Source organism: Gluconacetobacter tumulicola, assembly GCF_014174215.1.
GTDB lineage: Bacteria > Pseudomonadota > Alphaproteobacteria > Acetobacterales > Acetobacteraceae > Gluconacetobacter > Gluconacetobacter tumulicola.
Map to the genome: position 1 here is coordinate 1 of NZ_JABEQL010000004.1, position 55627 is coordinate 55627.

Sequence of the window (55627 nt, forward strand, 5' to 3'; positions counted from 1 at the left end):
CCGGATTATGGGACGTCATCGGTCTCATCTCACAAAACTTCATGCCCGCCGAATGCGCAAACTACTTCAGGGCCGCAGGATATGATCCAAACAGATCGGATTAGACTCTAAAATGGCATTCCTAAATGTCACATATCTTGTGAAACCTGCATCCGCTTGCATATTTCCTGCGCAAGGGGGGTCATCCTGTCGCAGGCGTTTGTCGTGGATGTAATGAAGTGATGTTGTGGACGGCTCCCGCACGGGATGTGCGAGGATGAAATCGTCGCCGTCTACAACGCCGTCAGGCCCCACACCAGCCTCAATGGCATGACGCCAGAGGCTTTCGCCCAACACGCCGGCAAGGCATACAACAACCCACAGACCCTCACTCAGAACTGAGGGCACGTTCGGGGCAGGGTCACCCACGCCCTACTGGCGGCGCTGCATATCGATCTTATCGAGGAAATGCTCGCTGGCGGACTTTCGCTAACGGCGATCCGGCAAGCACAGGCCTTACACGCAAGAGCCGTCGTTGACCGCATTCGGCCGTGAGCAGACGGTGAGGCGAGGCGATTTCCAAATGGCGTTCTGGCGGACCAGCGTGGGGGCCGTCCACCATCACCTGCGCCGCGGCAGCCTCGTTGAACGAGCCCAGGCGCGGACACCGACCCTTACGTGAGCAGCGACTTTATCCGGTCGGCGCCGTCCGGCGTTGCCGGATTGTAGACCACCATGCTGAGATCGGTCCGACCATCGACAGAAAAAGCCGAGTATTCGAAGGCAAGCGGGCCGATTACCGGGTGATGTATATATTTTACGGCGTCGCTGTGCGCGCCGCGAATCTCATTGTCACGCCACATCCTCCTGAACTCGGGGCTTAGCCGGCAGAGCTCGTCGACAAGAGGCTCCACATCCGCGGCGGCTCCCGCTCGCGCGGCATCCAACTTGAACGCCCCTACTACGAAGCGTGCCACTGTTTCCCAATCATTCTGTATCGTGCGGGCGTGGGGATTGAGGAACATCATGCGCAACAGATTCCGCTGGTCCGGCGGCAATGCGCCGTAGTCAACCAGCATCACGGTTGCTGCCCGATTCCAGGCGAGGACATCCCACGTCGCGGTTCTTATAAGGGCCGGGGTCGGGTTCAGCGCGTCGAGCACACGTTGCAGCCGCGGCGTGACGCCGGTACTCTTTTGATAGCGCGCCTCGGGCGGTCGGCCGAGGCCGAGCAGGAAGAGGTGTTCACGCTCGGCATCTGTGAGCATGAAGGCCCGCGAGAGGCGGTCGAGAACATCAGCGGACGGGGCGCCGCCGCGCCCCTGCTCGAGGCACGTATACCAGGTTGGGCTGATGTTGGCGCGTTGCGCGACTTCCTCGCGGCGAAGGCCCCGGGTGCGCCGCCGTTCCGAAGAGAATCCCAGGGCGACGGGGTCAAGTTTGGCGCGGCGGTCTCGGAGATAGGTGCCGAGTACGTTCTCATCCGGGAGGTGTTCGCTCATCCTGTCAGTCTTTATACTACCATAAAGTCCATACTTTACCACCATACAACGTGAGTTAGGATTTGTCCCTAATCGAAATCGGGGACTTGTTCATGCCTTCACTTTCGCCCTCGCCCTCGCCCTCGTCCATCTCTCTCCGCATTGCCGTCCTTGGTTGCGGCAAAATCGGCAGCACATTCGCTTTCCAGCTGGCGCGCGCCGGCAACGACGTCACCGTTATCGCCCGGCCGATGTCGGCCCGGCTCCAGCAGTTGCGACGTGACAATGGGATCGTTACCATCAAGGGGGAGCGCGCCGATGTGCAGATTGCCGACACGTTGGACGAGCAGATACCCTATGATCTGATCATCGTGACGGTTGTCGACTATCAGGTTGACGCGCTGCTCCCGGCATTGCAGCGCAGTGCCGCCAAGAGCATCCAGTTCATGTTCGTCAGTTTCGACCCGGAGCGGCTGCGCGATGCGGTCGGTGCAGACCGATGCTCATTCGGCATGCCTTTCGTGCAGGCGGTGCTGGACAAGGACGGCAGGCTCAAGCCTACCATTTCGAAATCTCAAAAGACCATCATGAGCCAGCAGCGCTGGGTTGACGTGTTCAACACCGCCGGACTGCCTGCTGCGTATGAACCCAACATGCCGCTATGGCTGCGCTGCCACGTCCCGCTCTGTATCGGATTTGAGAGCGTCTCTGTCGCTGGCGAACTGCGGGGCGGTGGTGCCTCCTGGGGCGAGGCGTTTCGCGTCGCGCGCGGCGTAAAGGAAAGCTTCGGGCTGATCAGGGGGCTGGGATACGAGATCTATCCCCAGTCGAAGGCGCGAATCAGCAATCTTCCGACTTTTGCCGTCGCTTTCCTGTTGTGGATGTTCTCGCGTGTCAAATCGATGCGTGAGTTGCTGGCCTCCGGCAAGAACGAATGCCGGGCGCTGATCGACGAGATGCTGGCGGCAGCGCCTCGCGCAAAGCCGACGGTCAATGTGTCCAGGATCCAGGCCATCAAACCGGCTTGATCGCCCCTTCCAACCCGGAGATTTTATCGTGCGTATATTTGTGACTGGTGCAACGGGCTGGGTCGGCTCTGCTGTTGTGAATGAACTGCTTGGTGCCGGCCATCAGGTGGTCGGCCTTGTCCGTTCTCGGGAAAAGGCCACAACACTGACGGCATCAGGCGCCGAGGTGCTTATCGGAACGCTCGACGATCTGGACCTTCTCAAAAGAGGTGCGGCTGAATCGGACGGCGTCATCCACACCGCGTTCAACCACGACTTCTTGAAATTCGCGGAGAACTGCGCACAGGATCAGCGCGCCATCGAAACACTCGGTGGTGTGCTTGAAGGTTCGAGCCGCCCCCTGCTGGTCACCTCGGGGCTTGGCTTTGCGCCAGGGCGGCTCGGGACGGAGATCGACCCGCCGATGCCCACGAACGATACCTATCCACGTGCCTCGGAAGCGACGGCGATTGCATTGGCGGCGCGTGGCGTGCTGGCCTCAACCGTCCGGCTACCGCCGTCTGTGCATGGGCATGGGGATCACGGCTTCGTGCCGATCCTTATCGGTATGGCGCGGGAAAAGGGAGTCTCCGCTTATATCGGCGAAGGTACCAATCGCTGGCCTGCTGTACATCGCCTCGACGCGGCACGCGTCTTCCGGCTTGCGATCGAGCGCGGCGTCAAGGGTGGCCCCTTCAATGCCGTTGCCGAGGAGGGTGTTCCGTTCAAGGAGATCGCAGAGGTAATCGGGCGGCGGCTGAATGTGCCGGTCGTCAGCAAGGCTCCCGAAGAAGCGGCGGAGCATTTCGGCTGGCTCAACGCCTTCGCAAGCTTCGACGTTCCGACCTCGAGCGAGCGAACCCGATCCCTGCTCGGCTGGGAACCCGGACAGCCGGGCCTGATCGCCGATGTTGACGATCCGGCCTATTTCGCCTGAGAGCCTGAATCAGAAAGCGGTTTGATGGATTTTCGGCAGAACTCTGCGGATATGGGCGATCATCAACCACGCGCAGGATGACGAGATTGTTGCCTCGACATCCTTCGTGAGGCGGCGCAATCAGCGCCCACTCCGCATCGCGCAGGTCGCTTGCATACTCCAGCTCGTCCCGGCGATACTGCGCTCGGGTGATTTCAGTCCAGGCCATCTTGATCTCATCAGGTTCTCGCAAAACCATGAATCATAACCTGCTGAAATCACTCAACGCATTTCCGGTCAGACACTAAGCACGACGCTGCCTATGGGCCGTGAGCACCGACGCGCAGGAAACGCGCGTCGGATCGCCGGCAGCGGTGCTTTTCAGGCAGCGTCGCCGGCGGCGAGGGTTTGCAGGCGTTCCATGGCGATGATGCGTACAGTGTGGCCCTTGCCGATCGCGACCAGCCGTTCGGTGCGCATCCAGCTCAGCGTCCGGCTTACGGTCTCGATCGTCAGGCCCAGATAATCGGCCATGTCCGACCGGGTCATCGGCAGCGGCACGTCCTCGGCCGGGTCCTGGGCCTCGCGCATGCGTTCCAGCAGGAAGCTGGCCACCCGCTCGCGCGCCGTCTTGCGGCCCAGCAGCAGCATCTGGTTCTGCGCCGCCACCAGTTCGTTCGACGCTTCCGCCAGCAACCGGCGTTCCAGCCGGGGGAAATCGTCCATCAGCTGCCGCATGCGCGGCCGCGAAAACCGGCACAGCCGCACCGTGTCGATCGCTTCGGCGCCGAAGGCATACTGGTCCGACACCGCAAGGCCCAGGAAATGCCCGGTGGTGGCGAAGCCCGTGATCTGCCGCCGCCCGTCGGGCAGCGCCTTGAACAGTTTTACGCTGCCCGAGGTGATATTGTAGAAATCGGTGGCCGCGGCGCCTTCCTCGATGAAGGAGCGGCCGGGCAGCACCAGCGTCTCGACCGCCGTTTCGGCCAGCCGGGCGATGTCGTCATCGTCGATGACGCTGCATACGCTCTGGGCCCGGATGCCGCAGGTCAGGCAATAGCCGGGCTGCCGGTGGGCTCCGGCCAGGATCAGGCGGCGCGGGCGGGCATCGCGCCGGCAGGTGGTCTGGTCAGACATATCGTCCGGGTTCCTCCCGGTTCAGGCCCGCCGGAGAGCGGGCCGGTCGTTTCGGCGCAGGCGGCCATCCGTCCGCTTGGGCCGAACATAGGACAGAATGCGGGCTGATTTGATCTGAATCAATGCCTTTTACTGCATCGGACCCAAGCGTGCAGGCATGGATGGCCCCTGCCGCTCCCGATCATGAACCCTGACACCGGCTTTGTCGTCGGTCTTCTGCGGCCCGAGGACGTCGCGCTGGCCTATCCGCTGGTGCGCACGGCCTATCCCGCGATGGCGCGCGGAACGTGGATGCGCCTGGCGCGGCGCGCCATGCGCACGGGCCCGCACGGCCGGCAGGGCATCCTTGTGGCGCGCCACGGCCCCGCCTGCCGGCCGTGCGGACTGATATCCTTTCGCTGCGATCCTGATATGCGCCACGGGCGGGTCCTGACGGCGGAACATTTCGTCGCACTGACCTTCGGCGAGGTCGGGTCGGTGCTGGATGCCTTTCTGCCCGCGTTGGAAAATATGGCGTGCAAGGCCGGGTGCGGCAGCGCGCGCGTCATTCTGCCCGGGGACCAGCCTGCGCTGCTGGCACGCCTGGCGACGCGGGGGCGGGATATGACCCACCCGATGTCGTTTCGGACGCTGATCGAGATATCGCAGAATATGGCTTGATTTATGTCAAGGCGATGACAGGCGGTGCGTGATCAATGCACTCCACACGATGTGATTCATCGCTGAAAGTTGAAAGGCGTACACGATGAAATTGACCCGTAGCCTCGTCGTCCCGGCCCTGGCCGGCCTGTTGGCGCTGGTGCCGGGCGCGGGACGTGCCCAGACGGCGACGCCGTCGGCCTATGTCAATGCGCCTGTCACCTCCGATGCCGTTCCGCCGCCGCCCTCCCGCGGCAGCCATTGCGGCCTGTTCGAGACCTGCGCCAGCACGAAGATCGGCCTGGGCAAAGGCGATTTCCTGATCCGCCTGTCCGCGCTGGGCGTGCTGCCCGAAGACCGCGACAGCAAGCTGTGGATCAACAACGCGGCGGTGCCGGGCCGGATCAAGACCACGCGCCAGGTCACGCCGGAACTGACGTTCGAATATTTCTTCACCGACAATCTGTCGGTGGACCTGATCGCCGCCAGCTCGCGGCATGAGGTTGCGGCCGAGGGCGTCGGCGGGGCGGCCCATGTCGATGTCGGCAGCGCTTGGGTGCTGCCGCCCACCGTGACCTTCGCGTGGCATTTCCGGCCGCACAAGCGCTTCAACCCCTATGTGGGTGTCGGCGGTACGATGGCCTGGTTCCACAATGTCTCGCCGGCCGGTGGCCTGGTGCAGAAGCTGAATGTCGGCTTTACCGGTGGCCCGTCGGTCAATGCGGGCTTCGATTATCAGCTGGTGGGCAACTGGTTCTTCAATTTCGACGTCAAGCAGATGTTCATGCGGATGCATGCCTGGGCCAACGATCGCGGCACCAGCAGCCCCTTCATCAAGGCGCATGATTCGCTCGACCCGACCGTGGTCGGCGCCGGTATCGAATACCGGTTCTGACCCTGATGGACGGATTGCCTCCTCCCGACGTTCTGGTTCGGTATGGGGGCAATCTGCCGCGCTATACCAGCTACCCGACCGCCGCGCAGTTTGACGCCACGGTCGGCGCCGCCGAAGCCGATGCATGGCTTCGCGCGGTTCCGGCGGGCACGCCGGTCTCGCTTTACCTGCATGTCCCGTTCTGCGACGTGCTGTGCCTGTTCTGCGGGTGCAACACCTCGGTGGTGCGCGATGCCGGCCTTCGGGCCGGCTATGCCGAACTGCTGATCGACGAATTGCAACGGGTGGCGGCGCGGCTCGGCCCCGGTCGTCCGGTCCGGCATATACAGTGGGGCGGCGGTACGCCGACGACCCTGCCGCCCGAGAGCATGTGCGCGGTGATGGAAACGATCCGTCGCCTGTTCGCCGTGGAGGCGGACGCCGAAATCGCGATCGAACTCGATCCCCGTTTCCTGCCGGCCGACTATCCGCCGCTGCTGGGGGCGCTGGGATTCAACCGGGCCAGCCTCGGGGTCCAGGATCTCGATCCGGCCGTGCAGGCGGCCAGCGGCCGGATACAGAGCCTGGAACAGACCGAGGATTGCGTGCGCCGGATGCGCGCGGCGGGAATCGGCTCGATCAATGTCGACCTGATCTATGGCCTGCCCTACCAGACGGTCGAAGGGGCGGGCGACACCGCGCTGACGGTCGCGGACATGTTGCGGCCGGACCGGCTGGCGGTATTCGGCTATGCCCATGTGCCGTGGAAGCAGAAGCGCCAGGCCCTGCTGCCCGAAGGCGCGCTGCCGCCGCCGGCCGAGCGGCTGGCCCAGCGGGCGCGCATCGATGCGGCCCTGCGGAGTGCCGGTTATCGCGCCATCGGGCTGGACCATTACGCCTTGCCGGGTGATGCGCTGTGCCATGCCGCCGAAACAGGGACGCTGCGCCGCAATTTCCAGGGCTATACGGTCGATCCCGCGCCGGTGCTGGTCGGTATCGGCGCCTCGGCGATCTCCAGCTTTCCCCAGGGCATGACGCAGAACGTGCCGGCGCAGGCATTTTACGCGCGGGCGATGGAAGCTTCGCCCGACAGCCTGCCGGCGGTGCGCGGCGTATGCCGGAGCGATGACGACCGGCTGCGGGGCGCGGTGATCGAACGGCTGATGTGCGACCTGCGGGTGGACCCGGTGGCCATGGGCCTGAGCCATGGCGCCCCGGCCTCCTGGTATGACAGCGCACGGCCGGCACTGCGCCAGGCCGAGGCGGACGGGCTGGTGGTGCTGGACGGTTCCCTGATCCGCGTGACCGAGGAGGGGCGCCCCTTCCTGCGCAATATCGCGGCGATGTTCGATGGGCATCATGCGCCCGCCGGCGTCAGGCGCCATGCCGGCGCGCTGTAGGCCTGCCGGGGCGGGCATGAGCGGTGCCGTGCCCAATCAGGCGTCCGTGTCGGTACGGGGGGCGCAGGCCCGGGCGTGGCCGTTTGCGCACTGGCTGCTGGACGACGTCCTGCCGCCATCGGCCCGTGCCGCGCTGCTGGCCTGGGACCCGGGGGCGGACGCCCATGGCGGCGATACCGGCGGCCGGCGCGATGCCCGCAATGGCCGGCGCGTCTTCGTCACGCCCCGGGCGCGCCGCGATCCGGGCCTGGACCTGCTGGCCCGCATGTTCGACGCGGCGGAGGCCCGGGACGCCATTGCCGCGTGCTGCGGTGCCCGGCTGGCCGGTACCGCGCTGCGGCTGGAACTGTGCCTGGACACGGACGGATTCTGGCTGGAGCCGCACACCGATATCGGGGCCAAGAAGCTGACCCTGCTGGTCTCGCTCTCCACCGGCCCGGGGGCGGCGGACTGGGGGACGGACCTGATGACGGCGGATGGCAGGCCGGTCGCGCGGGCCAGCGGCGCGTTCAATTCCGGCCTGATGTTCGTGCCCGGCGAGGAGAGCTGGCACGGGTTCGTGCGCCGGCCGATCCTGGGCCTGCGCCGGTCGCTGATCGTCAATTTCGTCTCGTCCGAATGGCGCGCGACCGGGGAACTGGCGTTCGGCCCCGGGGGCTGACCGCTCCGCCGGTTTTGCGTTCCGGCCCCGTTCGGTTCTAGGAAGGCATGAATCTTCCACCCAGGCCGTGGCGTTCATGGCGCAGCAACTGCAGGACGAGGCGAGAAAGGTAATGACCGAACACGCGCGCGAGACGATGGAATTCGATATTGTCATTGTCGGTGGCGGCCCGTCCGGTCTGGCGGCGGCGATCCGCCTGCGGCAGATCCTGCCGCAGGCCACGGTGTGCCTGATCGAGAAGGGCAGCGAGATCGGGGCCCATATCCTCTCCGGCGCGGTGATCGAACCGCGCGCGCTGGACGAATTGCTGCCCGACTGGCGCGAAACCGGCGCCCCGCTGAATACGCCGGTGACGGAAGAGGCGATGCTCTTCCTGACCGAAAGCCGGGGTTATGCCGTGCCGATGCTGGACCGGGTGATGCCGCACATGCGCAACCACGGCAATTACATCGTCAGCCTGGGCGATGTCTGCCGCTGGCTGGCCGCGCGGGCCGAGGAGATGGGGGTGGAGATCTACCCCGGCTTCGCCGGCGCCGATGTGCTGGTCGAGGACGGGCGTGTCGTGGGGGTGGTGACGGGTGACATGGGTATCGGCCGCGATGGCGAGCCCGGCCCGAACTACGCGCCGGGCATGGAGCTGCGCGCGAAATATACCCTGTTCGCCGAAGGGTGCCGGGGCTCGCTGACCAAGCGGCTGATGGCGATGTACAATCTGCGCAAGGGCGTGGACCCGCAGACCTACGGGCTGGGCATCAAGGAATTGTGGGAGGTCCCGGCCGAACAGCACCGCCCCGGCCTGGTGCAGCACAGTTTCGGCTGGCCGTTGGACAACCGGACCTATGGCGGCGCCTGGATGTATCATTTCGGCGAGAACCTGGTCTCGTACGGCTTCGTGGTCGGGTTGGACTATCCCAACACCTGGCTGTCGCCGTTCGACGAGATGCAGCGCCTGAAGCTGCACCCGTCCTTCCGCAGCACGTTCGAGGGGGGGCGCCGCATCGCCTATGGCGCGCGGGCGCTGTCGGAAGGCGGCATCCAGTCGATCCCGCGCCTGACCTTCCCCGGCGGTGCGCTGATCGGCGATACGGCCGGCTTCCTCAACGTGCCCAAGATCAAGGGCACCCATACCGCGATGAAGTCCGGCATGCTGGCGGCCGAGGCGGTGGCCGAGGCGATGGAAGGCGGCCGGGTCGAGCCGGCATCCTACACCGCGCGGGTGCGCAAATCCTGGCTGTGGGAGGAACTGCGCGCCGTCCGCAACGTCCGCCCCGCCTTCTCGCGCTTCGGCATGAAGGGTGGCGCCCTCTATTCGGGCATCGACGCCATGCTGCTGCGGGGCCGGGCACCGTGGACCCTGCATCACCGCCATGCGGATAACGAGGTCCTGGAATCGGCCAGCATGTCGCTGCCGATCGCCTATCCCAAGCCGGACGGCAAGATCACGTTCGACAAGCTGTCCTCGGTCTTCCTGTCCGCGACCAATCACGAGGAAGACCAGCCCGTTCATCTGAAGCTGCGCAGTGACGCGCTGTGGAAGACGGTGAACTGGGATGTGTTCCGCGCCCCCGAGAGCCGCTACTGCCCGGCCGGGGTCTATGAAGTGGCGGATGCCGAGACCGCGCCGCGCCTGCAGATCAACGCCCAGAACTGCGTGCATTGCAAGACGTGCGACATCAAGGACCCGGCGCAGAACATCGACTGGGCGACGCCCGAGGGCGCCGGCGGCCCCAACTATCCCGGCGGGATGTGATTTTCCGGCGAAATGGGCTATTGGGGGCGCCCTCCCTGGGGTGAGTGCTCCACATTCCCGCTGACAGACAGGCGAAGAGGTCCATGAAGGTTCTTGTTCCCGTAAAGCGCGTGATCGATTTCAACATCAAGCCGCGCGTGAAGGCGGACGGCACGGGTGTCGAGACCGCCGGTGTGAAGATGTCGATGAATCCGTTCGACGAAATCGCGGTCGAGGAAGCCGTGCGTCTGAAGGAAAAGGGCATCGCGACCGAAGTGGTGGCGGTGTCGGTCGGTGTGCAGCAGGCGCAGGACACGCTGCGCACCGCGATGGCGATGGGGGCGGATCGCGCGATCCTGGTCCTGACCGATGTGGCGGTGGAACCGCTGGGCGTCGCCAAGATCCTCAAGGCGCTGGTGGCCAAGGAAAGCCCGGACCTGGTGCTGCTGGGCAAGCAGGCGATCGACGACGACATGAACGCCACCGGCCAGATGCTGGCCGGTCTGCTGGGCTGGGCCCAGGGCACGTTCGCCAGCAGGATCGAGATCGCGGATGGCCGTGCCACCGTGACGCGCGAGATCGATGGCGGGCTGGAGACGCTGACGCTGACGCTGCCGGCGATCGTGACGGCCGACCTGCGCCTGAACGAGCCGCGCTATGCCTCGCTGCCCAACATCATGAAGGCGCGCAAGAAGCCGCTGGAGACGATCGCACCCGCCGATCTGGGCGTGGATGTGACGCCGCGCCTGACCATCGTCTCGGTCGCCGAGCCGCCGGCGCGCCAGCAGGGCATCAAGGTCGAATCCGCCGCCGATCTGGTGGCGCGTCTGCGCAACGAAGCGAAGGTGATCTGATCATGGCCGTACTCGTTTTCCTGGATCATGAGTCCGGAATCATCCGCCAGGCGTCGCGTTCGGCCGTGACCGCCGCCCGCGCGCTGGGCGAAGTGCATGCGCTGGTGACGGGCGACGCTTCGGTGGCCGAGGCGGCGGCGCGGATCGACGGCGTGGCCAAGGTGCTGCGCGCGGCCGGTGCGGCGGCCGCCCATGAACTGGCCGAGCCGCTGGCTGCGGTGATCGCCGATCTTGCCCCCGCCTACAGCCACATCGTCGCGGCTTCCGGCGCCAGCGGGAAGAACGTGCTGCCGCGTGCCGCCGCCCTGCTGGATGTGCAGCCGATCCCCGACGTGGTGTCGATCGTCGATGCCGATACGTTCGTGCGCCCGATCTATGCCGGCAGCGCGCTGGCGACGGTGAGATCGTCGGATGCGAAGAAGGTGCTGACGGTGCGTGCCTCGTCCTTCGATCCGGCCCCGGCCGAGGGTGGGGCGGCCCCGATCGAGCAGGTGACGGTGCCGGACGGGCCGGCGCTGTCGGAATTCGTCTCGATCGCGCTGTCGCAGTCCGAACGCCCCGAGCTGGAATCGGCGCGGGTCATCGTCTCGGGCGGTCGCGGCATGCAGAACGAGGAAAACTTCAAGCTGCTGAACCCGCTGGCCGACCGGCTGGGGGCGGCCATCGGTGCTTCGCGCGCCGCTGTCGATGCCGGCTTCGTGCCCAACGATTACCAGGTCGGGCAGACCGGCAAGATCGTGGCGCCGGAACTGTATATCGCCGTCGGCATTTCCGGCGCGATCCAGCATCTGGCCGGCATGAAGGACAGCAAAATCATCGTCGCGATCAACAAGGACCCCGAGGCCCCGATCTTCCAGGTGGCCGATTACGGATTGGTCGGCGACCTGTTCGACATCCTGCCGCAGGTCGAAGCCGCGCTGGACAAGGCGGGCTGATTGCCTCCGGGTCTCGCCCGGCGCCTTCGAGTCTGATTTTTTTTCCAGCGGCCTGTTTGTCCCTGCAATCCATCCTGTGGATTGCGGAGGCGAACGGGCCGCTCATTTATCGCGGCCTGTCGGGTCGACGCCTTCAGTCTTCGCCCAATACCGCGCGCGCCCGGCGCACGACCGTCTCGTACTCGGTCGGGCTCAGATAGCCTTCGTGGAGCATGGCGCTTGCCCTGGTCAGCGCGTCGCGCGCATGGGCCGCGTCATGGATCGGGTAGCGCCGTCCGGGCAGGGCGAAGGCCTCGTCCGGCAGGGCGTTCCGTTCTTCCTCGGTCAGTCTGGACATCGCTTCGGTCCTTTCCCTCTGTCCCTTCGCCGGTGCGAAGGGTCATGCCCGTGTCGACTGATCGGCCATGTCGTCGGCGATCTGTTCTTCCTCGTCCAGTTCGTTCAGCTCGGCCATCGCGCTCTTGGCGGTCCGTCCCGGCAGTTCGGCGGCCAGGCCGAGCGCCACCCGTCCGGGCTTGAGGTTGCGTACGACCGAGAAGGCCGTGAGTACGGCCCAGGCGCCGAAGACGACGCTGCCCAGCACCTGCCCCACCTGCACCCCGCAGGGGCCGAAGCGCATGCCGATCCAGACGAACGGAATGGTGCCCAGTGTCGCCCGCCCCCAGTTGAACAGGGTCGAATAGAGCGGGAAGCCCAGATTGTTGAACGCCGTGTTGGCGACGAACAGCATGCCGATGAACAGATAGCCGCCGACGGTCCAGGTGCAGAACAGGCGGATCAGGTCCGCGGTCGCGCCCTGGGCGGCGAAGGCGCGCACCACCAGATCCTGCGCCGGCAGCAGGATCGCCCATGTCAGGGCGACACAGATCGCCACCAGCTTGAGCGATGCGACCAGCGTCTGGCGTACGCGGTCCAGATGGCCCGCGCCCTGGTTCTGCGACATGATCGGCCCCACCGATCCGGTCAGCGCGAAGACGAAGGCGAAGGCGACGGGCACGATCCGGTCGATCGTCGCCTGCCCGGCCACCGCCGCCAGGCCGAAACTGGCCATTGCGTGGGTGACGAACAGGCCGCCGATCGGGGTGGCCAGGTTGGTCAGGATCGCCGGCATTGCCACGCCACCGACCAGTTTGGCGTCGTGCAGGACATAGCGCGTGGAGGGCATGGTCAGCAGGTCGTGCTGCCGCACTGCCAGATAGCCCAGAACGGCGACCAGCCCCCGGGACAGGATGGTGCTGATGGCGGCCCCTTCCAGCCCCAGATGCAGCCAGAAGATCAGCAGCGGGTCGAGCATGGCCGAGGCCAGCGCGCCGATCAGGGTGACGTTCATCGATTGTTTGGCGTCACCCACCGCGCGCAGCAGGCTGGAGCAGCCCATACCTGCTGCGACAAGCCACAAGGCGGGTGAGACAATGCGGATATACTGGCCGGCCTGTTCCGCCACCCGCCCCGTCGCACCGAACAGATGCAGGATCGGCGTTGAGAAGAAGGCCGTTGCCAGCCCCAGGGCGACCATGACGAGCGTCATGACCAGCAGGAAGGACGAGGCGATGCGCCGCGCCCGGTTGTGCCGACCGGCGCCGATCTGGCGGGCCGTGACCGCGCCCAGTCCGATCGACATGCCGATCGAGACCGCGATCTGGACATAGCCGACCGCGCCGGTAAAGCCGATCGCCGCCGTGAGTGCCGGATCGTTCAGCCGCGAAATATAGAACAGGTTCAGCAGGTCGACGGCGAACACGGCCATCAGCCCGATTGCCCCGGTACCGGCCATGACCACCACATGGCGCATGATGTCGCCAGAGCAGAAACGGGCGGGACGGCAGGGCCTCACGGGGGCCGCGTCCTTGCCCGGCCCGGCTGCGCGTCCGGCCGCGCCGCCGGTGCCGCGCGCTGCCCTGCCTGAGGGTCCTGGAATCATTGTCCGGATGATAGCCTCTTTCCTGCCGCGCGAAAGCCCGATCGTGCATGTGCCGCGCGGACGGTGGCCCGTTGCAGGCACATGACTATGGCACATGACTATGGCCGAAGAACGATGGCCGACGATGGTGGCGGAAAGGCGGCGGTCAGGGATGGGCCGGTTCGATGGCCTTCAGGCCGGTCAGGAAGATGCGGACCCAGCGGCGGATATTGGCCTCGATCTCGTCCGGGGTCACCAGGTCGCGGGAATGGAACAGTTCCCCGAGGATCAGCTTGCCCACCGTCATGTTGAACAGGCCGATTCCCAGATCCTCGACATCGTCGATGGGCCAGGTTCCGGCCTGCTGCTGCCGCTCCAGCCACTCCTCGATCTGGTTGCAGTTTCCGCACAGCTCGATGCTCTGCATGATGCGGCGGATCTCGGCGGAATCCCGGATCTCGCCGACGATGGCGCGGACCAGGCACATCCGCTCGGGCGCCAGCACCCGCATCGCGATCGCCATCAGGATATGGATCAGCTCGGCCTCGGGCGTGATGCCGGCCGGGCAATGGACCGCCAGATGCTTGATGTCGAACAGCCGCTCGCTGATCAGGGTGCGGAACAGGTCCTCCTTGGACGCAAACATCTGGTAGATCGTCTTCTTGGACATGCCCGACAGCTGGGCCAGCTTGTCCATCGACGCGTTATGATAGCCGTGATTGTCCAGAACCTGGCAGGCCGCGTTCAGGATCAGTTCCCGCCGTTCGCCACCTTCCAGCACGGGGGGGCGGCCGGCGCATCGCTTCTCCGGGCACAATTCTTCGGGCTCGCGGAGACGGGGAAGCACAAGATCCGACATCGTCGCCCCGGTAGCGGGCATTCCGGCAATTCCTTCCTGTCTTGAAGGCCTGACTTGAGGGGCTCGGTGTAAGGCCCGGCATGGGCGGCCATTGACCAGAGTTTAGAAACGAAATAGTTTCCGATCAAGAAAACCACTCGGTTTCCATATGCCGGCACTGCATGGGACGGTTTCGCGAGGCCGCAGGCGTTGCGTTGCCGTTTTTCGGCCAGGTCCGGCGACCTATGTTTCCGCAGGGCTCAATCACGCAATGACGTACCCCCGTCCCCATCGCGCCGTCCTTCTTGCCGCCTGCGCGTCTCTGGCGCTGGCCGGATGCAAGCGCCAGGCAGCGCCTCCCGCCCCCCCTCCGCAACAGGTCGGTGTCCTGACCCTGCGCGCGGCGCCGTTCAGCGTCACCACCGACCTGCCGGGCCGGACCGAGGCGATCGAGATCGCCCAGGTCCGTCCGCAGGTGAACGGGGTGATCCAGAAGCGCCTGTTCGTCGAAGGCACCGACGTCACGGCGGGCCAGCAGCTCTACCAGATCGACCCGTCGGCCTATCAGGCGACCTATGACGCGGCCAAGGCGCAGCTTCTGCACGCGCAGGCCGCAAAGGTGACCGCCCAGGCGAAGCTGGACCGGTACGGCCCGCTGGTGCGTGCCCATGCCGTCAGCCGGCAGGATTATGACGATGCCCTGGCGGCGGCGCGCGAGGCCGATGCCGACATCGCGCAGGCCCGTGCGAATGTGGAAAGTGCGACGGTCAACCTGAACTATACCCGCGTGCTGGCGCCGATTTCCGGCCGGATCGGCCGGTCGCTGATGACGGTCGGCGCGCTGGCCACGGTCGGGCAGAGCAGCAACCTGTCGATCGTCACCCGGCTCGACCCGATCTATGTGGATGTGAATTTGCCGGCGACAAGGCTGCTGGAACTGCGGCGTGAGCTGGAGCAGGGGCGGTTGCAGCGCGCGGGGCAGGACGCCGCCACCGTTACCCTGACGCTGGAGGATGGCAGCACCTACGAGCAGCCGGGCCGGCTGGAATTCTCGGAAGTGAATGTGGACGAGACGACGGCGACCGTGGTGGTCCGTGCGGTGATGCCGAATGCGGCGCATATGCTGCTGCCCGGCATGTATGTGCATGCAAGGCTGGAAGAAGGTGTCGACCCCGCGGCGCTGCGCGTGCCGCAGGATGCGGTGACGCGCAATTCGCACGGCGATCCGACGGTCATGGTCGTGAGCGCGGACAACAAGGTCGCCATTCGCGGCATCACGACCGGGCCGGCGGCAGGAAGCGACTGGATCGTCACCGCCGGGCTGAAGCCGGGCGAGCGGGTCGTGGTCAGCGGCCTGCAGAAGATCCATCCCGGAGACACCGTCTCCCCCACCGAGGCGGCCCAGCCCGCCCCGCAGGGCAAGGCGGGATAAGAACTCATGTCGCGCTTTTTCATTGACCGGCCCGTCTTCGCATGGGTCATCGGGCTGGTGATCATGCTGGTGGGGGCGGTCTCGATCTTCCGCCTGCCGATCGCCCAATATCCCTCCATCGCGCCGCCGCAGATCGCGATCAGCGTGACCTATCCGGGTGCCTCGGCCGAGACGGTGAACAACACCGTGGTGCGGCCGATCCTGCAGCAGATGTACGGACTGGACCATCTGGAATATGTCTCGGCGCAGTCCTACGCCAGCGGACAGATGGAAATCGACCTGACGTTCGAGCAGGGGACCAATCCCGACATCGCGCAGGTCCAGGTGCAGAACAAGCTGCAGCTGGCCCAGCCGCGCCTGCCCACCGAAGTCACGGCCCAGGGCCTGACCGTGACCAAGGCGGTCAGGAACTTCATGCTGGTGCTGGCCTTCATTTCCACCGACGGCAGCATGTCGGGCTTCGATATCGCCGATTATGTGGCGTCGAACGTGTCCGATCCGATCAGCCGCGTTTCGGGCGTGGGCGACCACACGCTGTTCGGCTCCGAATATGCCATGCGCATCTGGATGGACCCGGGCAAGCTGTTCAAATACGGGATGACGATCAGCGACGTGCAGACGGCGCTGCAGGAGCAGAACATCCAGATCTCCTCGGGTGAAATCGGCGGCCTGCCGGCCAGCCCGGGTGCGCGGATGGATGCCACCATCATCGGCCCGACCCGCCTGACCTCGCCCGAGGAATTCGGCAACATCCTGCTGCGTGTGGCCCAGGGCGGCTCGCAGGTGCGTATCCGCGATGTCGCACGGGTCGAGCTGGGGCCGCAAACCTACAACATCAGCTCGTTCTACAACAACAAGCCGACCGTCGGCATGGCGCTGAAGCTGGCCCCGGGCGCGAACCAGCTGACGACCGAAGCCGCCGTCCGCACCGAAATGGCGCAGCTCGAGAAATTCTTTCCGCCGGGACTGAAGATCGTCTATCCGCTGGATACCGAGCCCTTCATCGTCCTGTCGATCAAGGAAGTCGTCATCACCCTGGCGGAAGCGATCGCTCTCGTCTTCGTGGTGATGCTGATCTTCCTGCAGAATTTCCGCGCGACCCTGATCCCGACGATTGCCGTGCCGGTCGTGCTGCTCGGCACGTTCGGTATTCTCGCGGCGCTCGGGTTCTCGATCAACACGCTGACCATGCTGGCCATGGTGCTGGCGGTGGGCCTGCTGGTCGATGACGCCATCGTGGTGGTCGAGAATGTCGAGCGCGTGATGTCGGAAAAGAAGCTCTCGCCGAAGGAAGCCGCGCGCGTCTCGATGGACGAGATCTCCGGCGCGCTGGTCGGCATCGTGCTGGTGCTGACGGCGGTGTTCCTGCCGATGGCGGCCTTCGGCGGCTCGACCGGCGTGATCTATCGCCAGTTCTCCATCACCATCGTCGCGGCGATGTGGCTGTCGGTGCTGGTGGCGATGATCATGACGCCCGCCCTGTGCGCCACGATGCTCAAGCCCGGCACGCATGAGAAGACGCGCGGCCCGGCGGGCTGGTTCAATCGCACCTTCGCCCGCATCAACACGGGCTATCAGTCCGGCGTGCGCTGGATGCTGGGGCGCAGCGCGGTGTCGCTGGTGCTGTATGTGCTGCTGACCGGCCTGGTGGTCTTCCTGTTCGCCCGCCTGCCCCAGGGCTTCCTGCCGGACGAGGACCAGGGCCTGATCTTCGGCCAGGTGACGATGCCGCCCGGTGCGACCAAGGAGCAGACGGCGGCCGTCAACCACAAGATCACGGACTACATCCTGAAAAGCGAAAGCGACAATGTGGTGTCGGTCTTCGCGATGAACGGGTTCAACTTTGCCGGGCAGGGCCAGAATGCCGGTGCCTTCTTCATCCGGCTGAAGGATTGGGATCTGCGCCCCGGCGCCGCGCGCTCGTCTTCGGCCATCGCGATGCGGGTGATGATGCATTTCTGGGGCGATCCCGAGGCCCAGATCTTCGCCATCAATCCGCCCGCGGTGCTGGAACTGGGCAATGCGACCGGTTTCGACCTGGAACTGGAGGATCGCGGCCATGTGGGGCATGAGAAGCTGCTGGCCGCGCGCAACCAGATCCTGATGGCGGCGGCGAAGGACCCGCGCCTGATGGCGGTGCGCCCCAACGGGCTGGAGGATGCCCCGCAATACAAGCTCGACATCGATCGCGAGAAGGCGAATGCGCTGGGCGTGACGAATGCCGAGATCAACACGATGGTCGAGGGGGCGCTGGGCTCGATCTACGTCAACCAGTTCATGCGCGATGACCGTGTGAAGCAGGTCTATATCCAGGGCGAGCCCGATGCGCGCATGCTGCCGCAGGACCTGGACAAATGGTATCTGCGCAACGCGGCCAACGGGCTGGTGCCGTTCAATGCCATTGCCTCGGGCCACTGGGTCGTGGGGCCGCAGAAGGTCGAGGATTATAACGGGCTGAACGCCTATGAAATCCTGGGCCAGCCCTCGGCGGGCTACAGCACCGGCACCGCGATGGTGGCGATCCAGGAGGCGCTGGCCAAGCTGCCGCCCGGAATCGGCTATGAATGGACCGGCCTGTCGTTCGAACAGATGGCGTCGGGCGGTTCGACCGGTCCACTCTACGCGCTGGCCGGGACGGTGATCCTGCTCTGCCTGGCCGCTCTGTATGAAAGCTGGGCGGTGCCCTTCGCGGTGATGCTGGTCATTCCGCTGGGTGTGCTGGGGGCGCTGACGGCCACGCTGTGGCGGGGCCTGGCCAATGACGTCTATTTCCAGGTGGGTCTGCTGACCACGGTGGGGCTGGCGGTGAAGAACGCGATCCTGATCGTGGAATTCGCCAAGGCCTTCTTCGAATCCGGCGACAGCCTGCTGGACTCGGTGGTCAAGGCGGGGCGCGAGCGCCTGCGGCCGATCCTGATGACCTCGATCGCCTTCGTCTGCGGCGTGTTTCCGCTGGCGATGGCGACCGGGGCCGGTTCGGGCGCGCGGGTCGCGATCGGCACGGCCGTGGTGGGCGGCATGCTGTCGGCCACCCTGCTGGCCATCTATTTCGTGCCGCTGTTCTTCGTGCTGGTGCTGCGGCTGTTCCGGGTCCGCCGGGTGAAGGACCGCGTGGACCCGCATGCCGATCTATCCCGTCCCGCCGGGCCGTCCGGTCAGGAGAGCTGAGTTCATGAACGGGTTTCTTTCTCCGCGCCGCGCCGGGCTGATGGTCCTGGCGGCGCTGTCGGGATGCACGATGATCCCCGACTACAAGCGGCCGGCACTGCCGGTCGCATCGACCTGGCCGCAGGGGCCGGCCTATCACGCCGGCGCCCCTGGGCAGATCGGCACGGCGGCTTCGGACCTGGGCTGGCGCGAATTCTTCGTCGACAAGCGGTTGCAGGCGCTGATCGCGCTGGCGGTGCGGGACAATCGCGACCTGCGTTCGGCGGCCTATGCCGTGGTGCAGGCTCAGGGCCAGTACCAGGTGCAGCATGCCTCGCTGTTTCCGCAGATCGGATCGACCGGGCAGGCGGTCTATCAGGCGCCGTCGAGTCATGCGGGCTTCAGCTTCGCGCCGGGCCTCGGTGCCGGCAGGAGCGGCGCGGCCTATGGCGATGGCCGCGTCTTCAAATTCTACCAGGCGGGCATCGGCTTCTCGTCATACGAGATCGACCTGTTCGGCCGCATTCGCAGCCTGTCGCGCGAGGCGGCGGACCAGGTTCTCAGCCAGGCCGCCAGCGAGCGCAGCCTGCTGATCAGCGTCATCTCGCAGGTGGCGACCACCTATGTGGCGTGGCTGGCCGATACCGAGCAGCTGAAGGTGACCGACCAGACGCTGGCGTCGCAGAAGGAGACGCTGCGCCTGACCCAGGCCGGCCTCGATCACGGTGAGGCCAACCAGCTCACCCTGCGTCAGGTCGAGACCCAGGTGGAGCAGGCGGCGGCCAACCACGCCCAGTACCAGCGCCAGGTGGCGCAGGACGAGAACCAGCTGGCGCTGCTGGTGGGGGCGCCGCTGCCTGCCAACCTGCCGGCCCCCGCGCCGTTCGGGAAGCAGACGGTCCTGGCCGACCTGCCGGCCGGACTGCCCTCCGACCTGCTGGACCGGCGGCCGGACATCCAGTCTGCCGAATTCACGTTGCTGTCGGCCAATGACGATATCGGCGCGGCGCGGGCCGCCTTCTTCCCACGCCTGACCCTGACGGCGTCGGACGGCGTGTCCAGCCTGCAGTTCCGCAACCTGTTCACCCAGGGCGCCACCACGTTCGGGGTCAATCCCCAGATCCAGATCCCGTTGCTGACCTGGGGCCAGAACGAGGGCACGCTCCAGGCTTCCAAGGCCCTGCGCAACCAGCGCATGGCGGCGTATGAAAAGGCGATCCAGACGGCTTTCCACGAGGTTTCGGATGCGCTGGCCGCGCGGGCGACCTATCTGGACCAGGCGCGCCAGCTCGATGCGCTGGTGGACTCCTCGACCGATGCCTACCGGCTGGCGCGGATGCGCTTCGATGCTGGCGTGGATTCGTACCTGAATACGCTGGACGCGCAGCGTACGCTCTATGGCGCGCAGCAGAGCCGGATTTCGGTGCATGAGGCGCGCTACCAGAATCTGATCACCGTCTATCGCGCCTTGGGGGGCGGATGGACGGAACGGAGCGTGCCGCCGGGGCAGGCCGCCGCGGCGGCGACGCAGAAAGGCTGAAGGGCCCGGTATGGGTCAGTCTGCAGGGCGGGTCCTTCGGGGCCCGCCTTTTTTGTTCTGCACGCAAATTCAGCACTGTCATGAAATAACAGTGAATGGAACGCGATCGTTTATTGTGCGTTGCAATGTATTGTGCGCTGCAACAAAATCATCAAACGGCGTTTATTTGCATATTTCGTTTGACCGATAGAAAAAAACGCGTCATTAAAGCTTCATCAGAGTGAGAAGACCGGAACGGCCCACTCTTGAGAACAAGAAACCCGCGGCGATACGATCGCGGGACTTAAAAATGAGGGATCGAACCCTCGGACTGACCTTAAAAAAGGTGCATCTTTCACGATGCACCTTTTTTTATTGGCCTGCCTGCGATATGCGCGGTGCCTCGTTTCTGAGGACAGGCCCGGATTGAAACCGATTTCCCCCGACCCACGGCTGGTTATTGTCGTCATCATGGTCACCGTCGCCATGGGGGCGCTGGATGCCATTTCGTTGACCCATCTGAAGGTCTTCACCGGCTACATGACCGCGACCGTCATCCTGATCGCGGTGCATCTGACCTCGGGGGAATCGATCGCCGGGCCGGGCGTGGTGGCGATTACCGCCTATCTGGCCGGGGCGGCGATGGGCGGCCGCCTGGTCCGGCGCTCTCATTCGCGCCGGCGCACGGTGGCGGACCTGCTGATGGCGGTGGGCGCGCTGGTGCTGGTGGCGGCCCTGGTCTGGTGGCAGGACGCGGCCTGGCGGTACTATGCCACGCTGGTCGTGCTTGCCGTTGCCATGGGGTTGCAGACCTCGGCCACCCGTCACGCCCAGGTCACGGACCTGACATTGCCGGCCGCCACCATGCTGCTGCATGGGCTGATGCATGACAGCCGGCTGGCCGGCGGCCCGGCGAAAGGGGCCTGGCGGCGGGTGGTGGCGATTTTCGCCCTGTTCGGCGGTGCGGTGCTGGGCGCGCTGATGTCCAGCGTGTCGGTGCCGGTCTCGATCGGTCTGGTGGGGCTGCTGATCGGCAGCGCCGGGTGCCTGCTGTATGTGGGCGACCATCCGCTGCTGGAACGGCTGGAAACACTCGGCCCGTCCTGAGCCTCAGGGCGCTGCCCTGAAACCCGGCAAGGGCCGGCGGCCCCTGCCCCCCGATTCGTTAATGGAATGGTTTGCAAAGGCCGTCGGCCTTTGCCTGGGTCAAGGGGCAGAGCCCCTTGGACGCTTACGGCACCTTGGCAACGCGCAGCGTATTGGTGCTGCCCGCCACGCCGAAGGGCAGGCCCGCCGCGATCACGATCCGGTCGCCCGACCGGGTCAGGCCGCTGGCGACGGCGGCCTCGATCGCCTGGTCCACCACGTTTTCCACCGTGCGTACCGGCGTTTCCTGCCCGACCGACTGGGCGGTGACGCCCCACACGACACACAGGCGGCGGGCGATCTCGTCGTTCGGTGTCAGGCCGATGATCGGGCAGGAGGGCCGCTCGCGCGAGATGCGCAGGGCGGTCGCCCCCGCCAGGGTAAAGGCGACGATCGCGCGCGCATCCACCGTGGTGGCGATCTGGCCCGATGCGGCGGCGATGGCGTCGGCGACGAAGCCTTCCGGCGCCGGGCAGCTGGCCTGCATCAGCGACTGCCAGACCGCGTCTTCCTCCACCCGGCTGACGATGCGGCTCATGATACCGACCGCTTCCAGCGGAAACTGTCCGGCTGCCGTTTCGGCCGACAGCATCACGGCATCGGCGCCGTCGAACACGGCGGTCGCCACGTCCGACGCTTCGGCGCGGGTCGGGGTGGGGGCGCTGATCATGCTTTCCAGCATCTGGGTCGCGACCACCACCGGTTTGCCCAGCTGGCGGCACAGGCGGATGATGTGCTTCTGCGCCAGCGGCACCGCCTCGGGCGGCAGTTCGACACCCAGGTCGCCGCGTGCGACCATCACCGCGTCGGACAGGCGGACGATCTGGTCCAGATTGTCCATCGCCTGCGGCTTTTCGATCTTGGTCATGATCCAGGCGCGGCCCCCGGCGATGGCGCGGGCCTCCTGCACATCCTCGGGGCGCTGGACGAAGGACAGGCCGATATAATCGACGCCGAGATCCAGGGCGAAATCCAGGTCGCTGCGGTCCTTCTCGGTCAGGGCCGGGATCGGCAGCACGATGTCGGGCACGTTCACGCCCTTGCGGTCGGACAGCACGCCGCCGACGGCGACGATGGTGTCCAGATGGTCCACGCCCACTTCGCGCACCACCAGGCGCAGCTTGCCGTCATCCAGCAGCAGGTTGCTGCCCACGGTCGCGGCGTGGATGATCTCGGGGTGCGGCAGGCGGACCCGCTGTTCGGTGCCCGGCGCATCGTCCAGGTCCAGGCGGAAGAACGCCCCCGTCCGCAAGGTGACCTTGCCCTGCTCGAACGTGCCCACGCGCAGCTTGGGGCCCTGGACATCGGCCAGGACGCCGATCGGCCGGCCCAGCTCGGCCTCGACCGCGCGAATGATCTCGTAGCGGGCGGCATGGTCGGCATGCGTGCCGTGCGAGAAATTCAGGCGGAACACGTCGGCCCCGGCCTCGGCCAGCGCGCGGATGATGTCGCGGGTGGACGAGGCCGGCCCCAGCGTCGATACGATCTTGGTGCGGCGGGGATGTAAGGCGGTGGCGGAGGACATGGGCGTTTTCTCCTTCTGGATTCTGTCCGCGACCAGTTTGCTCCGTTCTGCCCCGGCGGGTACGGTCGTCTTCGGCCCGCGCGGTTTTCAGGACGGTTGAATGGTCTCCTGCGGCAGCAGGCCCCAGACCGCATTGCGGTCCAGCCAGCCCGAATAATGTTGCACGCTGACGCGGCACCAGCTGGTGCCGGCCGCGCAGGTACGAAGGATGCCGACCGTGCCGGGCTTCAGTACCGCGACAAGGGCCGAACCGGCATCCGGGGCCGAGCGCAGCATGACCGCTCCGGGGATGGACGCAGCCGCGCCTGGGTCCGCCAGGCGTCCGACCTCCCGGCTATCGAAATGGCCGGACGGCGGATTGGTTGCCTGCCGGGCGGCGGGCGGCGTGGCGGGCGCGCCGGCGGATGGAGCCGGAGGCGTCGCCTGGGCCGGATCGACCGGCGGCAGGCCGGTGATGACGAAGCTGCGCGTGCCCACCAGCGTCGCCTGGTGCACCCAGCCCTTCTGGCCGTCGGAATCCTCGACCAGGCGCCAGACGTCGAACTCACGCTCGATTTTCACCGGCAGGTCCCGGCGGTGATAGACCCATTCGATCGGGTAACGCTGCCCGGGGCCGGAGCGCATGTTCACCTCGTCCGCGCGCAGCGCCGCGAAGCGGGGCAGCGGCAGGCCGGTGATCGCGCCCTTGTCGGCCGGGGCCGGTGGTTCGGCGGGCGTCGCGGGCGGGGGAATGGCGACAGCCGCCCCGCCGGTGGAGGCTGCCGCTGCCCCCGCTGCTGCCACCCCTGCGGCGGCCGCGACGGGTGCCGCCATGGCCGCCGCGTGGCGGGCATGTGCCGCATGGGGTGCGATCGCCGCGTGGTGATGAGAAGCAGGGCCGGCATGGGCGGGCGCGTGCGCGGCGGCCGCATGGCCATGATGGTGCGCCGTGGCCACGCCGGAGGCTGCCGCCGGATGATGCCGCTTATGGTGCGCGGTGCCGGCGGCCGTGGCCTTGGCGGCGGCATGGCGATGATGATGGTGCGCCGTCTTGGACGGTTCCGGCGTGGCTGCCGCCGCGGCATGGGGCGCAAGCGGAACCAGCAGCGTCGCGCAGAGCATCCAGCCGGAGCATCCGCGCGTGTTGGCGCGGCGCGGCGCGGGGGAGAGGGCAAGGAAGGAAGAGGGCGTCATGGCTGCATCCCTGCCAAGGCGCGCGCCGCACGGCAAGGGGATTTGCGGCCCCTTGGGCATGGCGGGATCGGCCGCCCCGTCACAGGCTGATGACCTGCCGCCCGCGCGCGGCATCGAGAAAGGCGGGAACGCCGGCCACAACCGCCTGCGGCAGCAGGGCATCGGCTGGCAGACCGGTCAGGCGCAGGCCGGATTCGCAGGCCATCAGCGTGCCGTCCAGGGCCAGCACGGCGTCGCGCAGCACGTCGAATCCCGCCACGCCGCTGGCCTGGACCGTGTCGTCGGTGCCGGCATCGCGCAGCCCATGCCAGTCCCGCGCCAGGGCATGGACCCCATGGCCGGCGGCGAACAGCAGCACCGGCCTGTCCACGGCCAGCGCGCCGGCGGCCAGGACCAGGGCATAATGCGCCCGTTCATAGCTGCCTTCGAGCAGCAGGATCGCCAGTCCCTGGCGCGGATCGTCAGCCGGCATGGATCGCACAGGCTCCGCTCGGTGCGTGACTTGCCGCATGGGCCGACAGGTCGTGGATGGTGGGATGCGTGCCGCACAGGGGACAGTCCGGGTCGGGGGACAGGCGGATGGTATGAAAGCGCGCCGCCAGCGCGTCCCAGACCATCAGCCGGCCGGCCAGGCTGTCGCCGATATCCAGGATCTCTTTCAGGGCCTCGGTGGCCTGCAGGGTGCCCATGACACCGGTGACCGCGCCGAAGACCCCGGCCTCGGCGCAGGACGGCACCGCGCCGTCGCGCGGCGGCGCGGGATAAAGGCAGCGATAGCACGGGCCGCCACGATGCGGGCGGAAGGTCGAAAGCTGCCCCTCGAAGCGCAGGACGGCGGCCGAGACCAGGGTTCGCCGTTCCAGCGCGCAGGCATCGGCGAGCAGGTAGCGGGTGCGGAAATTGTCGCTGCCGTCGCAGACCAGGTCGTAGCTGCCGACCAGTGCCCGGGCATTGCCGGCATCCAGCCGCGTCGCATGCGCGTCGACGCGGACCAGCGGATTGACCGCCCGCATCGCCTCGGCCGCCGACTCGACCTTGGGCTGGCCGATCCGGTCGGTGGCATGGGCGATCTGGCGCTGCAGGTTGGACAGATCCACCACATCGTCATCGACCAGGCCGATCCGGCCGACCCCCGCCGCCGCCAGATAGAGGCCCAGCGGCGAGCCCAGGCCCCCCGCGCCGATGATCAGCACGCTGGCGGCGCGCAGCGCGGCCTGCCCCGTGCCGCCGATTTCGGGCAGCAGGATATGGCGCGCATAGCGCTGGATTTCGGTCTCGGAAAACTCAGGAATCATGCATCCTGCCCTGTCTCGGCGTTCTTGATGCGCCCTGCACGCGGCTGTGGAAATGGGCTGTGGAAATGGGGCGCGTGGCCTGACTTTTTATAACAATTTATTTCATACGGCATGAAATGCATGCATGGCCGATATGTTTATCCTATGATGCGGGAGCAAGACAGGGGCGATTTTTTGATGAACCGTTTCATGCGTCTGATGCCAGCCGGTCACATGGTCGCCGTTCGGCGGCAGCAGGCGCGCCGTATCTGCGCGGTGACTCTGGTCATGTCCCTCTCGCTGTTCGTGGCCTCGCCCTTCGTGACGCTCTGGTCCGTTTCGGCGGCCATTCAGGGTCATGATATGCGTACGCTCGGCACGTTCCTGAACTGGCGTGCCGTCCAGGCCAGCCTGAAATCGCAGATCATCGGCGGGATCGTCGGCAATCAGCAGGCCAGTGACGACGACCTGCCGGAATTCGGTTCGTCCTTTGCCGCGACGGCGGTGTCCCGGGCGGTTGACGTGCATGTGAATGCCGCCAACCTCGATACGCTGATGGGGCAGGTCATGCCGGCGGCGCAGCCGGTGTCCGCCATGTCCCCCGTCGCGATGCTGCATCATGTGCGCATCCGCTTCCTGCGCCCCGACATGTTCGAGGCCCGCGCCGTGTTGCCGGGCCACGAGCGGGACACGCCGCTGCGCCTGCAGATGCGGATCCAGGGCTGGCGGTGGAAGATCACCGAGGTCGAGCTGCCGGCCAGCCGGTCCGATCGCCCGGTGATCGAGGCTTCGGCCACGCCGGCTCAGGTTGCCCTGCTGTCGCGCTGACAGCGTGCCTGTAGCCATGGGCTCCATGGGCGCGTTTTTGGCGGGCGGATTTTCGCCCATCATGCCCTGCCGCTCCACCCGGGTCATGCAGACCGGGGCAGGAGGGGCGTGCGGTTCAGCGGCCCGCGCGGGTGGCCGTCTCGGCCGGCAGGTCTTCTTCCAGGATCGTGATGTGCAGGGCGTAGGAAATCTCGCCCTCATCTTCGTCCCGGTGAACGGTGCCGATGATCTCGCCCTTCACGGCGACCTCGACCGAAAGACCAGCGCGCGGCGGCGGATTGACCGTCAGCTCGGGCGAACCCAGCAGGCGGCGCAGGCATACCTGTAGGCGGGCGATTTCGGAGGCGGACATGCTGCTCATGGAATGCTCTCTGTCGGAAAGGGTGGGCCGATGGCGGCCCCCGGTGACGGGGCGGACGCCGTCCGTGCCCGATCTGATGCTGCTCGCTATAGGCATTCGACGCCCTGCCCGCAACAGCGTCGCGTCGCGGAAAAGCCCCCTTCCCGCCTCAATCGTCTGATTTTCGTGTTCCGCCAGCATCCTATTCCGGAGGCCCTTTTGTTGATCCGCCGTCCCCTGCTCGCCCGCCTGTTCACGCCGCTGCGCCTTGCCCTGCTGCCGACGAGCATGGTGCTGACCTTCCCCGCCGTCGGCGCGGAGGCTGTCACCACGGCCTTCGGCCCGCTGGAAGCAGCGCAGCCGCTGACGGCGCGTGGGCTGGCCGAACGGATCAGGCAGGACGGCGCGCCTGAAGTGGCGCGGAGACTGACCCGCGATCGCGAATGGGCGCGCGTGCGCCGGGCCGTGGCGGCTGGGTGGGAGAACTGGATCGCGCTGCTGCCCGACCTGATGCCGGCCGCCGATCCGGCGATGGGCCGTTCGCTTCAGGTTGCATTGCGTCGGGCATTGCCCCGCAATCCGCGCGCGGTCCTGTCGATCCTGGACCCTAAGAACAGTAATCAGCTCGGTGGCCGGACGATCTGCGCGCCGGCGGCCGAACCCGCGTCCTGGCGCCCCCGGGCGCTCACGGCAATCCGGGCGGTGCATGACATCCATCTGGTCGATCAGGGTGCCGACTGCATGCGCGCGCTGGAAGAGCAATCCTGATCCTGCCAGCCCTGGCGCGCCAGGATGGCGCGGATATGGTCGGGAGGGGGCGCGACGGCGGAGACCGGCGGCTCCAGCGGCAGCGAGAGGGCGCGGCTCATCAGGTGCAGCCTGTGCGCCTCCGGGCCCGTCGCGTCGCCATAGACCGCGTCGCCCAGCACCGGGCAGCCCAGACTGGCGCAATGGAGCCGGGCCTGGTGGGTGCGCCCGGTCAGCAGGCGGAGTTCCAGCCAGCTGACATGTCCGTCGCTGGCCAGTAGCCGCCATTCGGTCCGCGAATCCTGTCCCGTCGCGGCCTGGACCATGCGCCAGCCCCGCGTGTCCGACTGTTTGGCCATCGTCATCGCCACCGTGCCGCCGTCGGCGGCGGGGCGGCCGCGCACCATGGCCCAGTAGGTCTTGCGCGCCAGCCCGTTGGCGAAGGCCGCCTGCGCGGCCAGCAGCGGCTGCTTGCGCAGCGCGATCAGCAGGCAGCCCGACGTGTCGCGATCCAGCCGGTGGGCCAGCCATGGTCCGTCCGCCCGCCGTGACAGGAGCGGGAACGCATCCTCGACCGACGGGCCGCCGGCGGGACCGGCATGCACCGGCAGGCCGGGCGGCTTGTCGATGACCAGGAAGCGGGCATCACGAAACAGGACCGGAAACGGATCGGCCCCGCTGCCCGGGGCAGGCAGGGCCGGGCGGGCAGCCGGCGGGGGCGGAGGACGGCGCGTTCGCCGGGTCATTCGTCGTCGTCGGTGCGGCGCAGCAGGACCTCGCGCCGGCCGACATGGTTGGCCGGGCTGACGATGCCCTCCTTTTCCATCTGCTCGATGATCTTGGCCGCCCGGTTGTAGCCGATCGACAGGTGACGCTGGATGAACGAGGTGGAGGCCTTGCCCTCGCGCGCCACGACGGCGACCGCCTGGTCGAACAGGCTGGTTTCATCGTCATAGCTGCCGCTCAGCCCGTTGCCGGACGATTTGCCGCCGCCAGCGCTGCCCGCGCCGTCCTCGTCCTGGGACGAGATCACGTCGTCATCATAGATCGGCTCGCCCTGGCTGCGGAGGAAGCGCACGACTTCCTCGACCTCGCCGTCGGCGACGAAGGGGCCATGGACGCGGGTGATCCGCCCGCCGCCCTGCATGTAGAGCATGTCGCCCTGGCCCAGAAGCTGCTCGGCCCCCTGCTCGCCCAGGATGGTACGGCTGTCGAACTTGCTGATGACCTGGAACGAGATGCGGGTCGGGAAATTGGCCTTGATGGTGCCGGTGATCACGTCCACCGACGGGCGCTGCGTCGCCATGATGACATGGATGCCCGCCGCGCGGGCCTTCTGTGCCAGGCGCTGCACCGCCATTTCGATCTCCTTGCCCGCGACCATCATCAGGTCCGCCATCTCGTCGATCACCACGACGATATAGGGAAGGGATTCCAGGGCGAGCTGCTGTTCCTCGAAGGTCGGGCGCCCGGTCTCGGGGTCGTAGCCGGTCTGCACGCGGCGCGAGACGACTTCGCCGCGCCGCCTTGCGTCGGCCACCCGGTCGTTGTAGCCGCCGATATTGCGTACCTGCAGGTGGGACATGGCGCGATAGCGGCGATCCATTTCCCGCACCGTCCATTTCAGGGCGGCGACCGCCTTGGCCGGTTCGGTCACCACCGGCGTCATCAGATGCGGGATGCCCTCGTAGATCGACAGCTCCAGGATCTTGGGGTCGATCATGATCAGGCGGCATTCCTCGGGCGACATGCGGAACAGCAGCGAGAGGATCATGGCGTTGACGCCGACCGATTTGCCCGATCCGGTGGTGCCGGCGATCAGCAGATGCGGCATGCGCGCCAGGTCGCCATAGATCGGCATGCCCGAAATATCCTTGCCCAGCGCCAGGCAGAGCTTCGACGACGCATGGTGCCAGGCATCGTCGGTGAACAGTTCGGACAGGTACACCGTCTCGCGCCTTGCATTGGGCACTTCGATGCCGATCACGTTGCGGCCCGGCACGGTGGCGATGCGCACGCTCAGCACCGACAGCGACCGCGCCACGTCGTCCGCCAGGCCGATCACGCGGGCCGAGCGGATGCCCGGCGCGGGCTCCAGCTCGTACAGGGTGACCACCGGCCCGGCATGGATCTGCCCGATCTGCCCCTGCACGCCGTAATCCGACAGCACGGTTTCCAGCAGTCGCGCATTGGCCTGCAACGCGTCCTGCGACGGCCCGGTCTCGGCATGCGAGGGGGCGGGTTTCAGCAGGTCCAGCGGCGGCAGGCGCCACGGGTCGCGGCCGTCGGAGCGGGGCGGCGCGGCATAGGCCTGGCTGTTGGGGGTTGCGCGGGGGGCGGCGGATGGCGGATCGACCGGGTCGGGGCGGCTGCCGAACAGCCGGCCCATCAGCGACGGGCGCGTGGCCTCGGCCGTCGGCGCGGGCGGCGGGGTGGGGGAATGGGCGGGTTCCGGCACATGCCGGGGGGCCAATTCCTGCGTCGCGGGCCCCCCCAGCAGCAGGGGCGGGGCGTCGTCGTCGGTGTCGCTCTCCATGCCGGGGGGCTGGACCCAGCCCGTGCCCAGCGACGGCCGGGCGGGTGGCCGGGCCGCCGGGCGGGTGGACGCCGGCTGGATGGCGGAACGCGCTTCCGGCGCCGGGCGCTCGGCGCGGGGCGTGCGCGGCGGCTCGGGGGCGCGGGCCTGGGCGGAGAGGTCCGGGCGGGGCGGCGGCACTATGCCGTCCAGCGAGCCGTTCCAGCGGCCCGTCATGTCGGCGGCGGGGTGGTCATTGGGGGCGGGACGCGCCGGCATGCGGCGGGCCAGCCGCATCGGCTGCCGGGCAACGGTGCGCAGGCCCCGGCCGATGGCCGCCCATTCGGTGAAGGACAGGCCGATCCCCAGCGGCACCAGCAGGACGGTCAGCAGCAGCCCCAGCACCCACACGGCCAGCCGCCCGGCCGGGCCCAGCAGCGACGCGCCCGCCTGGATGGCGGTGTGGGCGATCGACAGGCCGAACGCCCCGCCGAGACCGGATTCGGTGGGCCAATGCGGCGTCGGCAGGATCGGGAGCAGCATCGGCAGGGCCGCCAGCAGCGCGCCCATGACGGGCATGGCGCACAGCACGGCCACCGCCCGCAGCAGGATCGACCCCATGGCCGTATGGCGGATGACCCGCCAGCCCCATGCCATCATCGCCAGGATCGGCAGGGCGCAGGTAATGCCGACATTCTGCAACAGCACGTCCGCCAGATAGGAACCGGCCATGCCCAGCAGGTTGGTGGGCGGCTGGGTGCTGGCCGTGTTCATCGACGGGTCGAGCGGATTGTAGCTCCACAGCGACGCGGCCAGCGCCAGGGCCAGAAGCCACAGCACCATGCCTCCCATCTCGGCCAGCCTCTGCCTTGCGGCGGACCGGATGCGCGGCGCGTTCAGGGAGGCAGGAATGTAGCGGCCAAAGCTCGGCAAATGTTCGGGTCCTGTACGCTGGGCCCTCATCGCGCGGAACGGGTGGTTCCGCCACGATGGCAGGCACGATGAAGCGGACGGCCCCGCCGGGAGGCGGCCGGGCCTGGGTCCGGAGGCGGCAGGAAGTATAGCCCGGCCTTTTGGGAATAAAGAAGGCGGTTCAGCCGTTATTCCGGCCTGTCGTCGGCCGCCCGCCAGATCGAAAGCCGGGCCGCGCCGTGCCGCCGCTCGGCCAGCGGCGCGTCGGGCAGGATCGGGGCGGTCGGCAGGGCCTCGTCGGCGCCGGTTTCGATCACGATCAGGGCGCCGGGGGCGATCCAGCCTGTCCGGGCCAGCGCCGCCAGGGCCCGTTCCGGCAGTCCCTGCCCATAGGGCGGGTCCAGCAGCAGCAGGTCGCAGGCATGGGCGGCGGCGGGCGGCCGGGTTACGTCGCCGGCGCGCACCGTCGCGCGGTCATGCGTCCCGCAGGCCGCGATATTGGCGCGCAGGACGGCCAGGGCGGTGCGGTCGGTCTCGAAGAACGTGCAGTGGGCCGCGCCGCGCGACAGGGCCTCCAGCCCCAGGGCGCCCGTCCCGGCGAACCCGTCCAGCACCCGTGCCTCTTCCATCAGGTCGTAGCCGCCCCAGGGCGCATGCAGCAGCATGTCGAACAGGGCCTGGCGCACCCGGTCGGCGGTGGGGCGGGTGGTGCGCCCCGGCGGTGCCGCCAGCGTGCGGCCGCGCCATTGGCCGGCGACGATCCGCATCGGCCGGTCAGGACCGGCGCGACGGACGCGGGGCCGGCCCCAGCCCCGGAATCTGCTCGCGCAGGACCTTCCCCGGCACTTCCTCCAGTTCCGACCGTTGCAGGGTGCCCAACTGGAACGGACCGTAGGCGGTGCGGATCAGCCGGCTGACATGCAGGTTCAGGCCACGCATGACCTTGCGCACTTCGCGGTTCTTGCCCTCGCGCAGCGCCACGGTCAGCCAGGCATTGTCGCCCTTGCGCGAATCCAGCCCGGCTTCGATCGGCCCATAGCGCACGCCTTCGAAGACGCTGCCCTCGGCCAGCCCTTTCAGTTGGGCCTCGTCCACCACGCCGAAGACGCGCACGCGATAGCGGCGCAGCCAGCCATTGGACGGCAGTTCCAGCCGCCGGGCCAGCTCGCCATCGTTGGTCAGCAGCAGCAGGCCCTCGCTGTTCAGGTCCAGCCGGCCGATGCTGATGACGCGCGGCATGCCCTCGGGCAGCGAGGCGAAGACGGTCGGCCGCCCCTCGGGATCGCGGTGGGTGGTCACCAGCCCGTCGGGCTTGTGATAGCGCCACAGCCGGGTGCGTTCGGGGCTTTCGACCACCGCGCCGTCCACCTGCACGACGTCGCCGGCCACGACGAAGGTGGCCGGATGGGCCACGACCTCGCCGTTCAGGCGTACGCGCCCTTCCTCGACCATGCGTTCGGCGTCGCGGCGGCTGGCGATGCCGGAGCGTGCCAGCCATTTGGCGATCCGTTCGCCGCGCTCGGGCCGGCTGGTGTCGTCGCGCTTTGTCATCTCGATCCCGAAGCCTCTATCAGGGCAGAAAAAATATGTCTGTCGGCCATGGATATGGCGAATTCCGGGTGCCATTGCACGCCCAGGCAGAAGGGATGGTCCGGATATTCGATGGCCTCGGCCACGCCGTCGGGTGCCACGGCGCTGATGACGGCCCGACCCGGGTCGCACACGGCCTGATGGTGGGCGGAATTGACGGCGATCCGTGTGGCGCCGGTCACGCGCGCCAGCAGCGTGCCGGGCAGGATGTCCACATCATGGCCGGCCTCGTTGCGCGGATTGGGTTGCTCGTGCGCCAGCGCGCCGGCCACGGCGTCGGGAATATGCTGGATCAGCGTGCCGCCCAGGGCGACGGCCAGCAATTGCTGCCCGCCGCAGATGCCCAGCACCGGCAGCCCCGATGTGATGGCGCCCCGTGCCAGCGCGAGCTCGGCCCCGGTGCGATCGGTCTTGAGGGTGACGCTGTCATGGCGCTGGTCCGCGCCGTAAAGGGCCGGGTCGACATCGAAGGCGCCGCCGGTGATGACCAGCCCGTCCAGCCGCGCCAGCAGGGCGGGGGCCAGATCGGCCCCATGAGGCAGCGCGACCGGCAGTCCGCCCGCGTCGGCGATGGCATCCATGTAGTTGCAGCGCAGCGCGTACCACGGAAAGCGCGAATAGCCGCGCCCGTCTTGGCTGCCGGCTTCGCTGTCCAGGGTCACGCCGATCAGGGGGCGGGAGCGGGTCATTCCGCCTGACCTAGAGGAATATTGCCTCCAGGGAAATCCGCTATGCGCGGAAGGGCCTGCCGTCGGCGACAGGCTCCGTTCAGGCCCGGACCGTCAGCCCGGGACCCGGGAAAGGCAATGCCGGCCAGCCGGTCTGTGCCGTCAGCCGTCGGAGACCATCGAATGCAGGCTCGCGGTCATGGTATGGCGGCCCATCAGTTCGGGTTCGCAGGCGGAAAAACCGATGACGATTGCAGCGGCGGCCAGGATCAACGTGAGCGTATTCATCGTCCGCCTCCTGTTTCATATCGGTCCCGATTGTTTCAGGAACCGTTACCGGCGATTTCGTTACACTGTCACCCACAACCCAGGCTGTCCATTAAAATCAACATTTTTTCCCGGATCGCGCGGTTGGGCTCGCCCCGGGCATGGCGTAATCCTGTAATATCTTGTGAACACCGTGTCCTCCCCAGTCGCCGGCATATGGGTCGCGTCGACGGGGTGTGACGCGAACGCGGCCGACGCGGCCGACGAGGACGGAGTTTCATGACCGGGCGAAGACAGGACCTGAGTTTCTGCGGTTTTTCCGCATATTCCGGCTGGGTGCCGTGCCATGCCGGCTGACGCCCGCCCCGCCGACCCGATGGGGATGGCGCTGGACGAGGCGCGTGCCGCCGCCGCGCGGGGCGAGGTGCCGGTGGGCGCGGTGCTGCTGGGGCCCGATGGCAGCGTGCTGGCCCGCGACGGCAACCGGGTCGAGGCCGGGCATGATGCGGGTGCCCATGCCGAAATGCTGGTCATGCGGGCTGCCGCCCGGCGGCTGGGCAGTCCGCGCCTGACCGGCTGCACGCTGGTCGTGACGCTGGAGCCCTGCCCGATGTGCGCGGCGGCTGCGGTGCATTTCCGGGTCGGGCGTATCCTGTTCGGCGCCTATGACCCCAAGGGGGGAGGAGTTGAGCACGGGCCGCGCCTGCTGGCCCGCCCGGACTGCCTGCACCGGCCCGAATGGGTGGGCGGCGTGCGCGAGCGCGAGGCGGCGGATCTGCTGCGCGGGTTCTTCCAGGCATTGCGGGGGTGAGAATTTGCGGGAAACGCTTAGATAACGCATCCTTCATCGACAGGTACGGGACAGGTTCGGTCGGTCCCCGTACTCTGCCGGACGATACCTCAGGAAGGGGCGGCGTCTTGCCCGGTCGCCCCAGCAACAATCAGGAATGCTATGACTGACGAGTTTCAGCCGATGATGTCTTTCCGCCCTCGCCGGACGCGGGGCAGGGTTTTGGCCGCGCTGGTCGCCACGACCATGCTGGGCGGCGCGGCGCAGGCCGTGATGGTGGACACGGCACGGGCTGACGAGACGGGGGTCATCCGGCCGGAAGCGCAGACCCAGACGCTGCCCAATTTCGTCAACCTGGTGAAGCAGGTCCGGCCTGCCGTGGTCTCGATCACGTCCAACATCCGCGCGGACGAGCTGGATGAAGAGGGCGGGATGCAGGGCCAGCAGCAGATGCCCTTTCCCTTCCCGTTCCCGTTCCAGATGATGCCGCAGCAGCAGCAGCGCCGCACGGTCGAGGCACGGGGCTCGGGCTTCATCATCTCGGCGGACGGCTTTGTCGTCACCAACAACCATGTGGTCAAGGGCGCGACCAAGGTGACGGTGACGCTCGATGACGGCACCACCCTGCCCGCCAAGATCATCGGGCGCGACCCCAAGACCGATCTGGCGCTGCTGAAGGTCTCTACCCAGAGCAAGCTGCGCTTCATCGAGCTGGGCGATTCCGACAAGGTGGAGCCCGGTGAATGGGTGGTCGCGGTCGGCAATCCCTTCGGGCTGGGCGGCACGGTGACGGCGGGCATCGTTTCGGCGCGGGGCCGCGATATCGGCGACGGGCCCTATGATTCGTTCATCCAGGTCGATGCCCCGATCAATCGCGGCAATTCGGGCGGCCCGCTCTTTACCCAGGACGGCAAGGTCGTGGGCGTGAACACCGCCATCCTGTCGCCTTCGGGCGGTTCGATCGGCATCGGGTTCGCCATTCCGTCCGACGTGGTCAAGAACGTCGTCTCCCAACTGCAGAAGACCGGCCACGTGACGCGCGGCTATCTGGGTGTGGTCGCGCAGGTGATCACGCCGGCCATGGCCAAGGCGCTGGGCCTGAAGCCCGCCACCGATGGCGCCCCGCCCACGGGTGCGCTGATCGCCAGCGTCAGCAACAGCAGCCCGGCCGAAAAGGCGGGCCTGAAGGCCGGCGATGTGATCACGACGCTGAACGGGCAGAAGATCGACAGCCCGCATGACCTGGCGGTCAAGGTCGCATCGCTGCCGCCGGGCACCTCGGCGACGGTGGCCTACTTGCGCAACAATGCGGCGCAGAGCGCCACGGTGAAGATCGCCAACCTGTCCGGCGCGCCGTCGCCCGACGGCGCGGTCGGTGACAGGAACACGGTCGGCGGCCCGCGCCTGGGTGTCTCGCTGTCGCCCCTCACCAGCGAGCTGCGCCAGCAGCTTGGGCTGGATGCATCGGTGCGCGGTGTCGTGGTCAGCGATGTTCAGGCGGGTTCGGTGGCCGAGCAGGCGGGTATCCATGCCGGCGACGTGATCCAGGCCGTCGGCAACAGCCCGGTCGACAATCCCGGCGCCACGGTCACCGCCGTTCGCGCGGCCCTGAAAGCCAATCAGTCGGTGCTGCTGCGTGTCCTGCGCAACGGGCAGAGCATCTTTATCGCCGTGACGCCGGGTTCGTCCGACAATGGCGAGAATGCGGGCAGCAACGAAGACGATAACGACTGATTGCCGTTTGCCGACCGCCGCCACTCTTTCCATGAAAGAATGGCGGCGGTCGGCGTTGGGCCTTGCCCATGCGGCCGGACACGTTGCGACGATGCACCATCGCTTTGCGATCCGGCCGCGCGGTTCAGATACCTTGTATCAATATCCAGTGCCTGCCGACGATGCCGGCAATGCCGATACTCTCGGCGCAGGCGCAATCCGCATGATCGTCGGGCCGATCGCGGTCACGACCTCGCGTGCGTCATAGGCGTAGGGATCATTGGCCGGCTTGGTGCCCCGATACAGCACGATATCGGCGATCGCGTCATAGCTGTTGACCGGTTCCGTGTAATTCATGCCGGTGCCTCCCCACGGGCCAAAACCGGCCCCGCCGTGGCGCCATCCCCAGCCGCCGCCCCAGCCCCATGCGAGATTGTCGCCGTAGCCCTCATAGGCCGTGTTCTTGTCGACGGCCCTGTTCACGATCACGAAGTAATTATAGCCGTTCTCCAAGGTGACCTCGGCACAGCGATAGAGCATGTAGGTGTCCACGGTCTGTCGTGACGTGACCGAGTTGCCCTGGAAGGATACGCGGAACCGGTTGGTTTCGATCTGCTGCGTCGTATATCCTTCGCCCTCCTCCGTCGCGGGTTGATATGGTGTTGGGTTCGTGCAGGCCGCGACCAGCCCCAACAAGGCGATCGCGGCGATCTGGCGGACCTGCATACGGGTCCTGGACATATCCTGTCTCCCCGGTTTCGGGCTCCTAACCCGACAAGCGCGACACAGGTCTTGAAGCGGCTCAGGCTGAGCCGTTCCTGCTTCATCTTGTTATTTTGGAGCCTGATGGTCTCAGGTTGTTTTTTCCTGGGACCGTCAGGCTTCAATCACGTCTGTCCGTCCGTGCAGACGCCCCGATCGGCCGACCTCCATGCGCCTTCGTCCTTTTCGGACGTGAATGGCGCCATGGGGGCCGCAGCCAGCGGTCCATCGTAAATGTGTGCCACCATGCCGGGTTCAACGCATGATCGGGGAATTTTTTGAGCCTCCCGGGCATGGCGGCCCATGCCGGCGACCCTGGCGAAGGGGATTTTCGGCGTGTCGTCCCAAACCCGCGTCCCGGGTCGTGCTTCAGCGGAGGATGGAGGATGAAGCGGGTATCAGACTGCCGCCAGCGTCTCCAAAAGCGCATCGACGTCCGCGATGCGCGTGTAATAGCTGGTGACCAGCCGGATGACGGTGCCGTCCACGCCCGGCGGGGTGTGCCAGTCATGGAAGGTGAAGCCCGCCGCGCGCAGATGGGTAATGGCCCGGTGGGGCAATGCGACGAAGATTTCGTTGGCCTCGGTGGCGTAAAGCAGCCGTGCGCCGGGGTGGCGGAACAGCCCGCTGGCCAGCCGCTGTGCCATCGCATTGGCCTGTCGGGCGTTGTTCAGCCACAGATCGTCTTCCAGGCAGGCCAGGATCTGCGCGCTGAGGAACCGCTGCTTGGACCAGACATGGCCCGCGCGCTTGCGGCGCCGGGCGAATTGCTCGGCCAGGGCGGGGTTGAAGAAGATCACCGCCTCGGCCGCCATGGCCCCGGTCTTGGTCATGCCCAGCGACAGTACGTCGATGCCGGCCTTCCAGGTCGCCTCGGCCGGGCTGCATCCGAGATGGGCGATGGCATTGGCCAGCCGCGCGCCGTCCATATGTACCGCCATGCCGCGTGCGTGGGCCAACTGCGCCAGTTCGGCGATCCGCGCCGGGGGGTAGACGGTGCCCCATTCCGTCGCCTGAGTCAGGCTCAGTGCCGTCGGGAGGGGGTTCTGCACGTTGTCGGCGGGCAGGCGGTCCAGCATGTAGGACAGGGCGTCCGGTGCCATGCGCCCGTCCTCGGACGGGATGGAGACCAGCCGGGCGCCGCCGGTGAAGAAGTCCGGTGCCCCACATTCGGACTGCACGATATGTGCGCTGTCGTCGCAGAGGATCGCGCCATAGGGTGGCGCGATGGCGGCCAATGCCAGCGCGTTCGCCGCGGTGCCGGTGGCGACGGGAAAGACCTTGACGGGGCGTTCGAAAATGTCCGCCACCACGGTATCCAGGCGTGCCGTCCAGGCATCGCCGCCATAGGCGGGGGCTGCGTCCGCATTGGCGGCGACCAGGGCGGACATCACGGCGGGACAGGCCGGAACGACATTGTCGCTGCTGAAGTTCTTGCGTATCTGCTCTACCACGCTATCCCCCTGCTCTTTTCCGTTCCCGTTGTCCGGAGTGCCGCATGACCGAACCAGCTTCCGCCGAAACCGCGTCCGTTCGCAACCCGTCCGCGCGCCTGATCGACGGCAAGGCGTTCGCGGCGAACCTGACGCAGACGATCGCACAGGAGGTTCGCGCGTTCCATGACCGCCATCAGGTCACGCCCGGCCTGGCGGTGGTACTGGTGGGCAACGATCCGGCCAGCGAGGTCTATGTGCGCAACAAGGCGCTGCAGACCCATCGCGCGGGCATGCGCTCGTTCATGCACATGCTGCCCGAAACCACGTCGCAGGCCGAGCTTCTGGCGCTGATCGGGCGACTGAATCACGATCCGGAAATTCACGGCATCCTGGTGCAGCTACCGCTGCCCGCCGGGCTGGACCCGGTGGCGATCACCAATGCCATCCATCCCGACAAGGATGTGGACGGGCTGGGCGAGGTCAATGCCGGGCGGCTGGCGCTGGGCCAGCCGGGCATCGTGCCCTGTACGCCGCTGGGCTGCCTGATGCTGCTGAAGTCGGAACTGGGCGACCTGCGCGGCCTGCATGCCGTGATCATCGGCGCGTCCAATCTGGTCGGCCGGCCGATGGCGCGCCTGCTGCTGGCCGAGGGCTGCACCGTGACGGTGGCGCATATCGACACGCGCGATACCGCCGCCCTGGCCCGGCAGGGCGATATCCTGGTGGTGGCGACCGGCTGCCACGGATTGGTGCGCGGCGACTGGATCAAGCCCGGCGCGGCCGTGATCGACGTGGGCATTACCCGGATCTCGCTGCCCAACGGCAAGACGCGCCTGGTCGGCGACGTGGCGTTCGACGAGGCGGTGACCCGCGCGGGGCGGATCACCCCGGTGCCCGGCGGTGTCGGGCCGATGACCATTGCCTGCCTGCTGAACAATACCCTGGCGGCCGCCCGGCGCATTGTCGGCGGCGCGGCCTGAGGGCGGCGGGGCGATGACGGCGCGCCTGTCGGTCGAGCTGATCCCGCGCGACGCCGAGGCGTTGCTGCGCGATGCGGGGCAGGTCCGCGCGCATTTCCCGCTGGCCGATACGCTGAACGTGCCCAGCCTGATGCGCTTTCCCATGCAGGGTTGGGACGCGGTGCCGCTGCTGCAGCCGATCGTGCCGCGTGTCGTGCCGCATATCCGGGCCATCGATATCGACCCCGATGGCCCGCTGCCGGGCGCGGATGCGCCGGGGCTGACGGAAATCCTGGTGGTGCGGGGCGATCCGCCGGCGGATCTCAGCCGCCGGACCTTTCCCAATTCGTCGGAAAGCGTGATCCGCCGCTATCGGCGCGAGGCCCCGCATCTGACGGTCTATGCGGCCTTCGATCCCTGGCGCCATGCCCCCTGGCGCGAGATGGAGGCGGTGGCACGCAAGAAGGAGGCCGGGGCCGCCGGCTTCTTCACCCAGCCGGTGTTCGACATGCGGATGCTCGACCTCTGCATGGGCTGGCTGGCGGGCGAAACCGTGTTCTGGGGGATTTCGCCGGTCATCGGCCCGAAATCCCGCTCATACTGGGAGACGACGAATCACGTCGTCTTCCCCCATGGGTTCGACCTGACGCTGGAGGCCAATATCGCCTTCGCGGTTCGGGCGATCCGTGCCGTCCGGGCGGCCGGCGGGTATGTCTATCTGATGCCGCTGCGGGTGAATCTGGCCGCCTATCTGGGGCCGATCCAGCAGGCGCTCGGCTGATACGGAGCGGAGGTGGGACGGCTTACCTCCGCCCCGCAATTCCGTTAGCCTCGGGGAAAGAGTCCGTTTCCCCGAGAGGTTATGATCGTGCCGTACCATCGTCCATGTCCACGCCTGTCCACCGGGCCAGGGTTTCAGCCGGGCATTGCCGGCTCCATGACCGCGATCGGGCTGGTTCTGGGCGCTGCCCTGCTGATCGTGGGCGGAACGGCGCCCGCGCGCGCCGCCGAAGAGGGTACGGCCGCCCCGGCGCCCGTCGCCGCGTCCGCCATGCCGTCGCCCGATCCGGCCCGCATCTTCGCCCCCCTTGCCTATCCGATGCCGGCGGGCAGTACCCGTTCGGCCGGTGGCGTGCCCGGCGGCGCGTACTGGCAGAACGGCGCCGATTACGAGATCAAGGCGGCGATCGACCCCACCAACCGCCTGCTTTCGGGCAGCGAGATCATCACCTACGCCAATAACAGCCCCGACGCGCTGGACGTGCTGTGGGTGCAGCTCGACCAGAACATCTATCGTGACGGTTCGCGCGGCAATTTCGTCAATCCGCAGCGCCATGCCGAGCACACGGATGGCGACGTGATCGAAAGCGTGTCGATCGAGCAGGACGGCAAGAGCATCCCGGTCACGCCCGTCATTTCCGACGCGCGGATGCAGGTGCCCCTGCCCACGGCGCTGGAGGGCAAGGGCGGCAAGATCCGGCTGAAGATCGTCTGGCATTACACGATCCCGGGCACGTGGGGCGGGCGCACTGCCGTCAGTACCACCCGCAACGGCGATGTCTACGAAGTCGCGCAATGGTACCCCCGCATGGCCGTCTATGACGATGTCCGCGGCTGGGATACCGCGCCCTATCTGGGGCAGGAATTCTTCCTGGACTATGGCGACATTGATTACAGCATCACGGTGCCGTGGAACTTCACCGTCGTCGGGTCGGGCGCGCTGCTCAACCAGGCCGAGGTCCTGACCCAGACCGAGCGCGATCGGCTGGCCCAGGCGGCCAAGAGCGACGAACGGGTGATGATCCGGACCGAGGCCGACATCCGCGATCCCAAGAGCCATCCAGCCCAGAGCGGCACCAAGACCTGGCACTTCCGCATGAACGATACGCGCGACGTGGCGTTCGCGGCCTCGCCGGCCTTCCTGTGGGATGCGGCGCGGCTGGACCTGCCGCCGGTGGTGGTCGAGCCGGGCCGTGCGCCGGTGCCGCGCCTGGCGATGTCGGCCTATCCGGCCGAGGCGGCCGGGCCGCATCAGTGGGACCGGTCCACCGCCTATGTGAAATACGCGATCGAGTATTTCTCGCGTCGCTGGTACCCCTACCCGTGGCCGAACGCGATCAATCTGGGCGGGTATGGCGCGGCGATGGAATATCCCGGCATCGTCTTCGACGGCATGCACGACAAGGACCCGGAACTGTTCTGGGTCACGGCGCATGAGCTGGGCCATGGCTGGTTCCCGATGATCGTGGGTTCCAACGAACGCCGGCATGCCTTCATGGACGAAGGGTTCAACACCTTCATCGACACCTATGCGTCGGACGATTTCAATTCCGGCGAGTTCGCGCCCAAGCGCGATGCCGAATTCGCTCCCGCCACCGGCAAGCCGGCCGAGGATATTCTTTCGGTGCTGCGCGACCCGGCTGCGCCCCGCCTGATGACGCCCTCGGACCTGATCCCCGAGAGCTATCGGCATCCGGTGACCTATTTCAAGGCGGCCTATGGGCTGAAGCTGTTGCGCGAGCAGATCCTGGGCCCGGAGCGGTTCGACCGCGCCTTCCGCCGCTACATCGCGGTGTGGGCCTATCGCCACCCCACGCCTTCGGATTTCTTCCGCCTGATGGACAGCGAGACGGGCGAGGACCTGTCCTGGTTCTGGCGGGGCTGGTACTTCAACAACTGGGGGCCGGACTATGCGGTGAAATCCGCCACGCCCACGGGTGACGGCGCGGCCCACGGCCTGCTGGTGACGGTCGACAACAAGGGCTGGCTGCCGCTGCCGGTGACGTTGCAGGTCAGCTACACCGACGGCACCAACGCGCGCCTGACCATTCCGACCGAGGCCTGGTACCTGCGCAACGAGATCGAACTGACGATCCCGGGCGTTCGCACCCCGCAGGCGGTGACCCTGGACCCGGGGCATGACATCCCGGACCTGAACCGTGCCGACAATACGCTGACCCTGGCGGCCCCGCCCGCCCAGCCGGCGACGCCCCCCGCGCATTAGCGCGGGGGAATGCCGGTCGCGCTATAACCAGCCGCGCGCCTTGATCAGGGCCAGCGCGGCCAGGGTGACCATGCAGGTGATCTCGCCCGCGCGGATCATCCGTTCCATCTCGGCCAGCGGCATCGTGTGGCTGGTCATGTCCGCCTCGGTCGCCTCCAGCCGGGGCAGGCCCTGCGTCAGGCCGGTGGCCAGATAGACATGGCCGCGCTGGGTCGAATAGCCGGCGCCCTGGTACAGGGTGCCGGCATGGCGCAGCCGTTCGGCGCGCAGGCCGGTTTCCTCTTCCAGTTCGCCCCGTGCCACCGTTTCGGGGTCGGCGTCGGGCCGATGTTCCCACATGCCCATCGGCAGTTCCCACAGCCTCGCCCGCACCGGGTAGCGATACTGGCGTACCAGCGTCACGGTGGGACCGTCCGGTCCCTGGCCCAGCGGCAGGATGACGACGAATTCCCCGCGCTCGACCACGCCGTAGAGCCCTTCACCGCCGTCCGGCCGGCGGATGATGTCCTCGCGCACGCGGGTCCATGGGTTCTCGTAGGCGATCCGCGAGGACAGCGTGACGAAGCCGCCCGAATCGTCCGGGCCGTCGGCGGCAGGGGCTGAGATGTCGGCGGTCATGCGTGCTGGTTCCTTTCGCTGGTGGCTGATCATGGCGCGCTGTCCTCAATGCTTGGCTAATGGCGCCGTGCGTCGTTATGTTATCCGGATAACGGAGTGTGCGCCTCGTCATGACTGTCTTACGGAGCGGGCCGGCCAACCCGACGCTGCGAATTCTCGCCGTCGTTCTGTTCAACCTGATCTGCTACGTCGATATCGGCCTGCCGCTGGCGGTCATTCCGCTCTTCGTGCATGGCACGCTCGGCTATAACACCGTCGTCGCGGGTCTGGCCGTGTCGCTGCAATATCTGGCCACCTTCGCCTCCCGGGCGCAGGCGGGCCGGTTCGTGGACGAGCGGGGCGCGAAGCCGGCCGTGATGATCGGGCTTGCGATCTGCGTGCTCGCGGGGCTGGCGCTGATGCTGGCCGGGCTGTTCGCGCAGCGGGCGGTCCTCGCCATGCTGCTGCTGGTCGCCAGCCGGATTCTGATGGGGGTCGGCGAAAGCTGGACCGCGACCGGGGCCATCTTGTGGAATATCGGGCGGGTCGGCGCGGAGCGGACCGCCCAGGTGATTTCCTGGAACGGTATCACCTCCTATGGCGGCATCGCTTTCGGCGCGCCGGTGGGCGCGGTTCTGGCGCAGGCTCATGGGGCGCTGGGCGGGCTGGCGGGGGTTGGGATACTCTCGGCGCTGTTGCCCGCGCTGGGGCTGGCGCTGGCCACGCGCTACGCCCCCGTGCCGCCGATCGCCAAGGGCGGCGAGGTGATGCCGTTCTCCCAGGTTTTCTGGCGCGTTCTGCCCTACGGCATCGTACTGGCCTGCGGGTCGGTCGGGTTTGGGGCCATTTCGGCCTGCCTGTCGCTGTATTTCGCCGACCGGCATTGGGACGGCGCGGCGCTGGGGCTGATGGTGTTCGGCCTGGTCTTCGTTCTGGTGCGGCTGCTCTTCTCGCGCCAGATCGGCCTGCGTGGCGGGATGAAGGTGGCGGTGGTCTCGCTGCTGGTCGAGGTCGGGGGGTTGCTGCTGCTCTGGCGGAGTTCGGACGTGCCGTCGGCCGATCTGGGCGCGGCGCTGACGGGGGCGGGGTTTTCGCTGGTCTTTCCTGCGCTTGGGGTGGAGGCGGTGACACGCGCCGGGCCGCAGAACCGGGGCGCGGCGCTGGGCGCCTTCAGCGTCTTTCTCGATATCGGCATCGGCCTCTCCGGCCCGATGCTGGGGCTGGTGATCCACAGTCTGGGCTATGGTCCGATGTTTCTGGTCTCTGCCCTGTTTACCGGGGCCGGGGTCGGTGCCACCCTGCTGCTGCGGGAGCAGGCCCGCCCGGACGCGGCCCGACGGTAGCCGCCTCGGCGGGGTCGGGCGGGGCCGATCGCGCGCATGACCCACCTTCTGGAGGATAACGATCCATGTCCGCTGCTGCCGTCGCTGTATTCTGCGGGTCGCGTTTCGGGGCCCGGCCCGTGTTTCAGGAGGCCGCGCGCGAAATGGGGCACCGGCTCGGTCAGGCCGGTATGCGGCTGGTCTATGGCGGTGGTGATGTCGGGCTGATGGGCACGGTGGCGGATGCGACGCTGGAGGCCGGCGGTGCGGTGTCCGGGGTGATTCCCACCTTTCTCGAGGCGCGTGAGGTGATGCATCAGGGCGTGACCGACCTGACGGTGACCGACTCGATGCACAGTCGCAAGCAGTTGATGTTCGCCCGCGCCGATGCCTTCGTCGTGCTGCCCGGAGGGCTGGGCACGTTCGACGAGACGATCGAGATCATGACCTGGCGGCAGTTGAAGCTGCATGACAAGCCGATCTTCATCGTCAATGTGGCGGGGTGGGCCGACCCGATGCTGGGCATGCTGCGGGCGGCGGTGGAAAACGGCTTTGCCGAGGCCAGCGCGCTGGATCTGTTCGAGGTCGTGCCCGACGTGGCCACCACGATGGAACGGCTGGGGGCAGCGATCCGCAGCCCGGTCGTCGATGATGCCAGCCGGTTGTAAGGGCTGGCCGGCAGCCCGGATATGACGGCGGCATGACAAAAAACGGCCGCCCGGGCGATTAGTTCGCGCGGGGGCCCTTGCGGAGAGGCGGGAGGGCATGTATAGCCCCCACACGAGTTCGGAGTGTAGCTCAGCCTGGTAGAGCACTGTGTTCGGGACGCAGGGGCCGGAGGTTCGAATCCTCTCACTCCGACCAGACTTCCAAGATGTCAGCGGGCGAATACCACCGCGAAGCGGTGATGTGCCCGCGTCATCGGGTATTTTCCGGAATATGAGAGATTATCTCACGCCCAGATCATATTTGATCCGGTCGGGGCGTGCGTGGCTTGACGCCAGCGTGGTTTCTGCAGCGGCCCTCTTAAGGGGCGGTCAATCTCTTGCTGTCATGCTGGCAGCCGGCGCGGTCGGACCGTGCCTGTCCTGCATGCGGTTTCCGGCACGATCATGGTCTTCTCGCTGCTGCGGCGCCTGCGCCGTTCCCGACCTCCTCCCGGTCGTGTCCAACTGGCGGACATTGCCGAATCCTCGGTGCTGCTTGAAGCCTGTCCGGCGCGTGCCGCGCGTTTTGCGCCGGCCGATGCGCGGCGCAATGGCGCTGCCAACCCGTTTCTTGATTGGGTCAGTATGCCGGTCGGGCTGACGGCCCATGTCCTGCGCGATGTCGTATACGACGTGGACAGCCGGGTGCTGATCAAAGACGGAGATCTGGTGGCGGAGACCTGTTACCTCCAGCCGCCCGAATTGCTGGCGGCGTTGCGGGTCGATCCGGCCCGCCTGATCCGCCATGCGGGGCCGGGGGTGGCGGTGCCGTGCAGCGACCACTGGCCGGGCAATTACTATCACTGGATGACGCATGCCCTGCCGGTGATGGCGGCCCTGTCGGACCGGCCGGAGATTCGTCGCCGGGGGCGGCTCTCCTGGTTGTTGCCCGACCTGCTGCCGTGGCAGCGCCAGACGCTGGATCTGCTGGGTGCGGATGGCGGTGGCTGGCCGGTACTGGCGGCCGGGCGCCAGTACCGGCTGGATCGCGTGGTCTACTGCAATATCGTGGCCGGGGCGGCCGATTTCGCGCTGTCGCGGCTATGCCAGTCGGTTTTCCCGCGCATGGCGGCGCGCGTGCCGGTCACCCGTCGGCGGGGGCTGCGGCTGTATGTCGACCGGGGCGGGGCGGGCAATCGGGTGATCCCCAACGAGGGCGCGCTGGCGGCGGCGCTGGCGGCGGAGGGGTTCTGCGTGGTGCGGCCCGAGCGGATGCCGGTCGCTGAGCAGATCGACCTGTTCCGGGCGGCGGCAATGGTGGTGGGGCCCCTGGGGGCCGGCATGACCAATATCGGGTTCTGCCGTCCTGGCACCCTGGTCTACGAGCTGGTGCCCGATCACCATGCCAATCCGTGCTTCCTGGCGATGGCGATGCGCGGACATCTGAACTACTGGGCGGATCTGTATCCGACCGGGGCGACAGGACAGGATCATGTCGCCCGTTGGGAGGCCGGGATCGACGTGGCGCGGGTGCTGCGTCAGGTGTCGGGCCTGTGGTCGTGCGGTACGCGGCCGGTTCTGGTGTCGGACGGCGCCGCGTAAGGCACCGCCCGACGGTCTGTTCAGGCGGTCGTGGCCCCTTTCCGGCTGCGGCCGGGGACCAGCAGGCTGACCACCACCACGGTGCCGATATTCACCAGCAATGCCAGCAGGCCGGTCGAGACCAACTGGTGCATGCCGCCGATCGAGAGCATGTGGGTGGGCTTCAGCCCGTCATGGAAACAGACATAGGTGCCGTACAGCGTGCCCACTGCCCAGCCAGCCAGCATTGCCGGGGCGGAGAAGCGCAGCTTGGTGATGCCCAGCACCAGTGCCGGGAACGTCTGCAGGATCCACAGACCGCCCAGAAGCTGCAGGTCGATGGCGAAATGGGCGTTCAGGAACAGCACGCAGGCCAGCGCGCCCAGCTTGATGCCAAGGGCGATGAGGCGCGAGGCGCGGACATTGTTGCGCAGGCCGGGCGAGATGTTGCTGGTCACCAGGTTGGCGGCGCCGATCGCCATGACGGCGGCGGGGACCAGCGCGCCGACGGCGATCGCGGCGAAGCAGAAGCCGGTGAACCAGTCGGGGAAGATCGCCATGAACAGGTTGGGGACGATCGAGGACGTGTTGGTGGTCACGACCCCGGCCGCATGGGCCATCAGCCCCAGCATGGCGATCAGGCCCAGCAGCAGCGTATAAGCCGGCAGCATGACCGCGTTCTTGCGGATCGTGTCGGCCGAACGCGCGGCCAGCACGCCGGTCAGCGTATGCGGGTAGAGGAAGGCCGCCAGCGCCGACGACAGGGCGAGCGTGGCATAGGGCACGCTCTGGCCCGGCATCAGGGCGTGGCCCTCCGGCGGGTGAGGCAGGTGCTGCGCCGCGGTGGCGAACATGGCGCCGTAACCGCCCAGATGCAGCGGAATGACCGTGACCGCGGCCAGGACCGCGATATAGATCATGATATCCTTGATGAAGGCGGTCAGCGCCGGCGCGTGCAGGCCGCCCAGCCATGTATAGGCGGCCAGCGAGATGAAGGCGACGATCAGCGGGATTTCGCCCGGCAGGCCCAGCGCCTCGATGACCGTGCGGATGCCGATCAGCTGCAGTGCGATATAGGGCATGACCGCGATCAGGCCGCTGGCGGCGATGGCCAGTTCCAGCGCCCGGCTGCCGAAGCGCGCGCGGACGATGTCCGCCGCCGTCGCGTGCCTTCCGTCATGGGCGATCTGCCACAGGATGGGCATGACCAGGAACACGAACGGATAGACGATGATCGTATAGGGCAGCGCGAAGAAGCCGAACGCGCCGGTCGCATAGACCAGGGCCGGCACCGCGATGACGGTATAGGCGGTGTAGAAATCGCCACCGACCAGGAACCAGGTGATCCAGGTGCCGAACTGGCGGCCGCCCAGGCCCCAATCCTCGGACCCGTGGGCAGCGGACTGCCCCTTGTGACTCCGGCCGCGCCACCACGACACCGTGCTGCCCAGCACGATGGTCATGGCGAAGAACAGGATGAAGACGACCAGTGCGGGGGTGGAAGGAACGTGCGATGTCATCAGCGTGCGTCCCGCTTCCAGACGACCCACACCAGCAGGGACGTCGCCGGCACCCAGGCGAACTGGTACCAGTAAAAGAAAGGGAAACCCAGCAGGGTTGGTTCCGTTCGGTCATAGAACGGAAGCCATAGCAACCCGATAAAGGGCAGCAGGAGAGCCAGGTACAGCTTTTTCATCCCGATTGTGGCCTTATTTTCTTGATTGATTGCGGGCATCGAACGACGAGGTTGCCCATCCCTGTCGGCATGTCAACCGGCAGCTTTCGCGGGGCCAGGAGGAGAGCAGTCGCGTGAAAAAGGATCGTAATTGATGCGCCTTCCGGCTAGAAGAACCCGGTGGGGTCCTGACTGAGAAGAGCAAGAACAAACAGTGCGTGTATGCGGCGTCGGACCAGGAGATGTTCACGTTCCACAGTAGAATGGGCGGAGCAGAGGAGAGAGCTATGACAAAGTGGGTCTATAGTTTCGGTGGCAGCGCGAATGAAGGCGGTGCCGGTATGCGCGAGTTGCTCGGTGGCAAGGGCGCCAACCTGGCGGAAATGGCGGCGATCGGCCTGCCTGTCCCGCCCGGCTTCACCATCACGACCGAGGTTTGTACCGCGTTCTACGACAATGGCCGCGCCTATCCCGAGGACCTGCGCGCGCAGGTCGGGGCGGCGCTGGCCGGGATCGAGGGCGCGCTGGGCCTGCGTTTCGGCGATCCGGCGGCGCCGCTGCTGGTGTCGGTCCGTTCGGGCGCGCGCGTGTCCATGCCGGGCATGATGGATACCGTGCTGAACCTGGGCCTGAATGACGAGACGGTCGAGGGGCTGGCCGCCAATTCCGGCGATGCGCGCTTCGCCTGGGACAGCTATCGCCGCTTCATCCAGATGTATGGCTCGGTCGTGCTGGGCGTGTCGCACCATCGCTTCGAGGACCTGATCGAGGAAACCAAGCGCGGCGCCGGCGTGCAGGATGACACCCAGCTGACCGATCAGGACTGGCGGGATGTCGTGGTGGGCTACAAGGAGATCGTGCAGCGCGAGACCGGCGCGCCGTTCCCCATGGACCCGCATGCGCAGCTGTGGGGCGCCATCGGCGCGGTGTTCGGATCGTGGATGAACCCGCGCGCCAATACCTATCGCCGCCTGCATGACATTCCCGCGAGCTGGGGCACCGCCGTCAACGTGCAGGCGATGGTGTTCGGCAACATGGGCCAGGACTGCGCCACCGGCGTCTGCTTCACCCGCGATCCCTCGACCGGCGAGAACGTCTTCTACGGCGAGTACCTGATCAACGCGCAGGGCGAGGACGTGGTGGCGGGTATCCGCACGCCGCAGCCGATGTCCCAGCAGCGGGCCCGCGAGGGTGAGCTGTCGATGGAACGCGCGCTGCCCGAGGCCTACGCCGAGCTGCTGTCGGTGCGCGATATCCTGGAGCGTCACTATCGTGACATGCAGGACATCGAATTCACCGTCCAGAACAACCGCCTGTACATGCTGCAGACCCGCACCGGCAAGCGCACGGCGGCCGCGGCCCTGCGCATTGCCATCGCGATGGCCGAGGAAGGCCTGATCTCGCACGAGGAAGCGATCCGCCGCGTTCCGCCCTCGTCGCTCGATCAGCTCCTGCATCCGACGCTGGACCCCAACGCGCCGCGCACGATGCTCAGCCGCGGCCTGCCGGCTTCGCCGGGTGCCGCCGGCGGCGCGATCGTCTTCAGTGCCGAAGATGTCGAAATCCGTGCCGCGCGGGGCGAGGATGTGATCCTGGTCCGGATCGAGACGTCGCCCGAGGATGTGCATGGCATGCACGCCGCCCGTGGCGTGCTGACCACCCGTGGCGGCATGACCTCGCATGCCGCCGTGGTGGCGCGTGGCATGGGGCGCGTCTGCGTGGCTGGTGCCGGCGGCATCCATGTCGACTACAAGGCCAAGACGCTGTCGGTCGGTGCGACGGTGCTGCATGAGGGCGAGTGGATCACCCTGGATGGCGGCACGGGCGAGGTCTTCGCCGGCAAGGTGGCGACCATCGAGCCCACCCTGTCGGGCGATTTCTCCACCCTGATGGGCTGGGCCGACAATGTGCGCCGGATGAAGATCCGCGCCAATGCCGAAACGCCGGACGACGCGCAGACCGCGCGCCATTTCGGTGCCGAGGGCATCGGCCTGTGCCGGACCGAGCACATGTTCTTCGCCCCGGACCGGATCGGCTTCGTGCGGCAGATGATCATGGCCGGCGACGCGGCGACGCGCGTCCGCGCCATCGACGCGCTGCTGCCCTTCCAGCGCCAGGATTTCCAGGACCTGTTCCGCATCATGGCGGGGCTGCCGGTGACGATCCGCCTGCTGGACCCGCCGCTGCACGAGTTCCTGCCGCATGGCGAGGCCGAACTGGCCGAGGTCGCGGCCGCCATGGGTGAAAGCCTGGAAGCGGTGGCGACGCGCAAGGCGGCGCTGTCGGAATCCAACCCGATGCTGGGTCATCGCGGGTGCCGGCTGGGGCTGACCTATCCGGAGCTGTACGCCATGCAGACCCGGGCGATCATCGAGGCGGCGATTGCCGTGTCGGCCGAAACCGGCCAGCCGGTGGTGCCGGAGATCATGATCCCGCTGGTGGGCATGGAAAGCGAGCTGCGCCGGACCCGTACCATCGTCGAACAGGCGGCGACCGAGGTGCTGGCCACGACGGGCGCGGCGCTGGACTATAGCATCGGCACCATGATCGAGCTGCCGCGTGCGGCGCTGACGGCCGACCGGATCGCGCAGCAGGCCGATTTCTTCTCGTTCGGGACCAATGACCTGACGCAGACGACCTTCGGCTTCTCGCGCGACGACGTGGGTACGTTCCTGCCCTTCTATCTGGAGCATGACCTGATCGCGCGCGATCCGTTCATCTCGATCGATCAGGAGGGCGTGGGCCAGCTTGTCTCCATGGGCGCGGAAAAGGGGCGGAGCGTCAAGCCGGGCCTGAAGCTGGGCGTGTGTGGTGAGCATGGCGGCGATCCGGCGTCGATCGGGTTCTTCGAATCCGTCGGGCTGGATTACGTGTCCTGTTCGCCGTTCCGGGTGCCGATCGCCCGTCTGGCGGCGGCCCAGGCCGCGCTGGCCGCGCGTGACGCACTGGCGCCGGCCGCGCAGGTTCGCTGACCGTCGTTCCGGCCCTGCCGCACCCGCAGCGTTCGCGGGAGCGGCAGGGCCGGCTTTTCTGATTGTTTCCATTCTCCGGGATGGCTTGGGCCGCCCGAAGACCGATGGCGGAGCCCGCTTGCCCCCATGTCGCATCATATCGTGCTGCATCTGGTGTCGGATGCGACTGGACAGACGCTGGATTCCGTCGTTCGGGCCTCGATCGCCCAGTTCAGCCATGCCGAAGTTACCTGCCATCGCTGGAACCTGATCCGTACCCGCTCCCAGTTGCGGCGGGTGCTGGAGGCCATCGAGCAGGATCGGGGGCCGGTCCTGTCCTCGGTGGTCGATCAGCGGCTGCAACATGAGCTGACGATCGGCTGCGCGCATATCAAGGTGCGGCTGGTCAACGTGCTGGACCCGGTTACTGCCGTGCTGCAGGACGAGCTGGGCGAGAAGGCGATCGGCCGCCCGGGCGGCCAGTATGTGATGGACGACGCCTATTTCCGTCGGATCGACGCCATGCATTTCGTGCTGGCGCATGATGACGGGCAGGAGATTGGCGGCCTGTCCCATGCGGATGTCGTGCTGGTCGGTATCTCGCGTGCCTCGAAGACGCCGACTTCCTTCTATCTGGCCAATTGCGGGGTCAAGGCGGCGAACGTGCCCCTGATTCCCGATCTGCCGCTGCCGGATGAGTTGCTGCATGTCCAGCGCCCGATCGTGGGGCTGACCATCGATCCCGACGTGCTGATCAGCATACGCCGCCATCGCCTGGATGTGATGGGCGACCGCCGGTCCGAACTGCTGCTGCGAACCGATAATCCCTATATCGACCCCGAACGGGTCGAGGAGGAGGTTCGCTGGGCCCGGCGCCTGTGTGCCCGCCATGGCTGGCCGCTGGTCGATGTCAGCCGTCGCTCGATCGAGGAAACGTCGGCCGCGATCATGGGCCTGATGGCCGACTGGGAAGAGCACCGCGCCGAAAACCGGCCATAGCCACCGGGCATGGGTCCCGCGACTGGCGTTACATATCGATACCTCTCCGCTCTGAAAAACACCCTCCTTGGTGCCTATATGGATCGGGAACGCGGGAGATTCGGCACATGCGGCGATTTCTGATGTTAGGGGCGGCCACGCTCATGCTGGGTGTGGCGGTGGCGCCGGCCGGAGCCCTGGCTCAGCACGGCGGCGGTGGCGGGCATGGTGGTGGTGGTGGCCATGGCTTTGGTGGTGGCGGCGGCTACCATGGCGGAGGAGGCGGCTGGCACGGCGGCGGCTATCGGGGCGGCGGAGGCTACTATCGCGGCGGTGGCGGCTATGGTGGTTACCGTGGCGGCTGGGGTGGTTACCGTGGCGGCTGGGGTGGCTGGGGCTATCCCGGCTGGGGCTGGCCGCTGGCGTTCGGCACGATGTCCGGCATGGCCGCCGGGGCCGCGGCTTATGGTGCGTACGACGATGGGTACGGCGCTGATTACGATGACTACCCTCCGCCGGCGTACGAGGGCGGCGCCTATCCGCCTGCGGGCTATGGCTACCCTTATCCGGCGCAGCCTTACCCCGCGCAGCCTTATGCGGCCCAGCCCTATGCACCGCCTGCGCCTCCTCCCCCGCCGCCCTCGCCTGCCGTGACCTGCACGGGTGGCCGGTTCTTCAATCAACTGACCGAAAGCTGCGACAGCCCCTGATGTGCCGATGAGACGGGCTCGTGCGGAGGCGCGATTCCGTTAGGAGATTCTTGAGCGCGAACGCTGACGTCATGATCATGACATACTATGTCTTAGACTGGAATTGCCGGGGAAGGGTGGGCGGTTTCCATCCATCCGGCATTGGAGCATGGACAGGACTGATGAAGAAGATCCAGACGCGCGGCATGGTGATGCTGCTGACTGCCGGCCTGCTGTCGACCGGTCTTGCCGCAGGGGCGCATGCCGAACCGGGCGGGTGCCTGAAATATGGCGCGGTCGGTGCGGTCGGCGGTCATGTGGCCAACCATCATGCCGTGCTGGGTGCGGTCGGGGGCTGTGCCGCCGGCATGTATACCCGCCATGAATATCGCAAGGGGCTGCGGGAGAAGGCGGCCCTGTATGACAAGGAGCATCCGGTCGATCCGCATCTGAGCATGATGGAGCGCTATCGCCAGCGTAAGACGGACGAGCAGAAAGCCACGCTGTGGGACGCGGAACATCCGCAGGCACCTGGCGCCCCGCACTGAGGCGTGGGCACGACCGGGATCGCCCGATAGCTGTCCCGGTCCGCGGTTATGCCGGCTGCGCGGGCAGCCAGCCCGCCAGTTCCTGCCGTGTCAGGGCCTCCAGCAGGTCGATGGTGGCGGGGGCGGCGTTCAGGCAGGGAATCAGGGCGAAATCGGTGCCGCCGGCGGCTAGGAATTCCGACCGGACCTCGTTGCCGATTTCATCCAGCGTCTCGATGCAGTCGGCCATGAAGCCGGGCATGATCACCGCTACGCGCGTGATGCCCTGTGCCGGCAGACCCGCTATCAGCGGTGCGGTATAGGGCTCCAGCCAGCGCGCGGGTCCGAACCGCGACTGGTAGGTCAGCGGCATTACCGTCTCATCCATGTCCAGGGCCTGCCGTAGAGCGGCCATGGTGCGGGTGCATTCCTCGGCATAGGGGTCGCCACGTTCGACATAGGCGCGCGGCAGGCCGTGGAACGAGGCCACGATCCGCTGCGGGGCGAAGGGCAGGCCGGCCAGAGTCTCGCGGACGGAGCGGGCCAGCGCGGCAATATAGAGCGGATGATCGGGAAAGGCCGGCACGGTGCGCACCGCCGGCTGGTTGCGCAGGCGCATCAGCGCGCGGAAGGCCTGATCGTTGGCGGTGGCGGTCGTGGTGGCGCTGTATTGCGGGTAAAGCGGCAGCAACAGCACCCGTTCGCAACCCCGGCGCAGCAGGGCGGCAATGCCTGATGCGATCGAAGGGGTACCGTAGCGCATTGCCCATTCCACCGCCACGCCATCGGGCGCCAGGCGCTGGGCCAGGGCTTCGCCCTGCGCCCGCGTGTACGTACGCAGCGGGCTCTCGTTCCGTTCCTCGTTCCAGATACGGCGATAGGCGCTGCCGGTGCGACGTGGACGCAGGGTCAGGATCGGCCCGCGCAGGATCGGCTGCCAGAGGGCCGGATGGGCCTCGATGATCCGCCGATCGGACAGGAATTCGGCCAGATAGCGCCGCACGGCGCCATAGCCGGTGTCATCGGGCGTGCCGAGATTGGTCAGCAGGACGCCGATACGGGACGGGGCGATGGAAGCGCCCGGGCGGACGGTGAGGAAGGTCATCGGGCCGGGATGTTACAGGACCCGTCCGATGCTGGCAAAACGGATCCGGACAGAACTGATGCCGGCGGAACGGAACGCCGTGACGCGCGTAATCAGCGACGGCGTGAACGGACGCGTACGGGAACCAGCTGGGGCGTCGGGGCGTTGCGCCATGCAAGCAGTGCGGCACAGCCCATGGCCAGGCACAGGCCAAGGACCGGCAGGGATGACGACAGAAACGCGGTAATGACGGTCATCATGCTCTCCATCCCCTCCGGAAACGGCATGCCGCCGAGGAATCCTGACGGTTTTCGCTTGCCGGAAGGCACTCGCGGCGGGATCGGACCCTGGAAGCAGGCCGTCCGGACCGCCTGGTCAGTCAAGCTTGCCGCTTCATGAATCGTCAAGAAAAAATGACGGGCGAGTGACGGAACGGCTGCGGCAGGAGCCCTGCGCTTTTATCAGGTCGCGCGTTCGGGCCATGCGGCGGCCACGCATTTGCGCATCAGCGACGGCAGGGCCAGCGTATCCAGATCGGCATGGGGCACGGCCATGCCGCCGATGCGGGCGATTGTATTGGGGAAATGCCCGACATGGGCGGCGTAGACGTCCACATGCAGGGTGAAATGGGTGAAGACGTGCGTGATGCGCCCGGCCGCGCGCCAGTCGGCGCGGGCCGGGGCGAAGGCTAGGGCTTCGGCCTCGCGCCAGGGTGCGGGGCGCCATTCGGTGCCCGGCAGTTCCAGCATGCCGCCCAGCAATCCTTTCTCCGGCCGGCGCCGCAGCAGGATCTGGCCGCCCGCGTCGGTCAGCAGGAAATGCGCGCCATGGCGCACCCGGCGGGCGGTGCGCGGCGCCTTGGCCGGCAGGCTGGCGGCGATGCCCTGGCGGAGGCCGGCGCAGGACTCCCGCCACGGGCATAGTGCGCAGGCCGGCTGGCGTGGGGTGCAGATGCCCGCCCCGAGGTCGAACAGCGCCTGGGCGAAATCGGAGGGCCGCGCCCGGGCCTCGGCGGAATCGTTCAGTGTCGCGGCGTGCCGGGCGATGGTCTTGCGCGATCCGGGCAGGGGATCGGTCAGGGCGAACAGCCGGCTGGTTACGCGCTCCACATTGCCGTCGACCGGCACCACCGGCTGGCCGAACGCGATGGCGGCGATAGCGGCGGCGGTGTAGGTGCCCACCCCCGGCAGCGCCAGCAGGCCTGCCATGTCGCGCGGAAAGCCGCCAGCCGCTGCCACGGCCCGGGCGCAGGCATGCAGGTTGCGCGCCCTTGCGTAATAGCCAAGACCCGCCCAGGCGGCCATGACCGTGTCGGATTCGGTCCGCGCCAGATCGCCGACGGCGGGAAACAGGTCGAGAAAGCGGTGGTAATAGGGAATGACCGCCGCCACCGTCGTCTGTTGCAGCATGATTTCGCTGAGCCAGACGTGATAGGGATCGACCGTCCGGCCGGGTAGGGCCCGCCAGGGCAGGGTCCGG

Annotated in this window: 51 protein-coding genes, 1 tRNA gene and 1 pseudogene (1 of these 53 cut by a window edge); 28 read left to right on the plus strand and 25 right to left on the minus strand. The window is 67.3% G+C overall.

Annotation, left to right across the window (positions count from 1 at the left end; all coding sequences use genetic code 11):
• Positions 1-653: 653 nt before the first annotated feature.
• Positions 654-1481, minus strand: a complete 828-nt coding sequence (locus tag HLH29_RS03805) for a helix-turn-helix transcriptional regulator (RefSeq protein ID WP_182964698.1) — start codon at positions 1479-1481, stop codon at positions 654-656.
• A 92-nt stretch (positions 1482-1573) separates the two neighbouring features.
• Between HLH29_RS03805 and HLH29_RS03810 the strand changes: the two genes are divergently transcribed.
• Positions 1574-2488, plus strand: a complete 915-nt coding sequence (locus tag HLH29_RS03810) for a ketopantoate reductase family protein (protein ID WP_182964699.1) — start codon at positions 1574-1576, stop codon at positions 2486-2488.
• Between the two features lie 28 nt (positions 2489-2516).
• Positions 2517-3404: an NAD-dependent epimerase/dehydratase family protein gene (locus HLH29_RS03815; protein WP_182964700.1), complete on the plus strand. Its 888-nt coding sequence runs from the start codon at positions 2517-2519 to the stop codon at positions 3402-3404.
• A gap of 112 nt (positions 3405-3516) precedes the next feature.
• Here HLH29_RS03815 and HLH29_RS03825 read toward each other — a convergent pair.
• Together HLH29_RS03825 and HLH29_RS03830 are read right to left on the minus strand one after the other, a co-directional pair.
• Positions 3517-3612: pseudogene (locus tag HLH29_RS03825) on the minus strand (IS5/IS1182 family transposase); the annotation flags it as partial.
• 152 nt (positions 3613-3764) lie between these two features.
• Entirely contained in the window at positions 3765-4520 is a 756-nt protein-coding gene (locus HLH29_RS03830) for a Crp/Fnr family transcriptional regulator (RefSeq protein ID WP_182964701.1), read from the minus strand.
• Between the two features lie 183 nt (positions 4521-4703).
• On the opposite strand from HLH29_RS03830, the gene HLH29_RS03835 reads away from it, so the two are divergent.
• From HLH29_RS03835 to HLH29_RS03865, 7 genes are all read left to right on the plus strand, one after another.
• Positions 4704-5180, plus strand: coding sequence for a hypothetical protein (locus tag HLH29_RS03835; protein ID WP_182964702.1), 477 nt, complete (start codon positions 4704-4706; stop codon positions 5178-5180).
• Positions 5181-5265: 85 nt separating this feature from the next.
• The gene (locus HLH29_RS03840) at positions 5266-6054 is read left to right on the plus strand and encodes an OmpW/AlkL family protein (RefSeq protein ID WP_182964703.1); all 789 of its coding nucleotides are present in this window, start codon (positions 5266-5268) and stop codon (positions 6052-6054) included.
• A gap of 5 nt (positions 6055-6059) precedes the next feature.
• Positions 6060-7433, plus strand: coding sequence for an oxygen-independent coproporphyrinogen III oxidase (gene hemN / locus HLH29_RS03845; protein WP_182964704.1), 1374 nt, complete (start codon positions 6060-6062; stop codon positions 7431-7433).
• Between the two features lie 16 nt (positions 7434-7449).
• Entirely contained in the window at positions 7450-8094 is a 645-nt protein-coding gene (locus tag HLH29_RS03850) for a 2OG-Fe(II) oxygenase (RefSeq protein WP_182964705.1), read from the plus strand.
• A 112-nt stretch (positions 8095-8206) separates the two neighbouring features.
• A complete protein-coding gene (locus HLH29_RS03855) occupies positions 8207-9844 on the plus strand; it encodes an electron transfer flavoprotein-ubiquinone oxidoreductase (RefSeq protein ID WP_182964864.1) in 1638 nt (545 codons plus the stop codon).
• Between the two features lie 83 nt (positions 9845-9927).
• Positions 9928-10677, plus strand: a complete 750-nt coding sequence (locus tag HLH29_RS03860) for an electron transfer flavoprotein subunit beta/FixA family protein (RefSeq protein WP_182964706.1) — start codon at positions 9928-9930, stop codon at positions 10675-10677.
• A 2-nt stretch (positions 10678-10679) separates the two neighbouring features.
• Positions 10680-11612 (plus strand): electron transfer flavoprotein subunit alpha/FixB family protein, encoded by a 933-nt coding sequence (locus HLH29_RS03865; protein WP_182964707.1) that lies wholly within the window; start codon positions 10680-10682, stop codon positions 11610-11612.
• Between the two features lie 133 nt (positions 11613-11745).
• On the opposite strand, the gene HLH29_RS03870 is transcribed toward HLH29_RS03865, so the two are convergent.
• From HLH29_RS03870 to HLH29_RS03880, 3 genes are all read right to left on the minus strand, one after another.
• Positions 11746-11949: a hypothetical protein gene (locus HLH29_RS03870; protein ID WP_182964708.1), complete on the minus strand. Its 204-nt coding sequence runs from the start codon at positions 11947-11949 to the stop codon at positions 11746-11748.
• A gap of 42 nt (positions 11950-11991) precedes the next feature.
• On the minus strand, positions 11992-13404 hold the full coding sequence (locus HLH29_RS03875) for an MATE family efflux transporter (protein WP_182964865.1): 1413 nt from the start codon (positions 13402-13404) through the stop codon (positions 11992-11994).
• A gap of 274 nt (positions 13405-13678) precedes the next feature.
• Entirely contained in the window at positions 13679-14392 is a 714-nt protein-coding gene (locus HLH29_RS03880) for a TetR/AcrR family transcriptional regulator (RefSeq protein ID WP_246373767.1), read from the minus strand.
• A 229-nt stretch (positions 14393-14621) separates the two neighbouring features.
• Between HLH29_RS03880 and HLH29_RS03885 the strand changes: the two genes are divergently transcribed.
• From HLH29_RS03885 to HLH29_RS03900, 4 genes are all read left to right on the plus strand, one after another.
• Entirely contained in the window at positions 14622-15782 is a 1161-nt protein-coding gene (locus HLH29_RS03885) for an efflux RND transporter periplasmic adaptor subunit (RefSeq protein ID WP_182964709.1), read from the plus strand.
• Between the two features lie 6 nt (positions 15783-15788).
• Positions 15789-18950 carry an efflux RND transporter permease subunit gene (locus HLH29_RS03890; protein ID WP_182964710.1) on the plus strand — a complete coding sequence of 1054 codons (3162 nt, stop codon included), beginning with the start codon at positions 15789-15791 and terminating at the stop codon, positions 18948-18950.
• Positions 18951-18954: 4 nt separating this feature from the next.
• Positions 18955-20469: an efflux transporter outer membrane subunit gene (locus tag HLH29_RS03895; RefSeq protein WP_182964711.1), complete on the plus strand. Its 1515-nt coding sequence runs from the start codon at positions 18955-18957 to the stop codon at positions 20467-20469.
• A 405-nt stretch (positions 20470-20874) separates the two neighbouring features.
• Positions 20875-21555: a YoaK family protein gene (locus HLH29_RS03900; protein WP_182964712.1), complete on the plus strand. Its 681-nt coding sequence runs from the start codon at positions 20875-20877 to the stop codon at positions 21553-21555.
• A gap of 124 nt (positions 21556-21679) precedes the next feature.
• Here the strand turns inward: HLH29_RS03900 and pyk are convergent, their stop codons facing one another.
• The 4 genes from pyk to HLH29_RS03920 all read right to left on the minus strand — a co-directional run bounded on the left by pyk (position 21680) and on the right by HLH29_RS03920 (position 25587).
• Positions 21680-23119 (minus strand): pyruvate kinase, encoded by a 1440-nt coding sequence (gene pyk / locus HLH29_RS03905; protein ID WP_182964713.1) that lies wholly within the window; start codon positions 23117-23119, stop codon positions 21680-21682.
• Between the two features lie 87 nt (positions 23120-23206).
• On the minus strand, positions 23207-24292 hold the full coding sequence (locus HLH29_RS03910) for an SH3 domain-containing protein (protein WP_246373772.1): 1086 nt from the start codon (positions 24290-24292) through the stop codon (positions 23207-23209).
• 79 nt (positions 24293-24371) lie between these two features.
• The gene (locus HLH29_RS03915; RefSeq protein WP_182964714.1) at positions 24372-24764 is read right to left on the minus strand and encodes a hypothetical protein; all 393 of its coding nucleotides are present in this window, start codon (positions 24762-24764) and stop codon (positions 24372-24374) included.
• A complete protein-coding gene (locus HLH29_RS03920; RefSeq protein WP_182964715.1) occupies positions 24754-25587 on the minus strand; it encodes a HesA/MoeB/ThiF family protein in 834 nt (277 codons plus the stop codon). Before HLH29_RS03920 ends, HLH29_RS03915 begins: the two co-directional genes overlap by 11 nt.
• Positions 25588-25776: 189 nt before the next feature.
• On the opposite strand from HLH29_RS03920, the gene HLH29_RS03925 reads away from it, so the two are divergent.
• Positions 25777-26394, plus strand: a complete 618-nt coding sequence (locus HLH29_RS03925; protein WP_246373773.1) for a DUF2939 domain-containing protein — start codon at positions 25777-25779, stop codon at positions 26392-26394.
• Between the two features lie 115 nt (positions 26395-26509).
• On the opposite strand, the gene HLH29_RS03930 is transcribed toward HLH29_RS03925, so the two are convergent.
• Positions 26510-26755 carry a DUF3126 family protein gene (locus HLH29_RS03930; RefSeq protein WP_182964717.1) on the minus strand — a complete coding sequence of 82 codons (246 nt, stop codon included), beginning with the start codon at positions 26753-26755 and terminating at the stop codon, positions 26510-26512.
• Positions 26756-26956: 201 nt separating this feature from the next.
• Between HLH29_RS03930 and HLH29_RS03935 the strand changes: the two genes are divergently transcribed.
• Positions 26957-27502 carry a hypothetical protein gene (locus HLH29_RS03935; RefSeq protein WP_182964718.1) on the plus strand — a complete coding sequence of 182 codons (546 nt, stop codon included), beginning with the start codon at positions 26957-26959 and terminating at the stop codon, positions 27500-27502.
• Here HLH29_RS03935 and HLH29_RS03940 read toward each other — a convergent pair.
• The 6 genes from HLH29_RS03940 to HLH29_RS19815 form a co-directional block, all read right to left on the minus strand.
• Positions 27460-28227, minus strand: coding sequence for an RluA family pseudouridine synthase (locus tag HLH29_RS03940; RefSeq protein ID WP_182964719.1), 768 nt, complete (start codon positions 28225-28227; stop codon positions 27460-27462). The two genes, HLH29_RS03935 and HLH29_RS03940, sit on opposite strands and share 43 nt — an antisense overlap.
• Complete coding sequence (locus HLH29_RS03945) at positions 28224-30929, minus strand: FtsK/SpoIIIE family DNA translocase (RefSeq protein WP_182964720.1); 2706 nt, start codon at positions 30927-30929, stop codon at positions 28224-28226. The genes HLH29_RS03940 and HLH29_RS03945 overlap by 4 nt, the downstream gene beginning before the upstream one ends.
• A 167-nt stretch (positions 30930-31096) precedes the next feature.
• On the minus strand, positions 31097-31675 hold the full coding sequence (rsmD, locus tag HLH29_RS03950) for a 16S rRNA (guanine(966)-N(2))-methyltransferase RsmD (RefSeq protein ID WP_182964721.1): 579 nt from the start codon (positions 31673-31675) through the stop codon (positions 31097-31099).
• A gap of 7 nt (positions 31676-31682) precedes the next feature.
• Positions 31683-32459, minus strand: coding sequence for a pseudouridine synthase (locus HLH29_RS03955; protein ID WP_182964722.1), 777 nt, complete (start codon positions 32457-32459; stop codon positions 31683-31685).
• Complete coding sequence (locus HLH29_RS03960; protein ID WP_182964723.1) at positions 32456-33187, minus strand: gamma-glutamyl-gamma-aminobutyrate hydrolase family protein; 732 nt, start codon at positions 33185-33187, stop codon at positions 32456-32458. Before HLH29_RS03960 ends, HLH29_RS03955 begins: the two co-directional genes overlap by 4 nt.
• 141 nt (positions 33188-33328) lie before the next feature.
• A complete protein-coding gene (locus HLH29_RS19815; RefSeq protein ID WP_275944147.1) occupies positions 33329-33454 on the minus strand; it encodes a hypothetical protein in 126 nt (41 codons plus the stop codon).
• Between the two features lie 325 nt (positions 33455-33779).
• On the opposite strand from HLH29_RS19815, the gene HLH29_RS03965 reads away from it, so the two are divergent.
• Together HLH29_RS03965 and HLH29_RS03970 are read left to right on the plus strand one after the other, a co-directional pair.
• Positions 33780-34244, plus strand: coding sequence for a nucleoside deaminase (locus HLH29_RS03965; RefSeq protein ID WP_182964724.1), 465 nt, complete (start codon positions 33780-33782; stop codon positions 34242-34244).
• Between the two features lie 141 nt (positions 34245-34385).
• Positions 34386-35957: a Do family serine endopeptidase gene (locus tag HLH29_RS03970; protein WP_182964725.1), complete on the plus strand. Its 1572-nt coding sequence runs from the start codon at positions 34386-34388 to the stop codon at positions 35955-35957.
• Between the two features lie 138 nt (positions 35958-36095).
• Here the strand turns inward: HLH29_RS03970 and HLH29_RS03975 are convergent, their stop codons facing one another.
• Together HLH29_RS03975 and HLH29_RS03980 are read right to left on the minus strand one after the other, a co-directional pair.
• The gene (locus HLH29_RS03975) at positions 36096-36677 is read right to left on the minus strand and encodes a CC0125/CC1285 family lipoprotein (RefSeq protein WP_182964726.1); all 582 of its coding nucleotides are present in this window, start codon (positions 36675-36677) and stop codon (positions 36096-36098) included.
• 419 nt (positions 36678-37096) lie between these two features.
• Positions 37097-38152, minus strand: coding sequence for a beta-eliminating lyase-related protein (locus HLH29_RS03980; RefSeq protein WP_182964727.1), 1056 nt, complete (start codon positions 38150-38152; stop codon positions 37097-37099).
• A 44-nt stretch (positions 38153-38196) separates the two neighbouring features.
• Here HLH29_RS03980 and folD point away from each other — a divergent pair, with 44 nt between their 5' ends.
• The 3 genes from folD (at position 38197) to HLH29_RS03995 (ending at position 42097) form a co-directional block, all read left to right on the plus strand.
• The gene (gene folD / locus HLH29_RS03985) at positions 38197-39114 is read left to right on the plus strand and encodes a bifunctional methylenetetrahydrofolate dehydrogenase/methenyltetrahydrofolate cyclohydrolase FolD (protein ID WP_182964728.1); all 918 of its coding nucleotides are present in this window, start codon (positions 38197-38199) and stop codon (positions 39112-39114) included.
• A gap of 13 nt (positions 39115-39127) precedes the next feature.
• Positions 39128-39874 carry a methylenetetrahydrofolate reductase gene (locus HLH29_RS03990; RefSeq protein WP_182964729.1) on the plus strand — a complete coding sequence of 249 codons (747 nt, stop codon included), beginning with the start codon at positions 39128-39130 and terminating at the stop codon, positions 39872-39874.
• A 156-nt stretch (positions 39875-40030) separates the two neighbouring features.
• Positions 40031-42097: a M1 family metallopeptidase gene (locus tag HLH29_RS03995; RefSeq protein ID WP_182964730.1), complete on the plus strand. Its 2067-nt coding sequence runs from the start codon at positions 40031-40033 to the stop codon at positions 42095-42097.
• Between the two features lie 21 nt (positions 42098-42118).
• Here HLH29_RS03995 and HLH29_RS04000 read toward each other — a convergent pair whose 3' ends face one another.
• Positions 42119-42715, minus strand: coding sequence for an NUDIX domain-containing protein (locus tag HLH29_RS04000; protein WP_182964731.1), 597 nt, complete (start codon positions 42713-42715; stop codon positions 42119-42121).
• A 110-nt stretch (positions 42716-42825) separates the two neighbouring features.
• Between HLH29_RS04000 and HLH29_RS04005 the strand changes: the two genes are divergently transcribed.
• The 4 genes from HLH29_RS04005 (at position 42826) to HLH29_RS04020 (ending at position 46265) form a co-directional block, all read left to right on the plus strand.
• A complete protein-coding gene (locus HLH29_RS04005; RefSeq protein ID WP_182964732.1) occupies positions 42826-44037 on the plus strand; it encodes an MFS transporter in 1212 nt (403 codons plus the stop codon).
• Between the two features lie 65 nt (positions 44038-44102).
• A complete protein-coding gene (locus HLH29_RS04010) occupies positions 44103-44684 on the plus strand; it encodes an LOG family protein (RefSeq protein ID WP_182964733.1) in 582 nt (193 codons plus the stop codon).
• Positions 44685-44803: 119 nt separating this feature from the next.
• Positions 44804-44880, plus strand: a tRNA-Pro gene (locus tag HLH29_RS04015).
• Positions 44881-45095: 215 nt separating this feature from the next.
• Entirely contained in the window at positions 45096-46265 is a 1170-nt protein-coding gene (locus HLH29_RS04020; RefSeq protein WP_338030169.1) for a glycosyltransferase family 61 protein, read from the plus strand.
• A 20-nt stretch (positions 46266-46285) separates the two neighbouring features.
• Here the strand turns inward: HLH29_RS04020 and HLH29_RS04025 are convergent, their stop codons facing one another.
• Together HLH29_RS04025 and HLH29_RS04030 are read right to left on the minus strand one after the other, a co-directional pair.
• Positions 46286-47764: a sodium:solute symporter family protein gene (locus HLH29_RS04025; RefSeq protein WP_182964734.1), complete on the minus strand. Its 1479-nt coding sequence runs from the start codon at positions 47762-47764 to the stop codon at positions 46286-46288.
• The gene (locus HLH29_RS04030; protein ID WP_182964735.1) at positions 47764-47940 is read right to left on the minus strand and encodes a DUF3311 domain-containing protein; all 177 of its coding nucleotides are present in this window, start codon (positions 47938-47940) and stop codon (positions 47764-47766) included. Before HLH29_RS04030 ends, HLH29_RS04025 begins: the two co-directional genes overlap by 1 nt.
• A gap of 266 nt (positions 47941-48206) precedes the next feature.
• Between HLH29_RS04030 and ppdK the strand changes: the two genes are divergently transcribed.
• The 4 genes from ppdK to HLH29_RS04050 all read left to right on the plus strand — a co-directional run bounded on the left by ppdK (position 48207) and on the right by HLH29_RS04050 (position 53085).
• The gene (ppdK, locus tag HLH29_RS04035; RefSeq protein WP_182964736.1) at positions 48207-50891 is read left to right on the plus strand and encodes a pyruvate, phosphate dikinase; all 2685 of its coding nucleotides are present in this window, start codon (positions 48207-48209) and stop codon (positions 50889-50891) included.
• Between the two features lie 126 nt (positions 50892-51017).
• Complete coding sequence (locus HLH29_RS04040; RefSeq protein ID WP_182964737.1) at positions 51018-51869, plus strand: pyruvate, water dikinase regulatory protein; 852 nt, start codon at positions 51018-51020, stop codon at positions 51867-51869.
• 107 nt (positions 51870-51976) lie between these two features.
• A complete protein-coding gene (locus tag HLH29_RS04045; protein ID WP_182964738.1) occupies positions 51977-52558 on the plus strand; it encodes a hypothetical protein in 582 nt (193 codons plus the stop codon).
• Positions 52559-52719: 161 nt separating this feature from the next.
• The gene (locus tag HLH29_RS04050; RefSeq protein WP_182964739.1) at positions 52720-53085 is read left to right on the plus strand and encodes a hypothetical protein; all 366 of its coding nucleotides are present in this window, start codon (positions 52720-52722) and stop codon (positions 53083-53085) included.
• A 46-nt stretch (positions 53086-53131) separates the two neighbouring features.
• Here HLH29_RS04050 and hemH read toward each other — a convergent pair whose 3' ends face one another.
• The 3 genes from hemH to mutY form a co-directional block, all read right to left on the minus strand.
• Entirely contained in the window at positions 53132-54169 is a 1038-nt protein-coding gene (hemH, locus tag HLH29_RS04055) for a ferrochelatase (protein WP_182964740.1), read from the minus strand.
• A 92-nt stretch (positions 54170-54261) separates the two neighbouring features.
• Positions 54262-54435, minus strand: coding sequence for a hypothetical protein (locus tag HLH29_RS04060; RefSeq protein ID WP_182964895.1), 174 nt, complete (start codon positions 54433-54435; stop codon positions 54262-54264).
• A 174-nt stretch (positions 54436-54609) separates the two neighbouring features.
• Positions 54610-55627 carry the 3' portion of an A/G-specific adenine glycosylase gene (gene mutY, locus HLH29_RS04065; protein WP_338030170.1) on the minus strand. It continues 47 nt past the right edge of the window, so only the last 1018 of its 1065 coding nucleotides appear in the window; its start codon lies beyond the right edge, outside the window — the gene reads right to left on this strand; its stop codon occupies positions 54610-54612.

What these genes read in the sequence shown, in the direction of transcription:
- folD (WP_182964728.1), top strand. Translation starts at nt 38,197, where the DNA reads ATGACCGAACCAGCTTCCGCCGAAACCGCGTCCGTTCGCAACCCGTCC.
- HLH29_RS03915 (WP_182964714.1), bottom strand. Translation starts at nt 24,764, where the DNA reads ATGCCGGCTGACGATCCGCGCCAGGGACTGGCGATCCTGCTGCTCGAA.
- HLH29_RS04025 (WP_182964734.1), bottom strand. Translation starts at nt 47,764, where the DNA reads ATGACATCGCACGTTCCTTCCACCCCCGCACTGGTCGTCTTCATCCTG.
- HLH29_RS19815 (WP_275944147.1), bottom strand. Translation starts at nt 33,454, where the DNA reads ATGAATACGCTCACGTTGATCCTGGCCGCCGCTGCAATCGTCATCGGT.
- pyk (WP_182964713.1), bottom strand. Translation starts at nt 23,119, where the DNA reads ATGTCCTCCGCCACCGCCTTACATCCCCGCCGCACCAAGATCGTATCG.
- HLH29_RS04010 (WP_182964733.1), top strand. Translation starts at nt 44,103, where the DNA reads ATGTCCGCTGCTGCCGTCGCTGTATTCTGCGGGTCGCGTTTCGGGGCC.
- HLH29_RS03865 (WP_182964707.1), top strand. Translation starts at nt 10,680, where the DNA reads ATGGCCGTACTCGTTTTCCTGGATCATGAGTCCGGAATCATCCGCCAG.
- HLH29_RS03855 (WP_182964864.1), top strand. Translation starts at nt 8,207, where the DNA reads ATGACCGAACACGCGCGCGAGACGATGGAATTCGATATTGTCATTGTC.
- HLH29_RS03835 (WP_182964702.1), top strand. Translation starts at nt 4,704, where the DNA reads ATGAACCCTGACACCGGCTTTGTCGTCGGTCTTCTGCGGCCCGAGGAC.
- HLH29_RS03850 (WP_182964705.1), top strand. Translation starts at nt 7,450, where the DNA reads ATGAGCGGTGCCGTGCCCAATCAGGCGTCCGTGTCGGTACGGGGGGCG.
- HLH29_RS03885 (WP_182964709.1), top strand. Translation starts at nt 14,622, where the DNA reads ATGACGTACCCCCGTCCCCATCGCGCCGTCCTTCTTGCCGCCTGCGCG.
- HLH29_RS03995 (WP_182964730.1), top strand. Translation starts at nt 40,031, where the DNA reads ATGACCGCGATCGGGCTGGTTCTGGGCGCTGCCCTGCTGATCGTGGGC.
- HLH29_RS03840 (WP_182964703.1), top strand. Translation starts at nt 5,266, where the DNA reads ATGAAATTGACCCGTAGCCTCGTCGTCCCGGCCCTGGCCGGCCTGTTG.
- HLH29_RS03860 (WP_182964706.1), top strand. Translation starts at nt 9,928, where the DNA reads ATGAAGGTTCTTGTTCCCGTAAAGCGCGTGATCGATTTCAACATCAAG.
- hemH (WP_182964740.1), bottom strand. Translation starts at nt 54,169, where the DNA reads ATGACCTTCCTCACCGTCCGCCCGGGCGCTTCCATCGCCCCGTCCCGT.
- HLH29_RS03890 (WP_182964710.1), top strand. Translation starts at nt 15,789, where the DNA reads ATGTCGCGCTTTTTCATTGACCGGCCCGTCTTCGCATGGGTCATCGGG.
- HLH29_RS03990 (WP_182964729.1), top strand. Translation starts at nt 39,128, where the DNA reads ATGACGGCGCGCCTGTCGGTCGAGCTGATCCCGCGCGACGCCGAGGCG.
- HLH29_RS03875 (WP_182964865.1), bottom strand. Translation starts at nt 13,404, where the DNA reads ATGCGCCATGTGGTGGTCATGGCCGGTACCGGGGCAATCGGGCTGATG.
- HLH29_RS04060 (WP_182964895.1), bottom strand. Translation starts at nt 54,435, where the DNA reads ATGCCGTTTCCGGAGGGGATGGAGAGCATGATGACCGTCATTACCGCG.
- HLH29_RS03970 (WP_182964725.1), top strand. Translation starts at nt 34,386, where the DNA reads ATGACTGACGAGTTTCAGCCGATGATGTCTTTCCGCCCTCGCCGGACG.
- HLH29_RS03910 (WP_246373772.1), bottom strand. Translation starts at nt 24,292, where the DNA reads ATGACGCCCTCTTCCTTCCTTGCCCTCTCCCCCGCGCCGCGCCGCGCC.
- rsmD (WP_182964721.1), bottom strand. Translation starts at nt 31,675, where the DNA reads ATGCGGATCGTCGCCGGCCAATGGCGCGGCCGCACGCTGGCGGCACCG.
- HLH29_RS03930 (WP_182964717.1), bottom strand. Translation starts at nt 26,755, where the DNA reads ATGAGCAGCATGTCCGCCTCCGAAATCGCCCGCCTACAGGTATGCCTG.
- HLH29_RS03920 (WP_182964715.1), bottom strand. Translation starts at nt 25,587, where the DNA reads ATGATTCCTGAGTTTTCCGAGACCGAAATCCAGCGCTATGCGCGCCAT.
- HLH29_RS04040 (WP_182964737.1), top strand. Translation starts at nt 51,018, where the DNA reads ATGTCGCATCATATCGTGCTGCATCTGGTGTCGGATGCGACTGGACAG.
- HLH29_RS03925 (WP_246373773.1), top strand. Translation starts at nt 25,777, where the DNA reads ATGCGTCTGATGCCAGCCGGTCACATGGTCGCCGTTCGGCGGCAGCAG.
- HLH29_RS03870 (WP_182964708.1), bottom strand. Translation starts at nt 11,949, where the DNA reads ATGTCCAGACTGACCGAGGAAGAACGGAACGCCCTGCCGGACGAGGCC.
- HLH29_RS03805 (WP_182964698.1), bottom strand. Translation starts at nt 1,481, where the DNA reads ATGAGCGAACACCTCCCGGATGAGAACGTACTCGGCACCTATCTCCGA.
- HLH29_RS03880 (WP_246373767.1), bottom strand. Translation starts at nt 14,392, where the DNA reads ATGCCCGCTACCGGGGCGACGATGTCGGATCTTGTGCTTCCCCGTCTC.
- HLH29_RS03960 (WP_182964723.1), bottom strand. Translation starts at nt 33,187, where the DNA reads ATGACCCGCTCCCGCCCCCTGATCGGCGTGACCCTGGACAGCGAAGCC.
- HLH29_RS03810 (WP_182964699.1), top strand. Translation starts at nt 1,574, where the DNA reads ATGCCTTCACTTTCGCCCTCGCCCTCGCCCTCGTCCATCTCTCTCCGC.
- HLH29_RS03975 (WP_182964726.1), bottom strand. Translation starts at nt 36,677, where the DNA reads ATGTCCAGGACCCGTATGCAGGTCCGCCAGATCGCCGCGATCGCCTTG.
- HLH29_RS04005 (WP_182964732.1), top strand. Translation starts at nt 42,826, where the DNA reads ATGACTGTCTTACGGAGCGGGCCGGCCAACCCGACGCTGCGAATTCTC.
- hemN (WP_182964704.1), top strand. Translation starts at nt 6,060, where the DNA reads ATGGACGGATTGCCTCCTCCCGACGTTCTGGTTCGGTATGGGGGCAAT.
- HLH29_RS03895 (WP_182964711.1), top strand. Translation starts at nt 18,955, where the DNA reads ATGAACGGGTTTCTTTCTCCGCGCCGCGCCGGGCTGATGGTCCTGGCG.
- HLH29_RS04000 (WP_182964731.1), bottom strand. Translation starts at nt 42,715, where the DNA reads ATGACCGCCGACATCTCAGCCCCTGCCGCCGACGGCCCGGACGATTCG.
- HLH29_RS03830 (WP_182964701.1), bottom strand. Translation starts at nt 4,520, where the DNA reads ATGTCTGACCAGACCACCTGCCGGCGCGATGCCCGCCCGCGCCGCCTG.
- ppdK (WP_182964736.1), top strand. Translation starts at nt 48,207, where the DNA reads ATGACAAAGTGGGTCTATAGTTTCGGTGGCAGCGCGAATGAAGGCGGT.
- HLH29_RS04030 (WP_182964735.1), bottom strand. Translation starts at nt 47,940, where the DNA reads ATGAAAAAGCTGTACCTGGCTCTCCTGCTGCCCTTTATCGGGTTGCTA.
- HLH29_RS04050 (WP_182964739.1), top strand. Translation starts at nt 52,720, where the DNA reads ATGAAGAAGATCCAGACGCGCGGCATGGTGATGCTGCTGACTGCCGGC.
- HLH29_RS03940 (WP_182964719.1), bottom strand. Translation starts at nt 28,227, where the DNA reads ATGACCCGGCGAACGCGCCGTCCTCCGCCCCCGCCGGCTGCCCGCCCG.
- HLH29_RS04045 (WP_182964738.1), top strand. Translation starts at nt 51,977, where the DNA reads ATGCGGCGATTTCTGATGTTAGGGGCGGCCACGCTCATGCTGGGTGTG.
- HLH29_RS03955 (WP_182964722.1), bottom strand. Translation starts at nt 32,459, where the DNA reads ATGACAAAGCGCGACGACACCAGCCGGCCCGAGCGCGGCGAACGGATC.
- HLH29_RS03965 (WP_182964724.1), top strand. Translation starts at nt 33,780, where the DNA reads ATGCCGGCTGACGCCCGCCCCGCCGACCCGATGGGGATGGCGCTGGAC.